This is a genomic window from Brucella pseudogrignonensis (genome assembly GCF_002252525.1).
In the GTDB taxonomy this organism is placed as follows: domain Bacteria; phylum Pseudomonadota; class Alphaproteobacteria; order Rhizobiales; family Rhizobiaceae; genus Brucella; species Brucella pseudogrignonensis.
The window spans coordinates 1-57,671 of sequence record NZ_NNRM01000043.1 but is presented as its reverse complement, the minus strand read 5'-3'; the positions used below and the strand labels follow the sequence as shown (position 1 = coordinate 57,671).

Genomic DNA, 57,671 nt, shown 5'->3' with positions numbered 1-57,671 from the left:
TTCGGCTTTGCAGCAGGGCATCGAGGACGGATAGCCTATTCGGACGAAATTGAGCCTAAATGCCCCGCACCCTAGCCTTTGTCCGTGTCTCAACAACCGGCCAGACCACCCAAAATCAGATCCAGGATATCAAAGCCGTCGGCTTCCAGGTCGAGCCGCGCCGGATCGTCAACGAGACGGTATCTGGCAGCACGCCCATTGCGCGGCGCCGTGGATTTTCCAAACTCATGGGCTGCCTTGAAGCCGGCGACGTTCTCATTGTCACCAAGCTCGGCCGTGATGCCATCGATGTCAGCACCACCGTCAAGGCACTCTCGGAAATGGGGGAAAGTCTATTGTCTCGCTCTTGGTGGCGCGGACCTCACCAGTTCCTCTGGCATTCTGACTATGCAGGTGCTCAATGCCTTTGCGCAGTCCGAGCGGGATTTGCTGATTGAACGGACGCAATCTGGCCTGATGCGCGCCAAGTCGGAACCAGCCGCCAGACCATTATGAGGGTAAGGGACGAAGATTCACGGTCCGTTCGAGCTTAGCGTACAATTTTCAGCAAATCTTGTTCCGACCCCATATTGGCTGGAAAGCGCAGACCCGATTATGCAAGCGGTATCGTGATCTTTCGAAAACCGGAAAACCACAACCTCGTATTCTAACTGCTATCGCGCGTGAACTGGCTGGTTTCATCTGGGATATTGCCCGACACGTACCGATCCGAGCCTAACCTGCGGGTTTCACTAATTCACGGACACCTTTTTCAGTAATATGCGGACAGCCATTACGGTAATTCGCGGACAGCGATTTCAGTAATGTGCGGACAGTTTGCGCGCGTTTTTGCAGGTGCCGTTTGGGCATGATTTTCTTCCTGCTTCGACCAGGAGGTTTGATGCCAAGACGGAAGCAAGCAAAGCGCATTACGATGAAAGATATCCGATCGATTTTACGACTGACCTTTGAACAGGGCCTGTCTGTCCGCGAGGTTTCGGAGCGGCTTCGAATAGGAAAGACGGCGGTTTCGACTTACCTGCACCGGGCGCGTCAGGCGGGGATTGGCATGTGGCCAATACCGGTCGCCTTTGATGACGACAGGCAGTTGGAGAAGCTGTTGTTCAAACAGGCTGGCCGTCCGCCCCAGGACACCCAAGAGCCAGATTTTTCGTATGTTTCGCGTGAGTTGAAGCGCAAGGGCGTGACGCTGACGCTGTTGTGGCAGGAGTATCGCGCCGCTCATCCGGACGGTTATGGATATACGTGGTTCTGCACGAATTTTGCAGCTTATGAGCAAACAGTGTCGCCGCGCTATCGCAACCGGCATGAGGCCGGAGCGACAATGCAGACGGACTATGCGGGCCACACGGTGCCGCTTGTCAGCCCACAGACCGGCGAGATCCGTCAGGCGCAGATTTTTGTAGCGGTTCTTCCGGCCTCCAATTTGATCTTCTCCTATGCCAGTGAGAGCCAGAAGCTACCAGACTGGATTGAGGGACAGAAACGGGCGCTGAACTATTTTGGCGGCGTGACAAAGGCCATTGTCTGCGACAATCTCAAGTCAGGTTTTGCGGTTGCCCTGTGGTTCGAGCCAACGATCACCGCGACATTTGAAGCCTTCAGTGAGCATTACGGCACGACAATCTTGCCGACGCGCGTAAGAAAGCCCCGTGATAAGGCCAAAATCGAAGGATCTGTTTTAATTGCAGAACGCTGGATTCTGGCGCGGCTTCGCAATCAGACTTTCTTCTCGCTGGACAACCTGAACGCTGCTATTGCCGAGCTATTGGAAGACATCAACAACCGCCCCATGCGCCATACCGGCAAGTCCCGGCACGCGTTGTTTGAGGAGATAGAGCGCGCCGCTCTCCGCCCGTTGCCGACGGCAGACTTCGAGTATGCGGAGTGGAAATCAGCCAAGGTCCATTCCGATTACCATGTCGAGGTGGCAAAGACCTTCTATTCCGTGCCGCATCAGCTGATCGGCAAAATGGTCACCGTACGCCTGACGCATCGGGTGGTCGAAATATTCTTCAACCACAAGCGGATTGCGTCCCATCGCCGCCGTTCCGAGCGTAACGGACACGTCACCGTGAAGGAACATATGCCCAAATCCCATCAGCGGCATGCCGGAATGAGCGCGGCAAGCCTGATCCGGCAGGCCAACGGCATCAGCACCAATACAGGAATTTTTGTCGAACGGGTCATCCGCGACAAACCACATCCGGAACAGGGATATCGTGCAGCGCTTGGCATTCTCTCCCTTGCCCGACGCTATGAGCATGATCGCCTCGACGCTGCCTGCGAACGAGCGCTTGTCATCAACGCGCTGACCTATACCTCAGTCCGATCCATTTTGCAGGCAGGCCTTGATCGGGTTCACCCGGTCGAGGAAGTCGGAAAGCCACTACCCATTCATTCCAACATTCGTGGCCGCGGCTATTACCATTGAAATCGCTGGCAATAATGCTGGTGTCCGGCCTGAAGCCCCTGAAGCGCTACGCAATGTGGAAAGCTGCGCGCCCCAGGGACCCCAGGCTTCATCGATCGAGCTGACAGCACGAAACGAAGTCTGTCAGCATCGTGCCCCTAAAAAAGAAGGAATAAGAATGCTCTCCAATCCAACGCTTGATCACATGTACACACTCGGTCTGTCGGGCATGGCTTCTGCCTGGCGAGAATTGGCAGACCAACCCGAAGCCCGTGCGATGGACAAAGAAGAATGGCTGGGCCTCATGCTCGACCGGGAGATTGCAGTGCGCGCCGATAAACGGCTGACGGCGCGCCTGGTCGCCGCAAAGCTGCGCTTCCCGCAGGCCTGTGTCGAAGATATCGACTTTCATGCGGCACGTAACATTGATCGCCGGGCGACAATGGCACTCGCACAGGGACAATGGCTGACAAACCATGAGAATTTGATCGTGACAGGGAAAACTGGCACGGGAAAGTCATGGCTGGCCTGTGCGATGGGCCGTCAGGCTGCCCGACATGACCATTCGGTTCTCTATGTTCGCGCGCCCCGCCTCTTCGAAGATCTCGCCATGGCCAAGCTGGACGGTCGCTATCCAAGGCTCATGAACCGTCTTATGAAGGTCCAGTTGCTGATCCTTGACGACTTCGCCACGCACACGTTCAACGATCAGCAGCGCTTCCATCTCTTTGAAATCATCGAAGAGAGATACCAACGCAGGTCGACACTCATTACCGCACAGGTTCCGGTAAATACCTGGCACTACCTAATCGGGGACGAAACCGTTGCCGATGCGATACTCGACCGCGTCGTGCACAATGCTCACCGCATCAATTTGGAAGGGGATAGCATGCGCAAAGCCAAATCCGGCATTGACATAACGCTCAGCGCGGACAACGAAAGAACGTAAGTCTGATCAACAACAGGCCTGAAAAACGCCGCGGCTGAACTGTCCGCGAATTAGCGAAACAAGTGTCCGCGATTTACTGAAATCGCTGTCCGCGGATTCTGAAATACGCACCTAACCCGCAATCTACCAGACCCTTCTGCTTGTGCAGTATGCTGGAGATGTCGGCCAAAGATCACGGAACCCTCGACTTACGTTGGGATAAATATCCGTCCTTAGAGAGAGGCAAGCCCGTAACGTATATGGTCAGGCGGTGAGAATCCGCGGATGAGAGTATGATAACCATCGGTTCGGACCCGCATTCCCAACACCGTGCACAGGCTGCAATAATTGACCGCCCTCGCGAAAGCGGGGTAACTTAAATGCGTCTGGAAAACCTAAATCGCTCATGAGAGCGTACGATTTATAACTGCTCTTGTTCCGACCCCGAATTGGAAATATCGAAAACACTTGACCTTAAGAAGCAGAATGGAGAAGAATCTTCCAAGTCTATTGAAAACAGACAATTCTTCAATTGTCTTAACCAATCTGCTACCGAACAGCGTATTGCTGTCAATGAGACTAGACGAGTGTGCCCTCTGTTCCTCCAAACATTCAATTCAGTTATCGTTCTGATGCCTAAGGTCAGTGTTGTAATTCCAGCATATAATGCAGCAGACACAATCAGCAGAGCTCTCGACTCGCTGAAGCGTCAATCTCGAGATGATTTCGAGGTTATTCTAGTGGACGATATGAGCACCGATGAGACGGTCAAGATCGCAGCTCAACACGTCCTTACCCTTCAAGGTAAATTACGTGTTTGTTCGCAGCCACACAATGCCGGGCCTGCTGCGGCGCGCAATAAAGGATGGTCATTGGCGCGAGCCAATTATGTGGCCTTTCTCGATGCAGACGACGCCTGGCACAAAGATAAGCTCAAATGGCAAATCGCAATCATGGATTCCGGTGCCGATATTTCCGGCCATCGAACACCACTGATTCACTCTGGGTTTGAGCTCAAAGACATGTTACCTCGTGCAGTGACGACAAGAAATCTCCGGCACCGTGACGTGTTACTTAAAAATCCATTCAACACCTCCTCAGTTATTATCCGCCGGGATCTGCCACTTCGCTTTTCAGAACAGTTGCAACGTACCGAGGATTATTTGCTCTGGTGCGAGGTCATCATGGCAGGGTATCGCAGCGTGGCGCTCGATCCTCCCTTGGCATTCGTGTTCAAGCCATTCTACGGATATGCTGGTTTGTCGGCGAATTTGCACGCTATGCAGAAGGGGGAAATAACTGTCTATGATCGATTATATGAAACCCGGCAGATTTCACGGACCACATGTTTCGGGTTGAAAGCCTGGTCCTACATTCGATATTGGCGGCGGCTCCTGGTTAGCCGCATCAGGGCATCATCAGTCCAATGAGCGGTCGCTCCCATCTGCCATATTTACTGTTTGTCGGATTTGTCTGCCTGGTATTGGCTGCGGCCTGGCACCGGCCATTGATGTCACCGGACAGCTGGGTCTTATACGATATCAGCCGGTGGCTTTGGCATAGTGAGACGGTTACCGGCATTCGCCAGTATCGTGTGGCTACCGATCTTCCGATCAGTCATCCGTTCTTCTATCCGGCTTTGATTGGCGGCCTTGACCAAGTCCTTGGCACAGGCTTTCGCTCTGGTTTGATCATCAATGCCCTAGCTATTTTGGCTTTACCATGGTTCATCTACTTGGCCATAGAGCCCATCGCGGAAAGCAAGAAGAACGCGGTTGTAATCACGGGGGTGGCTACTGCCGGACTCTGCCTTAATTGGTTTTTCCTTGAGGAAGTCATCGCCGGACGCACGATACCGATTACCGCCTGTCTCATGGCGCTGGCACTGCGTTTTTTCTTCCTCGGCGCACAACAACATCGTTTGATCTTCGCAGCAAAATTGGGCTTGGTGCTGGGCGTCCTCGCTTTGACGCGTTTTGACACATTATCGTTTTCCGCAGTACTGATCCTGGGCACGTTCCTGGTCTGGACGGGTGGAATAAAACGATGGCTGGCGCTGCTTATCGTCGCGGCTCTGTTCTTCGTCGGCTATTCGCCCTATCTGATCTATTCCATCCAGTGTTGCGGCACGGCTCTGGCAACTGAAACCCAAGGCATTGCGGCGATAGCGCCACCGATACGCCCCACAACATACTGGCCAGCTACCCCGCCAACCCTGTTTGAAGCGCCAGCAATCTGGATGGAGCGGCTAGCCCGATCATCGTTTGATTCCGGTAAGGCTTTGGTATTGGCGTTTGCGATCTCCCCTCTTCCCATGTTACTCGTTTTCACCTCCCTTTTTCCAGGCATCGTTGTAAAACGCTCGCAGCGGTCAACCCTTTTGCTAATTCTTCCGATCCTCGCGCTCGCATCTATGGCTTTAGGTCCGGTCCTGTTTTCGTTTCCTCAGGGTCGATATTTCGTACTCCCCATCACGTTCGCCTGCTCGATCATTGCGGCATATATGGGCAGCGCCCTTTTTAATCATTCGTTGCATTCTGCGCGCCTGAATGTTGTTGTCATATGTGCCGGTGTCGTCGGAATTGCCGGTTGTGGTTATGGATGGAGCCGCAGTACCCCACTCCTCCCGCCTTCAATAATCAGTGCGGCCGTCGAATGCGCGGCAGGTGCTCGATTATTAGTGAAGGGCCAGCGGGGCCCGGAGATTGCGACGCGTGGTAGAGCAAGCACATTGCTTGAGCCGGATAATTGGAATGATCTGACAAACACCGAAAAGGATCAGTTCACGACTGAATACGGCGTTAGAGCCATTTTCGATCCAGAAAGTGGCAGTTGCCAACGCTTGCGTAATCCAGAGCACGCCTCTTAAATTAGGTCGTGACGCACTTGAGAATCAAATGAAGCATTTTGAACTGCATCGGCTCTGCCAGTCTCCAACTTTCTCAACGATCAACCAGAAAGTTTGACGGAGCCCTACAGGTGTCGAAACATGGTCCGGCGCAACAAACATTGAAGCACCATTGATGACAGCAATGTACCCAGGGCTGCGCCAGTTAACCCAAGAGGGGGAATCAACGCTGAAACGAACGCGACTTCGATAATCAGCCCAACCCCGAGACAGTACAATGCCGCCTTTTCCCCATTCGTCAAAGACAGGACCAACTGAGGAAATAAGGCGACAGAGCGGACTACATGAACGAGCAGGAGCGCAGTGAGTGCGAAATGACCTGCATCATAGCCCTCGCCGAAGAAGATACGAAGCGCATCGCCGCCAATGAAAACCGACACCACGACCAACGGCAATGTCAAGGCAAGTGTCGCACGCCGTGCGTTCTGCAGTATCATCAGAGGGCTTTCACCCTGACGATAGGCTTTGGCAATTGCAGGAGCATAAAGCAGCGCGGTCGCCACGGCGGGAAAACCGCCAATTTCTGAAACTGTCAGCACGGCGCCATACAAGCCCGCAGCATCAACACCGGAAATGTAACCAAGTATCAAGAGGCCCAGTCGCGAGAGAAGCAACTGCCCTGTCGCAAGCAGCATGAGCCAGAAAGCGGCCGATTGCAGCCGGATCCGTAAGACTTTGGCGGTGCTCCAGTCAGCTGACGGTGCATATCCCATTTTCTGGGCCAGCAGGGCCGTAGCAGTCATCGCCGCACCAGCCCCGAGGCAAACAAGTACCAGCGGGAAAACGGACGAGCCAAGGCTCATTCCGAAGAGCACGACAATCAGTAAAACGATGAGCGGCAGGCCGTCGCGTAGAAAACGTTCCGGAGCATGTCCCAGTTGGGGATGCCCCAGACCGGTTAGTATTGCAGCAAAAAAGCGGGTGCTGGCCAAAATAGGGGTGATGAGACAGACCAACATCACAGCTTCAGGAGCCAGCACTTGCTGGTAGAAAATAAACCATACCGACCACGTAATCGCGGCCATGGCCAGCGATGCCATGGCGATCATCGAATGACCGGCAAGGACAAATGCGCTCCTCATCCGAGGGTCATCTTTCCACTCCTGTGCATGACGCGATGCAAGCACATCATAGCCGCATAACGCACCCCAACAGGTTATGGATGCAATCGACATAGCAAGCATATACGCGCCATATTCCGCGAGAGGCAAGGAACGCGCTAAAACGAGGTTCAGACCAAGAGCAAGCAAGCTCCCGCCCATGATCTGAGCAATCAGGCCCAGCTGGTTGATTATGGCACGCATGAAAGGCGAGACCTTGAGCCGGGCGTACAACACATCAAGTACTTATTGCCTAGCTATATTTGTCACGGAGCAGCCCGCCTTATCACCGGCTATCATTTTGATACCTTCGTTTTCGAGAAACATCTCCTCGAGCTCTCGGTCTCCTACGCTTATGTTCGACACGGCGACTGACTGGATTTTGATATCTGCATAGTCAGCCAGTGGTCCAAGCTTTTTTATGTCGAGCTCGACCTTGTCGCCAGCCCGCGCGAAAACAGGGAAGGAAAAAGTGCTGACATCCGTCGGCAGACTGACCGGCGTCGGCGGCAACAAGGACGTATCCACTCCGTTTATTGAAATGAGATAGCGCGTTGAACGGCCAATTACAGGGATATAGGAAACCGAATTCGTCACGTCGTAGCTGATGACCACCTCCCGCAACGTATAGGCACAGCTATCTGCGGCTTCCAAGGAGGGAAGCTTGACGGGCAAGGACGTCGATATCTGCTGCGAGTCCGTTTCACGATAGTCCGTCGCACTATCCCTTTTCCAGAAACTGAAATCAGGATTGGAATATTGCAACTTATAGTGTTCGAGCACTTGCTTGAATAAAGGCCAATGCCAGTTCACCAACCATGGCGTGAATTGGCGAGGCTTCGCAAAGTTGAAATAGTCCGGAGCGACAGAGCCGAATGTCTTATAATAGTTTTCGCGATCCTTGCGAGACAGCGCATGGATCAAGAGTTCCAGCGGCGCGGGATTTTTCTTGTGATAAAGAACATTGACCATGCTGCCGGGGTAGACTTCCCAGACGGATTTCTCGTGAATGTTACTGGATCGTTGTGGGGTCGGAGCCGGCTGGTCGTTGGTGGCAGTGACGAGGTCGAGGTTCATGCTTCTGTACCAGACCTGTTCCATCGAAATCTGCTTGTAACTGCTGAAAGCCGCAGCGATCGACTGCTCCTGCGTCTCTGTCAGATCTTTCCAGCGTGCGATACTGCCGCCAAGGCTATTCACGATCGGGCTATTCTCATTGAGACATGATCGAATCTCCGATACGCCGAACCGTTTTTTCAGAAACCACTCCGCTGCGACGCCCGACAAGCCATCGAAGAAAACGCCATCATGAGATTGTATTCCCGCAAGGCACGCCTGCATTGCCAGCGATGTCTGAATATCTATTTCAACGTGATCTCCATCGGCTGCTCCAACGAAGAACGGGCCGCCGCCCGAATCGAGACTTATCAGCGCTCCCTGTTTGATATGAGAGGTAGCATCGACAGCCACGCGAAGCTTGCGCTCACGCCCATTCAGGAACGTCTCATTGGAAACGGGATTAACTCTGATCGTCAGCCCGTGAGGAGGCGCCGGTTTATTCGCCGTGACGGTTACAATATCCGCACGATTAAAGAAGTGAGGTTGCAATCTGTCGCCACCCAGAAGCGCAAAATAGCCTCCACCCAGCATTATGACGTGCTCGATTTTCCGCTTGTCTCCCGAAACGAAGCTGACGGTGTCTCCAATGGTGGGTCTGAAGCGCGGCTTCCCACTCCAGCCTGGAGCGTATAGATAGACACCATGTCCATCTGTGCCAGATACGACGCCTCCACGCACATTGCTGGCGAGGCTCGTGGTTGAGATGAGGGTGATCTCTTCACCGGTGCGCTTAGCCCCTTTGAGGCTCGTTATCCGGGTCGGGAAAAAGTCGGCTGGAAGATCACCAATGATGGTAATTTCCGATTGAGTACCCGACGAGACCACAGCTTCAATATTGTGCCCGCTCGCATCAGTCAGAACGACCCACTGACCGATCAATGTTGACGGAAAGTCTTCGAGCGGCATGATGTTGATCTTCGTTGAGCGCTGAATGCCAAAAATGTAGTCGTTGTTTGTAACAGGATTGATGGGCACACGCTGGCGGTTGGTTCCCGACTGTGCCAGCCAGTCCGCTCCCGGCTGTTGGATGGCCCAGAGAAAACCTCCATCTGCCGCGCCAAAAGTACGCGACACTTCCCCTAAATAGAAACCGTAGGCGTTACTGTTGCTTTTGGTGCCAACGGCTTCTCGAATATCTGTAAATTTGGATACATGAACGCCGGACGCCTTGTTAAGACTGTAGGAGTGCGCCGCAATATCAGCATATGAGATGCGCAATTGCTGCCACCACATCAGAGCGGTCACAACAGAAGCCACTATGAGTAGCGCGCTACAGGCGATGGATACGGATTGCCCCGGCAACGACTGAAGTTTCTTGATCATAGAGAAACCTCCGGGGAGATGACTTCCTTGGTCCGGGATGGCTGCGCTCCCTTTCCCATGATTGCACTCGCCGACAATGCGAGGGCCAGAATGCATTCACGAAGAAAAAGAGGCGCCTGATGCTGGCCGACATAGCCAAAATTGGCCACCCATGACAGCAACCCGCTCGCAAACAGGACAAGAACAACCAGAAGGGCCGGGAGTGGCAGAACCTTCCTGAGAAAAAGACCGAAGCAAATCATCAGCGCAACGGCGCCAACAATCGTGGTCAGCTGGCTTGGAACAGCGCCCGACAATTTCAAAGTAAAAAACTCGTTCCAGTCAGCGAAGAAGCTGTTGGGAAACACGCCATAAATCCAGACCTGATTATCCGAGATATCTTTGATGGCTGTAAGCGTTTCGAGTGACCCAAACAGGATAAGCAGCGCCAAGACAAAGGATATGCCGAAGGAAGCCACAACGGTCGCGGTAAAGCTTATGCGTTGCAGAATATTCCACCGGCGCGCCCCCAAAAAGAAAACCGCCCCGGCCGCCGCAGCAACAGCGTAAAAACCTTGTTCGGCCCCCAAAAGAGGCATCACGGCCCCCACAGCACCAACGATTACCATCCGCCTCAACGTCGCGGGGAAGGATATCGCTCCCGTCGACATACTCAATGCGACCCTTGCCACAGCGATGGCCATGAATATATGAGGCGCCATTCGCACCCCCATGGGTGCACCGATGAAGGTTGGGGAAAGAAAATATCCGAACACCGGGAGATATTCCACCGTAATTGAGAATAACATTAACGTAATCAATGAACCACGCCACCCCATAAAAAGGCGACAAAGATAATACATTGGAACAAAAATAAATATAACATTGACAAAATATGTCGACGCTATCGATGCACTCAAATCACCATCCAGAAAGATAGAAGCAATTTTATAAAAAGGGTAGATGAGATACGGAATTCCGTTTCCATGAAAATAATAAAAATCACGGCCAGCAAATTCACCGACATCCATCTTCCGCAAGGGAAACAAGGTTTGAAAAACACCATCGAACGGTGACTGGTTGAAATACATAATTGAGCGCGCTTGAATCAGCACGATTGCGATCACTGCGGCCAAACCAAGCGCAATGCAAAAGAACAGCGATACTATTTTTAGTATATCATCAAATCTGTCCCGCCTTAAACTTGGAATCCTCATTCCTCAACCCAACCTTTCAGAAAAATCTAGCATATTTAACAAACTCATTTTTTATATTCCAGCAATCACCGCAAGAACAACTTAATGAGCATTAGAAAAACCTAATTTAATACACCTATAAATCCAGAACATCTATAACTCTACGATTGGAGCATTTGTCATCAAATCTTTGTTGAGCCATTCTTCGACTGTTTCGCCCCATTTCGGCGACCATATCTGGACGTTCAGCCAGCTGGCGCATAGCCGCAGCGAGTGCCTGCGGGTTCCTCGGTGGCACCAGAAACCCGTTTACCCCCTCCTCGACCGTATCCCGGCACCCGGGAACGGTGGAGGTGATGATTGGCATTTCCATCGCCATTGCTTCCTGGATGCTGCGCGGCACTCCTTCTCGATAGAATGAAGGGAGTACGAATATACTGCTCTCTTCAAGCCACGATCTAGGCTCCACATGGCCAGGCCACTCGAGAACGCCATCCTCGACCCAAGCTTGAAGCTCAGACCGCAGTACCGCACCTGGATGGCGATCCAGGTCACCCAATAGAATAAAACGAGCATTGATATTTTCGCGCCGGAGCTGCTGCGCAGCAGCTACAAAATCGTACACCCCCTTGTCGCGGATTATCCGCGCCATCATGATGAATGTTGGTGTTGCAGGCTTTGGCCTCTGCCGGGTCCAATAATTGAGATCGACACCGATTCCGCCGAGCAATATGGCCTGTCCAGGCCGAAGCAGGTCAAGACCTTCAAAATCCTTCACGTCGGTTTCGTTGAGGAAAAACACGTTGTCGGCAACAGCGAGCGCTTTTTTGTAAAGCGCTACGGACACGCCGCGCGCTACCTTGCGCTTCACTTCTTCCATAAGCGTGCCGCCTGTTCCAAAGGCCCACCCCAGCCCCTCGATCATGGCGAAACGTTTCGGAACTCCTGCCTTCTTTGCGGCTAAGGTGCCAAGAATGGCCGGTTTTGGGGTATAACCCAAAGTAATGTCGGGTTGAACTTTGGCAATGTGGGTCAATATTTCACGATAGGCGGAGATATCCCGGAAAGGGTCCATGCCAGTTCTGGAAAGGGTGAGATCGATCGGCGTAGCGCCCAACTCTCTCACAGCTGACCGCGTTGCATCCGTGTAGCCCGGCGCCAACGCAAAGCACGCGACGCCGCGCTCCGACAAGTCTTTCAACAGACTTCCCCGAAAGTTGACGACTGAAAAAGCCTGATTACCGATCAGGGCAAGGCGTTTAGCCATGGGAAACACCAGCCACCATGCTCTTGCCATAGTGCCTTTCCAGAATCCGGACAGATTCCCTGATTGCCTGTTTCCAGTTATCGGTTTGGCGCATTTCAACACTTACCCAGCCACTATAAGTGCTGTCGAGCAATTTTGCGCCGAGTTGCGCATGATCCACGCCCGAACTGCCAACCGGCACCAGATGTGGTTCGCTGACATGAAAATGCCGCGCCGCCGACAACACGACCCCATCCACCACGTGAGATTCATCATTGGCAAAGTAAGTGCCTGAATCAAACTGCAGGTCGAAGCCCCGCATGCCGACTGCCCCAACAAGCGCCAGCGCATCAACGGTGTGTGTAATGAAACGGCAATTATAGATTTCTGGATTGGCTTCGAAGCACAACGCGGAATCTTGCCCGGCAAAAAGGGGCGCGACGGTACGAAAGAAACGTTGGGCCTCGATCATGGCATCGGCAGGTGTCATGTCGCCGGGGTTGCGCAGAGCAGGCGCACCAAAAACGCAGGCTCCGGCACCTAGCCATCCTGCAATATCTGCCACACGACTGAGGCGCTCATAGAGAGCTTCTTCCTCACCTCGCGTGCCGAAAAGCCGCGCTTCCGATGCAGGAAACAAGATAGCCTGCATAGCAGGTATCGCCAGACCACGTTCTTGAAGCTGACTGCGATAGAAACGCACCGTTTCTTCGCCGACATCGGAGAGAGCGCCAAAAACTTTGAATGGAGCAATCTCGACACCATCGAAGCCGAGCTCGGCGACAAGAGCAATCGCTTCTTCGTCGGCGGTTTCCGGCCAGGCAATATTGGATATGGAATAGCGAAGCCGCGCGTCAGTTGTCCCCATTTCGCCTCTCCCGCTCGACGAAGCTCGTAATATCGTCCATCACGCTGCTGGCTGGGGCGATATAGCGGCCCGCTTGACCGAAAACGCCCGCGTGTCGAGTGCCAAGCCTGTAGGATACAGGGGCAGCAGAAGACGTACCGACGATAGCGTTCGGAAATAAATTATCGAGAATCGCACGCGTGGTGACTGGCTCGGGAAAAAGGTTGATCAACTTGAGACCGGCGTTGTCGGCAATCTCTATATCGTTCCAAAGACGGTGCAGGCTGTACCACTGGAAGCTGCTCGCCGGATCGATTTTGTCGGTCTGGTTGTCATGGAGCAGATCGAAGATTACATTCTTCTTCAAACCGGGTCCGAAGAGGGCGGGAAGGCGGACGATCAGGGTATCGGAAAAATGTTCCGTGGCCCACTGCTCAACTTCCAGCCTGTGCTTTCCGTAAGGTTGCGCTTCTGAATCGAAAGGGTCTTTGCTTTCGTCATGCGGTTCGGACGGACTGGAATAGACATCAATCGTCGAAATCAGAATAAAGCGATCAGCAGTCACATTTGACAGTGGACCAATCAGCGCGGCAATTTGCTCACGATCCTGTTGCGGTTCCTTGTTGGCTTTCCATTTAACAGCGGGAACACCGGCACAAACGAGCAGGCTATAATGCTTCCCGACAATGTCTCCTATATTAGAAGAATTGTAGAGGTCATCGAAACTGTGAGCACGAAGTAAATTCGAGCCGACAAACCCAGTATATCCGATTAGTGCTGAAGTCATTTTTTTTCCATTTTTTCAGGCGATCGCCTTGCCAGAGCGATGCATGATCCGCCGAACGAGCAGATAATTTACGAGAAAGGATGCTGTGACTGCGGTTGCAAGCTGGAGCAAAATCAGCTTGTCACCGACCAAAAAGGAAAAACTGGTCAAGACCAGTGTGCGCGTGACTAAAGCTGCCAGCGTCGATATCAGCGTCTGGATGAGCCGCCTGCTCGAAAAGCGGCCATCGCCGCCGAAGGTCCAATGCTCATGAACGAAATACATGAGACCTGCAGCAATAAACAACGAAACAGTGCTGGCGACCAGAATGGCCAGCCCCAAAGAGTGAACAAGCACATAGGACAGCGCTACATCGAGAATCACGCCGCACAAGCTTGCGGCGAAGAAACGCTGGAACTCCAGGAAGCGCTTGCGATTGAACGTTGTCATTCCACCAACTCGAGCAAGTCATAAATGTTATCGATCTTGCTGCCGAGAACCGACCAAAGACCCGGCATGTCGTCGTGATGCTGCAAGAGTATCGGACGACCATCATCATGTTCGTTTTTGATTGGGACGGTCTTTACGTCGTAAAGCGATTCAATCCACTCGACATCACCAATGACCGGCATATAGCGCCGCGCATCGTTCACCATATGTTTCCAACGCGTCCCGGTCTTCAACTGCCCAACCATGTCGTAAGCACTGGACGGTGCGGTCTCGTCGGTCCAGTTATAGTGCGGCGTATAGCGTACGTGAGTAAGCGAATAGGCCTTGCGGGCCGGATATGGCATGGAAGAAAAATATGCCCCGTCCATAACGGTCACACCAAACGGCCTCAATGCCGGGGGGGGCTCGACCAAGGCAATCTCGACAAGTTCATGCTTGAGCGGCAACGGCTTCAGGCCGCTGGACTTCAGAAGTGCATTCAACTGTGCGTAGCCAACATTGAACACGCGTGCCGCCTGCGCTTTTTTCCCGGTGGCGAACTCAACAGTCAGGTGATCGCCTTGCGTGCGGACCGCATTCGCAAGGCAGTTGAACGCTATTGTAACGTCCGTCTTCTCGAGCTGCTGGAAAACACTGTCTCGCAGGATCGTATAGTCAAACGCATCCTCAGCGCATACGAATACATCTTCGATCAGGTCGGCATCGAACATCGCTCGCTGCGAAGGCGTTGCTTCCTGGATTGGCGCACGCATGGCTTTATACATGCCGTAGAAACGTTGCGCATTAACCTTGGTGCCATGCCTTGCTATGGCGTAGAGCATCTTGAAATCGGATACCAGTGCGTCGCTATAGTCCTCGATAAAGCGAGGTCTGTTATGGAACGACCGCAAAGCAGTCACGAAGCTGCGTGGATAATGAAAACCGGTATGCACCCGTGCCTGATTCACAGCAGATGCGCGTGACATTGCCTCCCCTGCCCGTTCGCTAAGCAGCACGCGATATCCGAGTCCAGACAGATGAACCGCCAGAACGCAGCCGTAGAAACCTGCTCCAACAATAATCACGTCATAGCTGCTGTCTATGGCATCGGCGCAAACTATATTCATGGATTATAGCGGCCAGCCAAAGTGTAGAAAATAATCTTCATCAGATCGACATTGCCGGCCATATTGATCTTGGTCGGGATAGGGCCATGATCTGGATAGGCGCGTGTGGTCGGAATTTCTTCCGTATTCAAGCCCAGTTGCGAGGCGCGAACCGTGAGATATGCCAGCAGCTCATAGGTCATGAAGATATCACGCAGCGGCTGAACCCGCGGATGCACCAGATAACGCCGACTATAAGCACGATAGCCCTGAGTCGTGTCGGTGTAACGACGACGAGCCGCAAGACTGAGGAGTGGGGCATGCAGCAGCTTGATCGCCAGTTCCCGCGAACGCGGAGTGTTGATAGCCTTGCCACCGGGGATGAAACGTGAAGCTTGGGCGTAGTCGATACCGCGATCCAGCGCATCAATGAACAGTGGAATGGACTCGACGGAATCCTTGCCATTGCCATCAATGGTAATAATACCCTCATAACCGCGCTCGAGCGCGTAAGCATAAGCCATGCGAAGCTGCGCCGACAGCTTGCCAGGTCCCCGCTTGGTCAAAAGCCCCGACACACCGTTGGCGAGCAACATATCGTGTTCGAGGGAACCATCTCTGGATCCCCCATCCGCGATGATTATGTCTGCGGCTTGAGCCTGACCAAGGCGATACATGTCGGCAAGCTGCTTGCCTATGCGCTCACCTTCATTGATCACGGGGATCACGATGCAATAGCGGGCCGTCCTCTGCGAAAACTCGACGAAATCATAGGCTGGAACACCTTCGCGCGCAGCAGAAGAAGCTGATGCAATGGTCGCTTGAATCAAGGCCGGAACTCCTTCGGCAAGTTTAGACGGGTTGACCATCAGCGTCGGCCGAAAGTTTTACGTCTTCGACGTTGAGAAGATTGGAACTCCTGAACAGATCGCCAATGGAACGATCCCCTACAACGCGAGGAGCGGTGCGGGCTTGCTGGAGTTCGAGCGCACGCGAAATGCCAAGGCACATCACTGCGGCGGCCGCGAGTTGTATGCAAGCCCAGGCGCTGATCATGGTAATTGTCGAGCTCCAGCCCTCCATGACATTCCAACCGATGATCCAGAGCAGGAACGGGTACATCATGGCAACGAGCGCGCCCAAAGAAAGCAACGCGCACAGAGCAGTGGCGAGACGCAGAAGGCGAACAGATGAGACCGCAATAAGATGCAGGACCAGTTCCAATCGCGCGATCAGGTGCTTGCCCGATCTGCGAACCGGAGGCAGTTCGACGGTAACGGTCTTCTGCCTGCGGATATGACGAACGGCCGTGAAGCGGATAAGATGCAACTGGGAAGGAATTTTTAGAAGATCACTTACGATCTGACGCCCCAGCGCAAGTGTACGATAGTAGCGTATGTCGACTTCGAAACCGGTAAGAAAGCGCATGACGGAAGCCACGATTCTCGCAAAAATCGAACCACTTCTGCGCTGCAAACGCACGAACTGTGCGCCAGCCCGAATGGGTGCAAGCAACATTTCAAGATCGACATATGGCAACTCGTCAGAGGAGGACAGGATCACCGTATCCCCGATAGCTTCCTGATAGCCATGGATAGCAAGATCATCGAAGTCACCACCGCCTTCGATCTGCAAAAGCCTCAATTGGGGCACTTCACGCCCTAACGCCTCCAGAACCTCATCTGCATAAATATCAGTATCATTAGTTATTAGTAATATTTCATAAAAGGCGTACCGATTTGAAATGAACTTAACAGAATCTAGAATAGACGTTTCCGTACCACGCAAATTAGGCGCAGCTACAATAATCAAACTTATCAAAGCGCCTGTTTCAAGCGCGTTGGCATCGAATCTCACATCTGTAAATTGTTTCACCGTCGTCGGCCCCGATAATTACCTCACATAAGGAGAGTTGTGCAATCTCCACAGGGCCACAGAGAAATATGCATGCCTTCCCCAAATGCCATTTGATTGCCCCATCGCTACTCTTACGAACATTAAATATGTTTGTAAAGCGCGAGTATCGGTAAATTACAGACAATCATGGAGTGCACCCCTGGATTGGGACCGGCGTTGTCACGTAGATTTTCGTCGACTGCTTTGCTGTAGTTGTTGCAGATGAACCAGATATCCCCGACGCATAGGAACCATCGTTTTGCCACTGAGATTTATCGCCCATGCGATTGGGCTCTACTATCGCTTACATGCCAGCTTAGGTGAAGTGGAAGATTTGATGTTGGAGCGTGGCGTTGTCGTCTCTTACGAGACGATACATCGGTGGTGCCGCAAGCATGGTGGCAACTACATAGGGCCATGTACACCGCAAGCCGCCTTAGCAGAACTGATAGCGCCATTTCGCGCGTTATTCTTTTGGCGAGCAAATCAGAACTACCACTGTGGTTTTCCGTTTAAGATTGCACAATCAAATTTACAATACTGGCCAAACGGTTAAATTCTATCTGGGGCTATAATTTCGCTAATAATTTCACAAGAAGCGAAGATACATTTTGTCGGTAAACCCTTGTTTTGCCTTTATTAATTTCCCCGGATACTCTCAGGCGTTCTCGCCGAGCCTAACGCTGATCCACAAGAACTATGCTACAACATCAAGAATCTAAGCCGGTCATGGAGTGCCTTTTTCCACTGAGGACTGCAGTTGCAATTTTAAAGGGAAAACGACACTAAATCTGCCCCGCTTACCCAATTTCACGCTGATTATCACCCGCACTCCGCGGGATAACCTGCTCAATAGATTACACAAATATCGCATACGAAATCAAATATAGCTTTGGCTTTCGTTACCGTGACGTTAACTATACGGGCTTATAATATCCGATAAGTATAGCTTATCGGATGTGATTGATTTGAAGCCGCAGATCAATAAATATTGGGGCAAGGCCGCGCCACAGAAAGCCCGCTTTCCGGCCCATCAGGGAGTCTTGACCTTGCCATCAACGTCCGTCACCGCCGTCGAACGGCGTGCCGAAACACTCGATACGATTGCCGCCGTTTTGCCGATGAACCGGCGCGACATGCTCGCGGAGATTTTGACGAATGAGGATGTCGAGACGCTGCGCCATCTGGTCAATGAAGGCATGGGCGAAAACACGCTGCGTGCGCTGACCTCGGATCTGGCCTATCTCGAAGCATGGTCAATGGCCGCAACCGGCAGCCCCCTCCCCTTTCCGGCGCCGGAAGCCCTGCTCCTGAAATTCGTTGCCCATCATCTCTGGCGGCCGCAGCAACGCGAGATTGAACCCGATCACGGCATGCCAGCCGACGTGGAAGAGGAATTGCGCCGACAAGGCTTTCTGCGCGTGTCGGGACCGCATGCACCGGCAACCGTGCGCCGCCGTCTTGCCAACTGGTCGACGCTGACCCGCTGGCGCGGCCTGGAGGGTGCGTTTTCATCGCCTTCCGTCAAATCGGCAATCCGGCTTGCGGTGCGCGCCCTGAACCGGCCGCGCAGCCGCAAGAGTGCCAATGCGATTACCGGCGATATTCTGGGCAAGCTGCTGGCAACCTGTTCCGGCGAGGATCTCACCGCCTTGCGTGATCGGGCCATCCTGATGGTGGCCTTTGCCTCCGGTGGCCGCCGACGCAGCGAAATAGCAGGCCTGCGCACAGAGCAACTCGTCAAACAGGCACCTGTCACCGATGAAGAAGGCTCTCCCCTCCCCTCGCTTGGCATCCATCTTGGCCGTACCAAAACCAGTGGCGTCGAACAGGATGAAATTGTTTATCTGACCGGACGTCCCGTCGATGCCCTCACCCGATGGCTGAAGGCAGCCAGGATCGACAAAGGCAACGTGTTTCGAAAAGTCGATCGATGGGGCAATGTTTCCACGCGGGCACTGGAACCCAGTGCCGTCAACGCCATCGTCAAGCGGCGCGCGCAAATGGCGGGTCTCGACCCTGCGGAATTTTCTGCCCATGGTCTGCGCTCCGGCTATCTCACCGAAGCCGCCAATCGTGGCATTCCCCTCCCCGAAGCCATGGAGCAATCCCGTCATCGCTCCGTGCAACAGGCATCAGACTATTACAACAATGCCAAACGGCGCAGTGGACGAGCGTCACGGCTGCTGTGAGGCATGTGCCGACCAAGGGCATTGGAACCCATACATCAATTAAGTTTGCCCATATCATTCAGGATCAGACATATTCTGCTTCAATTCAGAGAATTTTGCAGCCATTGTCGGATTCCCGCGTGTCAAGCGACGTGAAGAATTGACCGACAGGTCCTCGGCTTTATTATTTGCAAGCCGCAAATTGTTGGCTGATTTGTGAAGCGCTTCTTTCGTTTTTTCCAGATCCTTGATCGCTTCATCGATGCGTCTGACTGCTTCCTCAAAACCGTCCGAAGCCAGACGCCAGTTTCTCCCAAATGCTGTTTTAAAATCTTCAAGTTGGGCTTCAAAGTTGGTGATGTCTACGTTTGCGCTCTCACCAGCGCCAGCTCTGTCTTGTATTTAAGCGAATTTATCGCCGCATCACGCAGCAGCGTAATTATTGGGATAAAGAATTGTGGTCTGACAACATACATTTTCGGAAAACGATGGGATACGTCTACAATCCCTGTATTATAAAGTTTGCTCTCAGGCTCCAGCAGTGAAACCAGCACCGCATACTCACAGCCCTTAGCGCTACGATCCTTGTCTAGCTCTTTGAAAAAGTCTTCATTCCTCTTCTTTGTGACCGTGTCCTCGTTCTCGTTCTTCATCTCGAACATGATCAAACAATTTCAGAACCTGCATCGTCCACGTCACGAAAGATAAATCGCCCTTACTGCCGTTGCGCGCGTCGTTATTCTTCTCAAAATAAGCGCGGGGAAATGCAGTGGCGCGAATGCGGTCGAACTCAGTTGCGCAATGCTGTTCCAGCGTCTCACCGATCATTTTTGTCGATAGCTTCGCCTTCATATCACTCAGACGCTCAATAGCCTCGTCGCGATCCTTAAGCTGCGTTTCGTACTTGTCCTTGAGGGCAGTTTCAGCAAGTTGCTTTTCAAGTGCGACACGATCAAGACCGTTCTCAACTCGTCTCGCTCTTTCTCAACTACGAGGACACCTTCGGTCACGGCGATCTTCTGTGAAAGCTCACCCGCATCTAGCCTGGCCTTAAGACGCTCAATCTCAGCGTCCTTAATAGAAGCTGCTTTATGTAGTTCGGCATTAAGCTTCGCCTCGGCGAGTTTTGACGCAGCCTCCTGCTCTCGTCTGGCAGTTTCCAGGTCGTGCAGAAGGGTATCACGTTCTTTTTCCACGACACTTAAGGCCTCGGCTACCGCGAGTTTGTGCGACTTCGCTAGATTCGAGCCTCGCCTTCAGTTTCTGAATTTCAGTATCCCTGGCTGCAGCAGCTTTCTGCAGTTCACTGCTAACCTTGGCCTGTGCAAGCTCGACCGCGTTCCGCTTGTTCTGTTCAGCCAACTCCAGACGCTCATGCAGTTGCTTGTCGAAATCACTATCGCGAACCTGTTTCAGGATATCTGCATAACCTGCTTCATCAATCTTGAATGCCTTGTTGCAATGCGGGCAGATGATTTCATGCATATTTATTTCGTTTGGCCTTAGCGCCAACCTGTCAGAGGATCTCGTTGCCCATGATCCAGAGCCACCTTTGACCTTCCCTTGCGGTCGTAGAATAAAAGTCATCGATCCTTGCACCATTCACGGCAGGTTGGGAGTAACCAGCACGACGGTTGGAAAGTATGTCCGGTAACGTCCGACATCTCGTGTCAAAAGTGGAATTTTTTGTACTGCAGCATGTGCACCAATGAAAAAATCGGGCAGCACACCAGTTCGCGAGCCGCCTGCCCTTCGATATCGGGTAAAGACTTTGCCTGCCAGAAAAAGTGCCTCTCTGGGAAAAGATGTAATTTGAAGACCGGCCGTTTCAATAAATTGGTCCAGTTCCTCTATTCGCTCGTAACGAACTGAAAGTTCTGCGTAGATCACATCATTAATAAGCAATGGCCCCGTCAAACTTGCGGTTTCGAGTTGTCCAATCGACCATTCCGCCCACTGTGGATCATCTGTCACAAGATCCAGAAGAACATTTGTGTCAACGAGCGTCACTTTTCACCGCGTGTCAGCGCCATAATTGCATCTGTATCGAGCCCCTTGCCAGCGTGACCACGCAGCTTCTGGAAGCGATTTAATGTTTTTGGCGCATCAGCCTTAACAAGAAATACGTTTCCATCAGAAGTTCGATGAAAATCCACTCTGGTCCCAGGCCTGATCCCAAGCAATTCACGAACTGCTTTTGGGATCGTGACCTGGCCCTTCGATGTCACTGTCGTTGTCATTGCCGCACCTATGTAATACCAGATTTTGATAAGGTAATACCATCGTGGTGCGATTTCAAGCGCCATGTAAACCACGCAACTTCTTGCATAGTCTCTGAATCCGCACACAATCCGTGAAAATCGTAATGCGTGGAAGCGCAGGGCCGCTCCACATTCCAGGTCGAAAGGTAACGACCCTGATCTATTCAAGCAGATAGCCAAGGGACCGATATCCTGTGCGACGTTTTGCTGCCATAGGCTCGCAGACGTTCTGACCGACCAAGATGTCGAGACGCTTCGCCATCTGGTCAATGAAGGCAGGGGAAAAACACCCTGCGTGCCCTGACTTCGGACCTGGCCTATCTCGAGGCATGGGCTTTTGCCGCAACCTGTGGTCCCCTCCCCTTGGGGGGTCCGTGTTACCGGCGTGCAAACGCCAGGGTGCGTCTGCAAAAGCCAGTAAGCTCCTGATCGTTGATGACGGCTGTTTGCCAAGCCGCGTTGCTATCGTGGTGGAAACGATTACCGTAGTCTTTAAGCGCTTCCAGTTCTGTGATGTCGGCCTGTGATAAAATCTCATCTGCAGTTCCAACGCGCTGCCGGCAAAGTCCCAGGAAGGGACCGAGCAAAGTCTCCGGGGGATAGTGCGCTGGGAAGGCGACACGCATGAAAGCCTCCAGGATCGGGCGTAGTGCTTGCGCCGCCTCGCGTTCGGTCTGCGGGCTGCCGTTTGCAATATAGTCGCTGACGAGGGCATGCCTACGGTCATGTTCGGTGACCGCGTCCTGCGTCACGTCCCAGGCGGACAGGGTTGATCCGGCACCCTGCCGGGCGATCCGGATGGCAGTACGGCTTGCAGCCCGGTCGGCGCCATTCCAGACACCAAGAAGGAACGGCTTGGAGTGCGAAAGCACGATCATCTGGCTGACGCGATCGTGGAGCGCCCGCATTTCGTGGACGGTGGTCAAGGAGCGGTGCTCATCGAGGCTCGTCATGGGGTCGTCGATCACGACGATCTTGTCGGCGAGCGACGGGTCGCGATCGAGCGAAGCAAAGAAGAACGCGAGCGCCAGCGTGTTACGATCGCCGGCACTCAGGGTGTTGTGGAAAGACGGGCCGGTTCCCGTCAGTGCGACCGAGGCGTTGTTTATCACAACGTTATAATTGGCCGACGAACCACTACGGCTGTTGACCGAAGCAACAGCGCCGATGCGGAACCCCGCATTGAATCGTTGGAGGTAGACGTTGATGGCCGTCTGGTAGGCCGGAAAGACTCTCTGGCGATACTGGTCGAGCGCATCACGGGCATTGTCGCGCAGCGTCTCTGTTGCGGTTTTAGCCTGCTTTTCGGCCAGATAGGCCGTGCAGAGATCCGTCGCAGGTTGTGTATGGCGTGTTCGCACTAGAACAAGCCGCTGCAAGTCGGCCGTGAGGGCTGCAAGGTTGGCGCCCGCCGCACGCTCCTTGACGATGGCGATATTTGCGTTGGCGGCCTGCAGGCCTCCGGAGAGCGCCTCGATATCGCGACGCGCGGCTTCATAGGCATCGATCGCAGCCTGCGCCTCAGCCGAAAGCGCCGACGGCTCAAGGGGGGAAGCCTGCTTGCTCCGCAGCGCAGCCACAACAGCGGTGCGCGCCGCGTTCCAGACGCGGGCAATTGCCGCTGTATCAACCCCGATCGCAGGGACGTCCTGTGTAAAGCGCGTCCAGAACTCGCTGGTCTGCGCGGCGGTGCGGATACCGCGCTCGAATGCGGCCGGGATGTCGCCGGCATGGGCGGTGTTGACGCCCGATATCGCGGTAGCGATGTCCGTCTTTAGCGTCTGATATTCGGCGCTGAAATACGCCTGGTAATGTGCAATGAGCGGCGAACCTCTTAGATCTTGGGCACAAAACGGACAGACCTCGTGATCTTCACCGGCCGAAGCCGGTCCGATGCGGCTCATCCCCTGGTTGACCCAAGCTTCGCCGCCCTGGCCGAGCACGCCGAAATGCGCCTGAACCTGGGCGGCGGCAGCGGCTTCCAGAGCGGGCAGATTCCGCGCGAGCAGGCTGTTGATCGCAACCGCGTCGAATGCCGGCAGGCTCACGAGCTGGAACGCGTCCTGGCGCTGGACCGCGTCGGCAGCCCGCGCAGCAGCCAATTGACGTTCCGCCTCTTCAATCTTGCCGTCCACCCGCGCATCGGCCTGGAGTGCACAGAACGCATCGGCCGTCAGCGCCCCGCGCATGGCTGCAGGAATGGCGTCGGTCCGTTCCTTCAGCGTCCGGTTATGCTGTTCTATCGCGGCGATATGCTGAAGCACCGTCGCATTGAGCTGTACCCCCTGCCCGCCGAGGATTAGTTCATGCAGGTTCTGGCGATGGGCCGTTTCGATCTCGATGCCGGAGCAGACATTTTGCGCCACAAAGGCATCGTCGAAGACCGCAATATGCGGAAGCGGCTGGCTCCAGGCACCGTTTTGAAACATGTGAGGTGCCATGCCCTGCCGGGCCACGATGATATGTGGCGGATGTTGCGCTCCGAGGCGCTGTCGCTCGCTGACTAGATCCGCATCACCCGAGCTGAGCGACCGAAGGATGGTTGCCAGCGTCGTCTTGCCTCGGCCATTCTCCGCGTATATGAGCGTCAGCTTGCCGAACGGCAGCTGCGTTCCCGTGGCGACATTGTCAAACTGCCCGACATTGCGCAAAAGTTGAATTCGATCGACCGTCATATCCCCCCCGAAGTTGCATGCAATGTGCGCCACTCACGTAGTTTATTTCAAGCAAAATCGCTTGCTTAGTCTGCATTACATTGAAGCTCGCAGTGTCGCTATCAAGCAGCACGCTATTTGCAAGCGCGTTGTGGCCGAGTTCTTGAGCTTTTTTTCGCTGAGCGGATGTCAAGGCTTTCCAGATCCGATGCACATTGCGCGATGGCATCGCGCCGAGATCCGTGACGTTGCTTGCTTTGCCGAAGCGCACCTTAAAAAACGACGGATCATGATCCATGGCGTTAGCTGTTGCTGTTCTTGACTATTCGTCTGCATTTAACTTTGTGACGTTTCGCTCCCAGACAAAACCAATCTCAGTAATTTTTGTCCGCCGACAAAAGTAGGAAAATATTACTTTAAATCAATATGATAACGGACCGGAGCGTGAGCTATAGACCCCGCGAAGGCGTTAACTTATTATTAACTTTAAATTTGTTGCAGATCCCTAAGAATCGGACATAATAACGGTTAGTTTGGCCATTCTGTCCAAAAATCGTTTTTATGGAAATCAATGGGTAATGAACGAGATCTCGCTCAAAAAGCCGAAAGCCACGCTTAAATTCGAAAAACACATCCTCGATCAAGGGGATCAAATTTCGAAGAAGTTGCATTTGCTCAGCGTTCAGAACTTCCCAGATTCTGGAAAAAAGACACTTCGTTCATTCTCTCTTGCAGAAGCATCACAATATATAGGTGTAAGCCAGAGTCACCTTAAGAAACTTCATTTGGAAGGCAAAGGCCCCGCTCCTGAAACTTCGCCGTCGGGTCGGCGATCGTACACCGCTGAGCAGATGCATGACATTCGCCAGTATCTTGATCAAAACGGTCGATCGGAAACACGTAATTACGTCCCGCACAGAAAGCCAGGCGAACATCTTCAGGTCATAGCGGTCGTTAACTTCAAAGGCGGCTCTGGGAAAACTACAACTACCGCCCATCTGGCCCAACATCTGGCTCTTACTGGTCATCGCGTCTTGGCAATCGACCTCGATCCTCAAGCCTCGCTTTCGTCACTGCACGGGTTTCAACCGGAGTTGGATCAGGTCCCTTCAATCTATGACGCGATCCGATATGATGAGGAGCAAAAGCCGCTCTCTGAAATTATTCAGAACACCAACTTTCCTGGACTGGACATCGTTCCTGCAAATTTGGAATTGCAGGAATTCGAATATGATACCCCCCTCGCAATGAGTGACCGCAATTCGAATGCTGGTAAATCATTCTTTACCCGCATCTCGAAAGCCCTCGAAGAAGTTGACGATCAATACGACATCGTCGTCATTGATTGCCCTCCACAGCTTGGCTACCTGACTATAACGGCGCTCACGTCAGCCACGGCAGTTCTTATCACGATACATCCCCAGATGCTGGATGTGATGTCGATGGGCCAGTTCCTCCTGATGCTTGGCAATATTCTCGAGCCTATCCGCGCTGCCGGCGCAGAGGTAAATCTGGAATGGTATCGCTACCTTGTAACAAGATACGAGCCAACAGATCAGCCACAGGCTCAGATGGTGGCTTTTTTGCAGACATTGTTTGGCGAGTTTATCCTCAAGAACCAGATGGTCAAATCAACCGCTGTCTCAGATGCAGGGATCACAAAGCAAACGCTCTATGAGGTCGAAAAAAGCACGATGACACGTTCCACCTATGAACGTGCAATTGAATCATTAGATGCCGTCAATGGCGAAATTGAAGGCCTTATCCACGAATCTTGGGGCAGATGAGTTTGTCTGCTGACAAATTCAGCATTTATGATTGCAAATTCAGTGAGATAAGCGATTACGGAGATTGAAATGGCTAGGAAAAATCTTCTGGCGGGACTTACGGAGTCAACCGAAGAGCCAGTGACGTCCAATTATCGGATCGGTGGCGCATCCAAATCCATGATCCGTTCTGTTAATGAGCTTGCACGTCAAGCTGACGCTTTCCTTGAAGGCGAGCAAGTCGTCGACCTCGATCCAAATGTTATAGACAGTTCTTTTGTATCTGATCGTCTTGGTACTGATGGTGAAGAATATCAGCAGCTTCTTCAAGCTATCCAGGAACGGGGACAGGACAGTCCTATACTCGTTCGTCCTCATCCAAGCATAGATGGTCGTTTTATGATCGTCTTTGGTCATCGTCGTGTAAAGGTAGCCCGCGAGCTCGGACGCAATGTTCGAGCAGTTGTAAAGGCACTTGACGACAAAACACATATTATCGCGCAAGGACAAGAGAATTCGGCTCGAGCAAATCTCAGTTTCATTGAGAAAGCTCTTTTCGCAAAAAATCTTGAGACACTCGGATATGACCGTGAAACAATCTCCTCCGCACTAGCAGCTAATGCGGCAGCGGTTTCCAAGATGATTTCCGTAACGTCCCGTATTTCGCCGCAACTCGTCAACATTATAGGGTCAGCTCCTGGGGTAGGGCGCGAACGCTGGCTTGAACTAAGCCTTCTAGTCGAACGTAAGGCCGCTGCAATTTCCGAAATCGTAACTTCAGACGATTTTGGTTCAATAGATAGCGACGAGCGTTTCAATCGGGTCTTCACTGCGGCGAATGCCAAAGGCAAGCCGGTCAAAAAGGAACGAACCACACCAACGGCAAAGTCGTGGGGATCTAGCGAATTTGCCATTACGATGAGTCAAAAGCCGAAACAGGTCGATTTCTCTTTCAAAAGCGAGAAAGCTAGACCGTTCGGCGATTGGTTATCCGAGCGACTTGAAATCCTCTTTGAGGAATTCAAGCAATCAGAAACCAAGAATGGAGATTGAGCCGCAAAAGAAAAAGGCCCCCAAACGTTGCCGTCGTGGAAGCCCTTCTCGATGTTTTAGCAGACTGAGAATCGCATTTCCCCGAATCGGTGTCAAGAGTCATAAGCGTCATTTTGGCGGGTGGATTTCTTTTGCCGTTTGAAAGGTGAGAGGGAATGCAAATTCTGGGAACTGTCACGTCCGTGTTTCGCGGGCGAAGGAATAGTTTCGCCCAAAATCCTGAACTGCAGAATAAGCAGGGCAGGGGGGTAAACAGATGGGTGATTTACAAACAGCTCTGTGTGGCCAAGTCAGCACTCGATCTCAATGATCGCTGCCTTGCTGTGCTCAGTTCGCTTTTGTCATTTCTCCCTGACGACGACATGAATGAGAAAACCGGCCTCGTCGTTTTTCCATCCAATCGCCAACTATCGCTGCGTGCCCACGGCATGCCTGAATCAACGCTACGCCGTCACCTGGCTTCATTGGTTGAGGCCGGGATCATTGCGCGCAAAGATAGCCCAACCCGCAAGCGTTATGCGCATAAGGACAGGGAAGGGGGCGTTGAACTTGCCTTCGGCTTTTCCTTTGCGCCCTTGCTTGATCGCGCATCTGAGATTGCCGGTATCGCAGATAAAATCCTTGCGGAGCAAAAAGCCTTGAAACGGCTTCGCGATGAAGTGTCCGTCATGCGCAGAGAGATCGCTTCGGCTTTTTCAGAAAACGCGGATGGGTCCGGTGACTTTATTGAGGGTCTTGAAGGGCTATTTGTTCGCTTCCGTGACGTTGTAGACGCTATTCCTCGCCGAGCATCCCTCGATGAGCTGATGATTATCAAAGCCAATCTGACAGCCATATACGATGAATTGGTTATCGCTTTGAAAAACATGGCAATTGTTCCAGAAATGAGCGGCAGCGTCGCTCAATTTGAGCGGCAGCATAATGAATCCCTGCCAGAATCCCTTTTTAAATCTCAAAATAACAAAAAGATTGATTTGAAGGCGTCTTCTTCGGAAACGACGGTTCCTGAGAGCCTCGAAGACGAGAACCGCATTCGGGTTTCACCTTCCATTTCGCTCGATCAAGTGCTGCGAACATGTCCGGATATTCGCGAATATGGAGCGCACGGCATCAGCACATGGCGAGAGCTTCAAGATGCTTCACAGATCGTTTCCGGCTTCCTTGGCATTAGCAAGTCTGCCTATCGCGAAGCACTAAGCTTCATGGGAGTAGAAGCGGCATCGACGGCCATTGCCTGGATCCTGCAGAAGCTGGCGACCATCAGTTCACCAGGCGGTTATTTGCGATCTCTTGCCCAAAAGGCGAGGGCAGGGGGCTTCTCCATCAGCCAGCTTTTGTTTTCTGGGATGAAAGGTAATGGAAGTCTGGCATCGGCAGGATCGCAATGAATTCCGACACACAGGGACAGTCATTGAACAACAACAATCCTTGAAGTGTCACGCTTGGTGTTATATATATAGTCAGGGTAGATGACGGTGCAGATTCTGAAGAACGCCTGGTTCGAGCGGTTTGCTCGAAAGCAGAGGATTACGGACGTCGCCTTGATAGAAGCGGTGCGTCGTGCCGAGCGCGGTCAGATAGACGCCGATCTTGGTGGCGGTGTCATTAAGCAACGAGTCGCCCGGGCAGGACAGGGAAAGTCGGGTGGGTTTCGCACGATCATTCTATATAGGTAGGAGCGGCGGGCATTTTTCGTGTTCGGCTTTGCAAAGAATGAGCAGGCCAACATTGATGACGATGAAGAAGTTCAATTCAAGAAGATGGCAAAGGAACTTCTTGCGTTATCAAAAGAGCAAATGGAGCTGCTGATCGAGAGAGGACGTTTTTCGGAGGTTGACGATGGTGAAGAAATATAAGAGCGAAGCAATGGCGGCCATCCACGAAACTATGGAGGGCCTGTTTGAAGTCGGCGCGATCGACAAGCAGACTATGCGAGAATTTGATGATGTCTGCCTGACCGCGATTGAGCCGCTTACCCCGGAAGAGATCCGCTCCATCCGGGAGCGTGAACATATATCGCAGCCCGTCTTTGCTCGTTATCTCAATGTGAGCAAGGGTCTGGTGTCAGATTGGGAGCGTGGAGTGAAGAAGCCCGGAGGGCCGGCACTACGGTTATTGACGGTTGTTCAGAAAAAAGGGCTAGAAGCGATTGCCTGATTGCGAAAAAGCAATCAGACGGGCGGGCCAATTTATGATCGTTTATTCCGTGAACACCACCAGGACGCCGGTTTTGACGATTCTTGCGAGTTCTTCTGCATCCCAGTTTGTAAGACGCACGCAGCCATGGCTCGATGTTTTGCCGATGCGTGAAGGGTCAGGCGTGCCATGAATACCGTAAGTGGGTTTGGAAAGCGCAATCCATACCGTACCGACGGGACCGTTTGGCCCAGGCGGAATGGTCAGAACGCCTTCATTGGCTCCCTGTTTGAAGTTGATCCTGGGATTGTATGTATAATTGGGATTGATCGCTATTCGTTTGACCTGAACCGTGCCCGAAGGAGAAGGAGTGTCCGAAGAGCCGATCGTTGACGGGTAGGCTACCTTCAGCTTTCCATCTGAACCATAGCCCCGAACCTGTTTGCGACCTTTATCTGCTATGATATGGGCAATCGGCGTGCGTTTGGCTTTGCCGAGATTGGGAACTTTGATGATCGAGCCTGGTTGATTGAAATTCACCCCTGGATTGATCTCTTTGAGGAAACCCTCATCGATTTGAAACCGCTCGGCAAGCATTTCCGTGACTGAGGTATAAGCCATTGCTGGCAATTGGGCTTTCAAAGCGTAGTCAGCGGGGATTTCTGCAACAAACTGCCTGCCAACATCTTCATTTGTGATGAGGTAATCCTTGAAAGCTGGTCCGCCGGTATTCTCCAGTTCGGTCTGAACCGCTGCGGGATCGGCTGGATTGATAAATCTACCCGTGATTTCGCCAAAAGCCGCAGCAGCCTTGTCGACATTGCTGCCGGAACGCCCATCGATTGCGCCGGGCGACGCGCCAGCCCTGTTCAACATGATCTGATAGGCTGCAATCTGTTCTTTGGAATCAACGCCTCTTGGCATTTCTATCGCGGGTGCCATGTCGTCGGCGGTTGGAACATAAGTCGATGAAGTTTCCTGACGAGTTGGTTGTGTGCGATTGATGCTGCCAGTGGTCATCTGGTCCAGTTCGGCTTTGATCGGTGCAGTTGACCCCACTAATGCGGGCGGTCGGATATCTTTTACCTGCAAAAGCAGTCCATTGATCGAGCGGTCAATTGAGGAAGACGGCATAAAATGGCGTCGGTGCTGGTCGAAAGATTGCCGCTATTCAATTGCTGTGATCCGTAATCCGAAGCCGCTATTTTTGCTCGACTTGCGCTATGAGGGCGCCAGCCTGCTTGGAATATCGACCGATACCGTACGCGCAAAGGCTCAAGCCGCAGGTAGACGATTAAGTCAGGAAATCTACGACCAAACCGAATTCGACGGCATCATTTATATGTCTCGCATTACAAACAAGGAATGCGTCGCTGTTTACGACAGGGCAGTCCACCTCAATCTCGAGACCGACGCCCCAGCCTTAAACTTGACGAGGTTATCAAGCTTGACCGATATTTTTGAGAAGTTGTTCGTCACTTTAATCGTAGAACCATAACATCCGACATTCAAACCGGCCAGACGCCCCAGCGATTTAGGCAGTTGCCGTCCCCCGCAATTCTGAAAACTGAAGTGGTAAGCGGCTATGCTGCCGTCAGCGGTAGTTGGTTCGAATAAAATACATGAAGTTGTGACGGCTGTTACGTTGTTCCATGGAACGGGCAATCTCGACTGCGATGGCGTTGAATTCAGGTTATGAGTTTGGCATCGACCTGGCTCTGCAGGTTGGAGAGTGTTCTAACCACGGGGAGCAGATCACGCAGCAAGCTATGCGGAAGATTTGCCAAGAGTTTCGCAAGTTCCACGCGTTCTTTGGCTTCCTCCTCACTATTGCCCCACAAATGAGGCGCTGCTTCATAAAGCATATCGATGGGTATAACGCCGAGCACTTCGCAGATATGAATCATGCGAGTGACATGAAGCTTTGAAAATGCCCGTTCATATCGGCCATAAACCGGTGTCGAAAGCCCTATTAGAGGGGCAAAGTCGGCTTGTTTGAGGCGCGCCTGTTCACGCGCTTCGCGGAGGTACTTCGCAAGCCGATGATCGATTTCTTCAAACGTACTTATCCCGTTAAAACCAGGACGCCTAAAGATTGGCTTATCGATTTCAGGATCATTGGTTTTTTCCAAGGAATGCTCGTTTGAGTAATCTAGTGACTCACTTTTCACTTTCAACTCCCTCGTTTTCAGCGCCATCACGGTGATCGCTAAGAGATGCTCCGTTATAATAGCATTTCAGAAAAGTGATTTATTCTTCTTTTCATATCAATCTTCATGGCCGGGAGCGACGTCTTTTCCGCCTCTAATGCGAAAACAGGTGTAGACGGTTCAGTGTTCAAACTGACGTTTACCGTCGTGTGCAAGTTCCATCCAAACCACCCGACAATCGTGATATTCTGCGGTTCGCTGACCCGCGTGAGCGAAGCCTACATTTTTCAAGCAGATTGGGCTGGACACCGTGTCCATATTATTGCGAGAAGTTCATGAATCTTCGTATCTTGGTGCGCTGACGACGGCTAGGCAATTCGCTAAAGTCGTAGCGGAAGTTCCGAACATCCCACAACTCAGCTAAAGTTGGCCAATCTTTCAAAAATCGCAGTACCCTATGGGCCGCGATTAAATTAAAAGGAAAGATTCCGACGGACGAATGGCCGCAATTCAGACGTAAAACTTCAGGTCTACGAGCACCTTTTTCTAACACATCAACTACCCGATCCGAAAGATTTGGACATACGATCGTATCGTCTTTTCCTAACACAAACATTATATTCAGGTGAGGTCGTGTTAGCCTTGAAAGATGATTTTCAAGATCGATTAGACCCCAAGCGCTTTTCAATTCGTCTAAAGACATTGCTGGCTCGATACGGCTACGCAGCCCTCTTAAAGTTTCCGCAGTCCATACCAGTTCGGCGGGTTTAGCTGGCGATACCATCAGGACTGCCTTACGCACTTTTTCTTCGTGCGCAGCGATGAGACCTGCAACCAAGCCACCTATACACATCCCTACCACGGAGATTTTATAGTATCCCTGCTTACCGAGCCAACGTACAAGTTTGCGGCCATCCAGAACCGCCTGGCGCATCGAACGGATGGTAAGGTTTATATCGGCATTCAAAAGCTTTTCTTCGGAGAAGTCGTCAGAACCACGCCTGAAGTGATACGGAAGGGTAGCCTCGACAACGGTGATACCCCTAGCTGCGAAAAATTTTGCGAATGCGGAATAACGATTGCGTGCGTACCAATGATGAAAGACAACGATAGCGTGTTCTTTCGTTCCGCTGTCAGTTATCTCGCATTCAAATATATTATTCTCTTCCTCTTCAGTCGTGATGTCAGATTGGAAAACAACCTGGTCTGTGCTTTCGCTTAGTGGTTCAGGCGGCAAAATAGGAGAGAAAAATGCCTGCGCGTTGAAATTTTCATCGAGCTCTAACTCTATGCTGTCGACGCTTTTTGCTTCTTTCTTGTGAACTGCGAATGTCAATGAGCTATCATACTTAAACTTTATAGACCTGTGTTCGATGAGCTTTTGACGTTGTAATGATTTTATAATGTGCTTGCGATCATGTCTGCGTGCTAAATAGCGAAACATATGTTCCTCCTGTTATCACAGCGTTAAATGGATCGACCTTTTTGCCGATAATGATTTAGTCAAAATAATCATGCTTTTAACTCTCGCTGCGCGCCTCTCGTCCAAGGGGTCGTGAACCGCTCAGTGACCGTCATACAGTCCTCTGAATTCAGCATCGGCATAATATGCGATCTTGTTGGCGACGATCGGCCGTTGGCCTGCGAGGAAGAGCAGTTCGAGATGTGGCTGAAGATTGCGGACCTCATCGGGGGTGAGCAAGGCACGCGCTGTATGGTGTTGGGCGTGAGAAATACCAGACTGTTGTGAATCGAGTGCCCGGCTCATGGTCTGGAAAACCACGGTTTCCTGTCCGAGCAAATCGGAGACGAATTGGGCGCTGTCGTGATCGTTGACACCGAAGACTTGCAGGACGCCAGCATTCGATAGAAAGGTGCCAGCGCGCTTTCCGTAGGTGGCGCGAAGCTGGTGAATGTCCTGCAGGATGGGCCAGAGCTGGACACCGTAGCCTGCCATAAGCCCCATTGCGCGTTCCACCGGTGCCAGGTGGCCAAGGGCTGCGAACTCATCCAACAGATAGAGAACCGGGGTAACCGGTTTGGCTTGATCCCGGGCCATGTCGGTCAGGCTTTGCGCGACGAGCAAGCGCAGCCAGCGAGAGTAGGTGGCGAGCCGATCGGGGGGAAGGACGAGAAACACCGAGATATTGCGGTGCTTGAGATCAGCAAAGCGAAAATCAGATCTGGCGAGGATCGTAGCCATGCGTGGACTGTCGAGAAAATGGGTATGACGCTGCGCGGCGGAAAGTACGCCAGCACCTTCCCGATCGGATTTACCAAAATGGCGGTTTGCGGCGCGGGCAATCAAACCAGCTGACGCTGTTGAGGCCTGCATTTCTTTCAGGAGGGCTACGAAAGCTTCAGGGGGGAGGGTGAGATAGTCTCGCAGGGTGGCGAGGTTTCGCCTGTCGCGCGGCTCGCTGGCGACAATATGAAGGATCAAACCGGCAATGAGTGCTTTCGCTTCCTCATTCCAGTGCGCATCCCCACTCATGCCCGGTTCATCGAATACGAGGGCGTCGGCTAGCGTGGTTGCATCTTCTGCGACATCGAGCCCTGTGGGATCGAGATTGTCGAGTGGATTGAAGGCAGCGGAGGGCTGACCGGTAACACCGAAGGGATCGAGGACATGAACGGGGCCAAATTGCTGTCGGGCGCGGACGGTGACCTTGGCGTTTTCGCCCTTTGGATCGATACAGATTACAGATCGATCGGTGATGAGCAGGTTCGGGATAATTGTTCCCACGCCCTTACCGGTACGCGTCGGTGCCATTGTGAGCAGATGGGCCGGGCCTTCATAGCGAAGCAGTTTTGCGGACTTCGGGTCGCGGCCGATGAGCAGACCGGAATCGGTGCGGGTGCGGGCAGCGGTTTCCTTATCGGTGGCGAAGCGGGCAGACCCGTGGGTTTCGCCGTCAGGATCCCCGAAATGATTAATTAGCGGATTGGTGATGAGGCGGAACAAGAGGAGAAGTACGAATGCTGTAAAGGCAGTATTTCCCACATACCAGAGCGTATCACCGCGGTCGATATTGAGAGAACGCATCGCATATTCCAGGATGAAAGCGAACACAAAAACGACAACGAAATAGAAGATGCCTACCTGAAAGATCGTTCTTCCAAAACGGAATGGAACAGAAAGAAGGGAAACCAATGCCCACAGCGGATCTCGCGCAGCAGCACGCAGCATGTTCCTGAACGCTGCGCATGCAAGTGTCGCCTGATTCATTAACCCGCTCCTTCGTTGCTTGCACGGTTGGACGTTTTCCCGATCAGATCAGCAAACAGTATCCTGTCGGCTTCGCGCGTCAGAAACACGGGCAGCTCATTCTTCAGCCATTCTTTCAGGCGTTGGGAAAGTTCCTCATCGTTTCCGCTTTCAACGCGATGCAGCACTAGCGCGCCAAGCAGCACCTTTCGGCGTGTATCGTTGGCGCGCTCCTGTTTCGATAGTCTGGCTTTCAAAGCGGAACGCTGCGCATCCAGCTGGGCCAGACGTTCTTCGATGGATTTGCGTGCCACACTTCTACTCCCTTAGAATCTCATTGAGCTTGGAATAGTTTCCCTTACTACGGCTTTCGCCAACTTCATGTAGCGGCAATGGCTACGAACTTACGGCAGAAAGTGTGGATCATCGGCTGTGGCGGCATTTCATGCCGTGTACTGGTCGCCGGAAAGATGATCCTGAGAATCTCATTATTACTTTGAAAACTGTCGCCATAACGTTGTCAACCGCCTGCGTGCATCCAGCTGGGATATCCGAGCTCACAGATACACGTCCCTCAGCCGTTTGAATGCGGATCTCTCATTGGTGTATTCGGTCATTTAAAACCGCCCTCATTGTTGCGAGGTTTTGATCTGAGCAGCGACGTTCACCCTGCTTCATCGCCAATCCAAAACTTCGGTCATTGCAGCCAGGATTAACTTCAGTTTTAAAGCATCGATGCTGCTGCAGGTTATCACCGAGAGTTGAGAGAGCAAAGCGAATGAAAAATTAAGGGCGCACTTACGAGTTGCTTCGCAACTCAGAGCGGTTTAAGCTCATTTCATGGACAGATTTATTTGTTTGGGGCTGAGGATAGTTGTGTGGCGATCTATCATCTGAGTATGAAGCCGATTTCCCGATCCAGGGGACGAAGTGCTGTTGCTGCCAGCGCCTATCGCTCGGCGTCAAAGCTGACGAATGAGCGTGATGGAATTACGCATGATTACACCAACAAAAGCGGCGTGGAACATGCCGAGATCGTCTTACCGGAAGGTGTCGATGCGGAATGGGCGCGGGATCGTTCAGCCTTATGGAATGCAGCCGAGCTTTGCGAAAAGCGCAAGGATGCACGTGTCGCACGCGAGTTTGAAATTGCATTGCCGCATGAGCTGACTGCGGATCAACGGCTTGAGGCAACGCGGATTTTCGCCCATGAGCTTGCCGATCGTTTTGGCGCGGCAATCGACTTCGCCATTCATGCGCCGCAAGACGACAGCGACATTCGAAACCACCATGCGCATATAATGATGACAACACGGCAGGTGAGGGGGGATGGTCTCGCTGACAAGAACCTTCTCGAGCGTGAAAACAAATGGCTTCTGTCAGCGGATCTGCCAACCACGGATATGCAGCTTCGTGATCTCCGCATGCGATGGGAAGGGATTGCGAATGAAAGCCTTGCTCGGGCCGGACATGATATTCGCATTGATCACCGTTCGCATCTGGAGCGGGGTCTTGAGATTGCGCCGACGGAGCATATGGGGGTTCATGCGACGCAGATGGAGCGGCGTGGTCTCGTCGTGTCGCGGTCGCGGCTGGATGAAGATGCCGCGCGGCGCAATTCGGAGCTGATCCGCGAGAAGCCGGAACAGGTTCTTGAAATCATCACGGGAGAGAAAAGCGTCTTTGATCGGCGTGATGTTGCGCGAGCGCTGCATCGCTACATCAACGATAACATTGGAGAGTTCCAGAGCGCCTTTGCCAAGGTGATGGCGTCATCGGCCCTTGTTGAACTACAGGCGGAAAGCCATGATCCGGTGACGGGTGAATTCGAGTTAGCGCGTTATTCGACGCGCGGAATGGTCGAGATCGAATCCGGTATGATCGAATGCGCGCAGCGGATGCACGCGTCGCACAGCCACAGGCTGAGCGATCATCATGGTGTCGATCGCAAGCATGTCGAACAAGCGATCGGGCGTCAGGATGCTGCGATCCGGACAAGCGTTTCGAGCGATACCGCTGACAAGGTCGAGCGGGGTGAGTTAGATCGCGGTGAGCGCGATCGGCTTATCGACGCTGCACGTCTCTCCGATGAGCAGCGGCGGGCGATTGAGCATGTCACTGGGCCGGAGCGCATTGCTGCGGTTGTCGGTTATGCGGGTGCTGGCAAGAGCACGATGCTGGCGGCGGCGCGTGAGGCATGGGAGGCAGAAGGCTACAGGGTTCACGGTGCGGCCTTGTCGGGCAAGGCAGCCGAGGGTCTGGAGGAGAGTTCTGGAGTTCAGAGCCGCACCCTGGCGTCGTGGGACATGAGTTGGCAGAACGACCGTCGCACGCTCAATCGCGGTGATGTGTTTGTGATCGACGAAGCAGGCATGGTGGGAAGCCGGCAGCTCGCCCGGTTCATTGGCGAGGCCGAGGCACGCGGTGCGAAGATCGTCCTTGTCGGCGATCATGAGCAGCTACAGGCAATCGGGGCCGGCGCACCATTCCGGGCGATCACCGAGGAAATCGGTCATGCCGAGCTTTCCCAGATACGCAGGCAGCGTATTGACTGGCAGCGGGACGCGTCGGTTGCCTTCGCCACGCACCGAACGGCTGAGGGTCTGAGCGCCTATCGGGATCGCGGCAATATCAGCTTTGCCGAGACGGGCGAGGATGCGCGCGGTCAGATCGTGCGTGATTACCTTGCCGACGCGCAAGTGCGTCCGGACGGCACCCGGATTGCGATGGCGTATCGCCGGGCCGATGTTCGCGCCATCAATGACGCGATCAGAGCTGAGCTACGGGCCCGGGACAACGTGCCCGGCGATAGCCGGGGGCTGTCCGAGGGCGAGCTGGCGCGTGGCGCCCTCGGGGAGGGGCTGGTCTTCCAGACCAACGACGGCAAACGCGAGTTCGCCCCGGGCGACCGCATCGTGTTCCTTGAGAACAATCGCGACCTTGGCGTAAAAAACGGGATGTTGGGTACCGTCGAGCATGTTGAGGTCGGCCGACCAGGTGCTGGCCCCAGGATCGTCGCGCAGCTCGACGGGGCGAGCGGTAAGGAAGGGCGCAGCGTCAGCGTGCCGATGGACGACTATCAGGCGGTCGACCACGGCTATGCGACGACAATTCACAAAAATCAGGGCGCAACCGTGGATCGTGCCTATGTGCTGGCGTCGAGAACGATGGACCGGCATCTAACCTACGTCGCTATGACCCGGCATCGCGACGGAGTGCAGCTCTATGGGAGCCAGGACGAGTTCAGCAAATCGGAACTTGGCCGGCAGGTAGGTCAAACGTTGGCTGTGGGTCGTCTGGTCGAACATGGGGCCGCACCGTTCAACCACAAGGAAGGCAATAGTCAGAGCTATTTCGTGACGCTTGAAAACGATCAAGGTGAGCAGCGCACGTTATGGGGCGTAGATCTTGAGCGCGCCATGAAGGCTTCGAAACAGGCACTGCAGATTGGGGACAGGATCGGCCTGCAACATGTCGGTTCGGAGCCGGTTCGCCTTCCAGACGGAACGGAGACGCACCGGAACGCTTGGAAGGTTCAAGATGCGGGCGATCTTGCTTATGAGCAGCTTAAAAATCAGCTGTCACGGTCGGGCGTGAAGGAAACGACACTCGACTATACCCGCGACTTTGCCGCGCGCCAATTTGCCGAGCGGCGGGGGATCGCAGAGCAAATGGGGATCGTAAGCGAGATCGAGATCCCGGCGGAGCGCGCCGGGCTACGTGCGGAGCGGGAATCAACGGCCGCGGATAACGTCGGTGATCGACAACAGCGCCGCAATTCGTTCGAGGGCCTGAAACTCGGGCGCGGCGCGGCGGCCGAGCGGCTGCAGCAGGACAGCACCGGTGAGAGTGGATCGCCGGTCGAGCAGAAACGGCCGCAGCAAGCCCAGAAACAGCGCGGTGGTATGTTCTCTGACCTCAGGCTCAATGCGCGTTCTGGGTCGTCCAAGCAGCGGGAAGAACTGCCGGGAAGGGAGACGAGCTTGCAGTCGGTGCCAGTACAAGACCGCCCCGATACTGACAGATTGGCCGAGCGATCACGACGTCAGTCGCCGCTTGAGGCAGCCATTGACCGCTATGTGCGGGCCTATCAGTCGCTCGATCAGCACCAACGTGATGGCCTGCCGGTTCTTGACATGCAGCGGCAGGAGATGCACGCGGCCGGCCAGCAACTCGACCAGGTGCGCGCGGGGACAGAAGAATTGATGGTTTCGACACTGCGGCATGATCCACAGACGGCGCGCGCCATGACCGAGCTTACCGGTCGGGAGCGTGTCGCCCATGTCATCACAGGCATGAAGCGTGAAAACGCCGCCCTGCAAGACCCCAATGTCAGGGCCGAGCGGTTCGTGAATCGCTGGCAGGAGCTGGGCGGTCAGCGCCAGAAGCTTCGCGGCTGGCAACACGACGAGGCGCGGGGCAAGATCGAAAGCCAGATGCAGGGCCTTGCAAAGCGCCTCGAACGCGATCCAAAGGCAGAATCTATCGTGCGTCATCGCAGCAAGGAGCTTGGAATCGGGCAGGAGCTTGATCGCGATCAAAGCATCGCCCGTGTGCTGCAGAAGCAGGTAACACGCGGCCAGCGGATTGATCGGGGCTTTGGTATAGAAATGTAAGGCAGGGAGAACATGACGGAACTCGACGACCACACAGACGGCATTGGGCTCGCAACGCGTGAAGAAGATTCAGGTGATCCGGCGGCAGCCTTTGATGCGCTCCGGCGCACCGTCGAGACGCAGGGCACGCAGATCAGCGCGGAAATGACCGTGATGCGGCGCGGCATCGAAGCTGCTTTCGACCAGCTCGAGAAGATCGAGCCTCAAGCCGATTACAAGCCCCAGCTCGCACAACTTGTACAGGCGCTCGACAATGTTGCAGAGCGTTTGCACGGCGTCGAGCAGTCACCCATTCTTCGACAGGGCGCGCAGCACTATGCAGGGGTTCTCGAGCGCAGTGGCGAGGCTCTGGTAAGGAACGCCGCGCAGCAGCTCGAACGACAGGCTTCCGACCTTGAACGCGCGAGTCGTAATCTTTCAACACGCGTCTCGGGCGCGCGCGTGCGCGATAATCAAAACAAGTGGGTCTTTGGCGCGGTGGGGTTCGGTATCATCACCGGTGTCCTGGCAATGTTATTTGTGCCACGTTTACTGCCTGGAACGGTTGATATGGCCGTTGCCTCCGTGGTCATGAACAATGACCGTTGGAAAGCCGGGATAGCCCTCATGGAATCGGGAAGTCCCGGGGGGTGGCGTAGCATTGTCGAAGCGAGTGAACTTGTACAAGCCAACCGGCAGGCGCTTGATGTGTGCTCCCGGTCAGCTGTCAACGCAAAGAAAGATCAGAGGTGTACGATTACCGTGTCAGCGCCTGCACAGTGAACAACAGCTAGCCTCCGGACGTCCCGCTCTTGTCACAGGTGGCCAAAGGGACGGCCGGGGGCAGGCTTGAGGCGATGAGGCTTTGAGTATTAGAGGAAGCCTTAATCACTCAAACAGTTCGGTGTGGGGTGCCAGCGCGCACGAAAATCACGCTGTTGTCCTCTGAACTGCACCCCATTTCAACCGGGCAGTCGGCATAAGCAGAAAGGCTCAAGCACAGAGTTGAGTATAGGCTTATGTCTAACGACTTCAGACACGTTGAATTGCTAACTGGTGATGTCCGCCGCAGGAGGTGGACAACTGAGCAGAAACTGACAATCATTGAGCAAAGTTTTGAGCCAGGCGAGACGGTATCTTCGACCGCTCGCCGCCATGGCGTTGCGCCCAATTTGCTTTACCGGTGGCGCAGACTTTTGAGCGAGGGAGGTGCTGCAGCGGTGGATTCTGACGAGCCAGTTGTCGGCAATTCGGAAGTAAAGAAGCTGGAAGAGCGCGTCCGTGAGTTGGAGCGCATGCTCGGCCGCAAAACGATGGAGGTCGAAATCCTCCGCGAAGCCCTTTCCAAAGCGGACTCAAAAAAACGGATATCGCGGCCAATCTTGTTGCCGAAGGACGGTTCCCGATGAAGACCGTCGCAAATACGCTGGGCGTGTCCCGTTCAAATCTCGTTGAGCGGTTGAAAGGCAGATCAAAGCCGCGCGGGCCCTACAACAAGGTTGAGGATGCAGTGCTTCTGCCGATCATTCGCAGGCTGGTGGATCAAAGGCCCACCTATGGCTATAGGCGGATCGCCGCGCTCCTCAATCGCGAAAGACGAGCCGCCGATAAGCCCGCCGTCAACGCCAAGCGGGTTCATCGCATCATGGGCAATCATGCGATGCTCTTGGAGAAGCATACGGCTGTTCGCAAGGGACGTGTCCACGACGGCAAGGTCATGGTCATGCGCTCGAACCTGCGCTGGTGCTCGGACGGTCTGGAATTTACCTGCTGGAACGGTGAGATCATCCGTCTCGCCTTCATCATCGACGCTTTCGACCGCGAGATCATTGCCTGGACAGCGGTCGCAAATGCTGGCATCTCCGGCTCGGACGTGCGCGACATGATGCTGGAGGCGGTCGAGAAACGCTTCGGAGCAACCCGAGCTCCGCATGCTATCGAGCATCTCTCCGACAATGGTTCGGCCTACACAGCAAGAGACACGAGACTGTTTGCCCAAGCCCTCAATTTGACGCCTTGCTTTACGCCAGTGGCTAGCCCGCAGTCGAACGGTATGTCGGAAGCCTTCGTTAAAACCCTGAAGCGGGATTATATCCGCATATCAGCTCTACCGGACGCCGAAACTGCGCTCCGGCTCATCCACGGATGGATCGAAGACTACAACGAAATCCATCCACATTCCGCGCTCAAGATGGCTTCCCCGCGGCTGTTCATCAGGGCTAAATCAAACTAGCCGACTTGTCCGGTGAAATAGGGAGCACTCCATCCTCGACCTGATACACCAAGAGGAAATCGCCGCCGATATGGCATTCCCGATGGTCGGTCCAATCCCCTTTCAGGGCGTGGTCAAGCCATTCCGAGCCTAGTAGCGGCTCGTCGTTCGCTATCAGGAGCAACATGGCCTCCTTGAGCTGGTGCATGTTGTAGCGGTCAGAACGGGAAAGCCGCTCCCAATCCTTCACGAAACTCTTGGCATAGTCCGCCAATCTCGGCAGAGAAGCCCGCTTGTTACTGGCGGGTTTCTTTGTCGAGGACCGCCATCTCATCAAGCTGCCACTTATCGGCAAAGTGGCCTCGTGAGCGGCAGCGGAGTTGATGAGCGAATTTCAAGCCGAATTTCGCCGCCCATTCTGCGACGGTCTGAAACGTGACGATGATGCCGCGCTCCGCCAAGAAGTCTTCCACGTCGCGCAGGCTCAACGGGAACCGATAATAGAGCCACACCGCAGGGGCGATGATCTCGGCGGGACTAATCGTGTGCGTTGATGACGGCCAAAAAGGCCGGGCCGTAGCGTTCGAGCTTTGTATCGCCCACACCGGGCACATCGGCCATCTGGGCGTGTGAGGCTGGCCTGGCTGTGGCCAGTTCGATCAGTGTGCGATCGTGGAAGATCACATAAGGTGGCACATTTTGGGCGCGCGCGATCTCTAGCCGCTTCTCACGTAGCGCCTGAAACAGCGCTTCATCACGCTCCGAAAGGGCGGATGTTACCGATTTTCCAGGCGAAACAGCACCACGCGATGGCTTCGATTTCGGCGGGACACGCAACATGAGCGTATGCTTTGCGCGCAAAAACTGCCTGCCTGTCTCCGAGATCGACAAACTGCCGTGTCCGGCAAAGTCGACATCGATTAACCTCTGCGCGACCAACTGCCGTATGATCGCACGCCAGGTGTGATTGTCATGCTCGCGGCCGATTCCGAAAGTCGAAATCTGGTCGTGGCCGAAGCGGCTGATGCGCTCATCGTCGACGCCAAGAAGGACATCGACAATATAGGCTTGCCCGAACCGCTCCCCGGTTCTGTGAATGCAGGACAATATTTTCTGCGCGGCTATTGTCCCATCGAAGAGGGTTGGTGGTTCGGCGCAGGTATCGCAATTGCTGCATGGTTCGCATCGATCACCGAAATAAGACAGCAGCACCTGTCTGCGACAGTTCGCCGTTTCGGCCAGCCCGAGGAGGGTATCGAGTTTCTGCCGCTCCATCCGCTTACGCTGATCGGGCGCGTCGGATTCCTCGATGAAGCGGCTGCGCAGGACGATATCGTCATAACCGTAGAGCATCATCGCTTCGGCTGGAAGTCCGTCGCGCCCTGCACGCCCTGTCTCCTGATAATAGGCTTCGATGCTTCCCGGCAGATCGATATGGGCGACGAAGCGAACATCCGGCTTGTCGATCCCCATCCCAAAGGCAATCGTCGCCACCATGATGACCGCCTCGTCGTGCTGGAATCGTGCCTGGTTCGCCTCGCGCGCGGACTTTTCCATGCCGCCATGATAGGAGAGGGCGTCGTAGCCAAGACTGCGGAGCCATCCGGCTGTTTCTTCCGTCTTCCGTTTCGAAAGACAGTAAACGATGCCGCTTTCGCCCTGGTGATCCTGTAGAAAGCGTTTCAACTGCGCACGAGGATTGTCCTTCTCCATGATCGCGTAGCGAATATTGGGACGGTCGAAACCGGCGATGAAGGCATCGCGCTTGTCAATCTGCAGATGCGACAGGATTTCCGCACGTGTCGGCTCGTCGGCAGTTGCGGTCAACGCCATGCGTGGCGTGTCGGGAAACTGCGTCATCAACACATCAAGCTGTCGATAGGATGGTCTGAAATCATGCCCCCATTGCGACAGGCAATGCGCTTCATCGATAGCGATTAGCGAGAGAGGCACGTCGCTCAGGCGTTGCAATGTATCCGGTCTGAGCAGGGTTTCAGGCGCGACATAGAGCAGATCAAGTGCCCCGGCATGGATATCACGCCACAAGGCTAGCCTGTCATCGCCAGCAAGGTCGGAATTGAGCGCCGCAGCCTTCACACCCGCCTGCCGGAGCGCGGAGACCTGATCGGCCATCAACGCGAGAAGCGGTGAAACCACGATCCCCATGCCCGGTCGCGCAAGGGCGGGAATCTGATAGCATAGCGATTTGCCGCCGCCTGTCGGCATCAGGACGAATGCATTATTGCCTGCTATCGCGTGCGATACGATTTCCGCTTGCCGCCCACGGAAGGCATCGTATCCATAAATGGTTTTGAGAATGTGGAGCGGGTCGGTCATCATCAGCAGTTAAAGCATCATTCGTTGTTCAGATTCGGCATCTACATTCATAGCAGGCGTCAGCGGAAAATCAGTCGTTCATCGCAAGAAACGATGCCAGCGATTATACATTATACCGCCAGGACGTGTCGCGGATTTCAAGCAGTCTTTATCCCAGGCATGAGCAGACCAAGGGACAATCTACCGATCATAAATGCACTTTTTAGTGATCTGTCCATTCAGCGTCAGATTCTCTTTGAACGAACAACAGCACGGCTCAGTCGCGTAGCCAGTTTTCGACCCTCAGAGCACGGATGCGTGAGAATTCTCCGGTATTGGCCGTGACTAACACCACCCCGAGCGCATAAGCATGGGCAGCGATGAAGAGGTCATTCGGACCGATGGGCTTACCAACGGCTTCCAATTCGGCTCGGATTCGCCCATATTCGGCGTCGGCAGGCGTATCAAGTGCGAGCACTTGCATACTTCCAAGAATGGCCTCGATGTGCGCCAGTAGCTTCGGCGACCCCTTTTTGGCACATCCATAACGCAACTCTGCTGCCGTGATGATACTGACACAAACTGCTTCTGGCCCAACCTCGGCGATGCGTCTGGCGACAGCACCTTTGGGGTTTCGTGCAAGCTCGGACACGACATTGGTGTCAAGCATGTAGAGCGCGCTCACAGGTCGATCTCTTTCAACGGTAGCAGGGTATCGTCAACATTCGGGAACTGATCTTCCGGCCCAAGCGGTTCCAATCCGGCAAGCACTTCCAGCAGGTTCAGGCGACGCACCGGCTCTATGATAAGTCGATCTCCATCGCGATGGATCATCACCCGGTCGCCGGGAAGTTCGAAGTCAGCTGGAATGCGAACAGCCTGACTCTTATTGTTACGGAAGAGTTTTGCTTCGCGGGCTGGTGTAGGTTCGGAGTGTCGGAGCTGTGGCATATTGGTCTCCTTTGTATATACACTAGTATATACATCGTGGCAGGATAAATTTCAAGCGGCGCGCGGTCGCTAGCGCGCAATTGTACGTCCTTCAACGATATTGCAGCGGTTCATAGTGGGCACCAAACTAAGATGTGGGAAGGCCTCGTCGGAGATGGGGGTGCATGACAATGGAGACATCAACTTCCTGAATTATGCCATAGAAAACAATATCTTAGCATAAATCGCATAAGTTCTATTATGGAACTAAGTTATTGATATTTAATAATAATATATCATTTCACCATGAGCAATACGACTTCTCAGTTTGATAAACCTGATAACCGAGCCATAGTGCTCCGCCTATGGCGATGAGCGGGCCAAAGAAGAAATGTCCTGCAAGGGTGCCCACGACGAATTGTAACAGGAACATTAGGCTCAGGACTCATTCCTTTCTGAGCCAGAAGATCACGGCAGCCGCGAGCTCTATAGCTGCTCGGAACACGACCGGGCAGCGATCGTAACGGGTGGCAATTCTTCGCCAGTCTTTGAGTCTGCCAAACATGATTTCGATACGATTGCGCCGCTTGTATCGGCGTTTGTCATATTTGATGGCCTTCTTGCGGTTTTTGCGCCCCGGGATGCACGGCTTTATCTCGTTGTCTTTTAACCGTTTTCTGAACCAGTCTGCATCATAGCCTCTGTCAGCAAGAAGCCAGTCGACCTTCGGTAACGTCTCGATTAGGGCTGCTGCTCCGGTATAGTCGCTGATTTGTCCCGCCGTGATGTGTAACCTGATGGGGCGACCCTGTGCATCGCTGACGGCGTGCAATTTGGTATTCATGCCACCCTTCGTCCGACCGATCAGGCGTCCACTACCCCTTTTTTTAACCGCAAGCTTGAAGCCGTACGGTGTGCTTTCAAATAGGTCGCATCCATCATCACGGTCTTGCCGACTGATGATTTTGAAGACAGGCCTTCCAATATCTGCGCAAATATCCCCTTGTGACACCAACGGTTCCAACGATTATAGAGCGTTTTACAGGGTCCGTATTCCCGAGGGGCATCACACCACCGTAACCCATTGCGAAGAATGAATATAATTCCACTCAAGACACGCCTATCATCAACGCGTGGACGTCCATGGCTCTTGGGAAAAAAGGGGCGAAGGCGTGACATTTGTCCTTCGCTCAGCCAGTAAAGATTACTCATTGATCAGTCTCCTAAGGCGAAACTGAATCAGCTCATCATTCTGAAATCAATGGGTCCTGAGCCTAGCTTTGGGTTCACATTGGCTAACACGAACCTTAATTCGTCTCTAACAAATTCTGTAACACGTTACGAGTGTCAAACTTCTCCATTGCAGTGCCCCCTTTTCACCGGACGGGTCGGCTAGGTTGATTTATCCTGATGAACTGCGTGGGGGAAGCCATCTTGAGCGCGGACGACAGCCAGGCATTCCGGGCTTCCGGCCTCAATCTGGTGGTGAGCGCCATTGTTTATTGGAATACGGTCTATCTCAGTCGCGCTGCCGCACATTTGCGACAACAAGGCCGGAATATTCCAAACGAGTTATTGAAACATGTCTCGCCACTCAGTTGGGAACACAGAAACCTCACCGGGATCTATTCCTGGGATGCAGAACAGCAGATGACAGACGGCTTCAGGCCATTGCGCCGCACTGGTAGAATGCTACGTGCCGCGTGAAGTTCATTGTTCGTTCGACCTAAACGTACGATTTTGAACTAATCTTGTTCCGCCCCCGTTCCGCGAAGCAAAAGCGCATCTTCCAGTTCTCGCTTCAGATCGCCATGAGATCCTTCAACGGCTCCGTTCTCATGAGCGACGCCGCGATTGTTGCGACTGGCTTTCATACCGTAATGGGCACAAAGGGCTTCGTAGCGATCCGTCATATCGCGAGCGCTATCAGCATTGATATTGCGGAATGCAGCAGAAAGACTGTCTGTGCGGTGATCACGCGGTGCACCACCCAGCGACCAAAGAGCATTTTGCAAACCAGTGGTCAGGGCAGCGAAGCTTTCACCGCCTTCCACAATCTCGGCATGCTCAAAACCACTATAGGCAAGACGGAAGTGATAGAGCAGATAGTCGAAGGTCGCCCCAGCAATTGTAACCTTAAGGCCCGGTGCATGGGTAAAGTCTGACAGTCCCATATGTCCTGGTTCATGAACCGAAGCGGGCAAACCGCCCGCCTCTCTGCAAAAGGCTGCTATGCGCCCCCCGGGCTTGCTCAATCCTTCAGCGGCTTGCCGGCGGTTTCGGTGGCGGCCACCATGGCCACCAGCGCCACCACTGCCGCCGCGACCAGATACCAGGCCGGCGCCAGCTTGCTGCCGGTCGTGGCTATCAGCCAGGTCGCCACGAACGGGGCCGTGCCGCCGAACAGCGCATTGGCGGCATTAAAGGAAAAGGCGAAACCGCTATAGCGCACTCTGGTCGGGAAGATTTCCGACAGGAAGCACGGCAGCGTCCCGTCATTCACCGTCAGCAGCGCGCCGAAGGCGATCTGGATCAGGACGATGGTCCAGAAGCTGGCGCCGTCGAGCATAGTGAACAGCGGCACCGTCAGCACCATGAACAGCACCGAGGCGGCGATCAGCGCGGTCTTGCGGCCGAAACGATCCGACAGCATGCCCATCAGGAAGATGAAGAAGATGTAGGCGGCGAGCGCGATGCTGGTGGCGATGAAGGATTCGCTCTGGCCCATGCCCATTTCGGTGATGAGATAGGTCGGCATGTGGCTCAGGATCAGGTAGAAGCCGACCGCATTGAGGCAGGTCGCGCCGAAGGCGATGGCGATCTGGCGCCGGTAACTGGTGAACAGCTCGCGCGTCGGCGTGGCCTCGACATGATGGGCCTTTTCCAGCTGGCGGAACTTCGGCGTGTCCTCCAGCCGCAGGCGGATGTAAAGGCCGATCAGTCCCAGCGGCGCGGCCAGCAGGAAAGGCAGCCGCCAGCCATAGGACTGCATGTCCTCGGCGCTGAGCATGGCGAAGAGGCCTGCCGACATCAGCGACCCCGCAAGCAGGCCGGCCGCCGTGCTCGCCGGCACCATGCTGGTGTAGAAGCCGCGCTTGGAGGTCGGCGCATATTCGGCGATGAACGAGGCGGCCCCGGCATATTCGCCGGAAGCGGAAAAGCCCTGCACCATGCGCACCAGCAACAGCAGCACCGGCGCCAACAGTCCCACCTGCGCATAGGACGGTAGCACCGCGATCAACGTCGTTGCCACCGACATGATAATGATCGACCACGACAGGGCCGCGCGCCGGCCGATCCGGTCGCCGATCGCCCCCCAGACGATGCCGCCAACCGGGCGGATCACGAAGGAGATGGCGAACACCGCGAAAGTGGCGAGCAGGCCCGCCGCCGGGGCGATCTCGGGAAAGAACACCACCGCGATCACCGTGGCGAAATAGCCGTAGGAGGCATAGTCGAACCATTCGACGAAATTGCCGATGAAGCTGGCGGTCAGCACCTTGCGCAGGACGTCCGGCGACGCTCCGGTCCGGTCCAGCGGCCGGTCGGCCGCGGAGATGGCATCGGTTGTGATCATTGTTCTTCTCCCTTCAATTGCCGGTATCGGACCGACTGCCGCGATCGTCTGGCCGTAAAAGCGGCCGGTGGACCATAGCTCCCCTCACGCGCCGCACTTGCGCGGCGCGGGCCGCCGCCGGAAACCTATTCGCCGGGCAGGACATGCGTGGCTTCAGGCCGCCACGACACCCAGATCCTCGCACCCGGCTCCAGGTTCAGCTTCTCCAGTTCCTCATGGCTCTTCTGCGCCTTGACCTCGGTGCGGTCGGCGCCCTCGAGGTGAATGACCGCCGTGGCGCCGACGAACTCCTCGCCCACCACCGAGGCCTGCATGCCGTTATAGCCGTCGGCTGGCGGCTCGTTGCTGAGGTGCACGCGGTCGTCCGAGATCACGAAGGTCGCCTTGTCGCCCTTGGCGAGCGGGCGCGCCGCATTCGGCACGACGATGAACTCGCCGGCCGGCGTGGCGATCTTCACCGACTGGCCGTTGGCATAGGAGACGTTGCCAGCAAAGATATTGGACGAACCGAGGAATTCGGCGACGAAGCGGGTGCGCGGCGCACGATAGATTTCCTGCGGATTGCCAATTTGCTCGATCCGGCCGCGGCTCATGATGACGACGCGGTCGGCCATCGAGAAGGCTTCCGACTGGCTGTGCGTGACATAGACGAAGGTGATGCCAAGCTCGCGCTGCAGGTTGGAAAGCACCGTTTGCATGCGCACCTTCAGATGCGCGTCGAGCGCCGAGAGCGGTTCGTCGAGCAGCAGGATTTCCGGTTCCGTCACCAGCGAGCGAGCGAGCGCCACGCGCTGGCGCTGGCCCCCCGAAAGATGCGCGACATTGCGGTCGGCGAATTCGGTGATCTGCATGCGCTCCAGCCAGGTAGCGGTGCGCCTGCGGCGCTCCGCCTTACCGACGCCGCGCATGCGCAAGCTGAACTCGACATTCTCGCGAACCGTCAGGAACGAGAACAGCGCGAGGCTTTGCCACACCATCGGCGTGTCGCGCTGCCAGGTCGGCAGATCGTTGATACGCTTGCCGGCAAGGCGGATTTCGCCCTCGCTCGGCGCTTCGAGGCCGGCCAGCATGCGCAGCGTCGTGGTCTTGCCACAGCCGCTGGAGCCCATGATGGCAAGAAACTCGCCCTTGCGGATTTCGAAGTCCGTCTTCTCGACGGCGACGAAACTTCCGAAACGTTTGGCGACACCGTCGAAGACGACAAGCGGCTGATCGGTCATGACAGCTCTACTCCGGTCAGAATGGCCGCTGCCCTCGGCGCGGCGCTGCGTTTCATGAGCAGGATCTGGGCCAGCACCACCAGCGTCATCGAGGCGATGAACACGAAGGTGCCGATGACGTTGATGCGCGGGCTGACCTGCCCCTGCAGGAAGCCGAGCACTTTGACCGGCAGGGTCTCGTTGAGGCCCGAGACGAACCAGGCGACGGCGAACTCGTCGAAGGACACGGCCATGGTGATGAACAGCGCCGCGAAGATCGCCGGCTTGCAAAAGGGAACGATTACGTGACGCATCGCCATCCATTCCGATGCGCCGAGGTTCCACGCCGCCGCCTCCAGCGAGGGGTCCATCTGCGACAGCCTGAGGCGGACGATCGCCATGGCGAACGGCGCGCACATCACCACATGGGCGATGATGACCGAATGGATGGCGCCCGACAGGTTGATGTTGGACAGGAACGCCAGCATGGCGAGGCCGAGGATGACCACGGGGATCGTCGGCGGCAGGAGCGCCAGCGCGAGATAGAGGTTCTTGCCGAAGAACCTGTAGCGGAAATCGGTGTAAGCCGCGCCGAAGCCGAGGGCCGTCGCCAGCACAGACACCACAAGCCCGGCGACCAGCGTGTTGCGCAGGCCTTCCCAGACCAGCGGATCGGCCGCAACCGCCTCGTACCAGACCGTCGAGAACCCGCCGAGCGGCAGCGAGGGGAAGCGGTCGACATTGAAGGAGAAGACGAAGCTCGCCGCGATCGGCGCGAAGATGAAGGCGAAAGCCAGCAGCACGTAGAGCTTCAGCGCCCAGTCGATCAGCCGGTTGCTGTTGATGGTGTTCATCGTCCGCGCTCCCTGTAGGCATAGCGCACGGCGGCGAAGGCGACCGCGAGCAAGGTCGCGATCATTGTCAGCGCAATGACCGCCGCGCGCGGCCATTGCTGGCCCGACTTGGTGGTGTCGGTGATCAGGATCGACAGCGTGGGCGGATCGCCGCCGCCGAGATAGAGTGGGCTGACGAAATCGCCGAAGGTGAGGATGAAGCAGAACAGCGCCGCGATGACGAGCCCCACCCTTGCCGAGGGCACGACGACCTCGAACACGGTGCGCAACCGGCCGCAGCGCAGATTGTGCGCCGCCTCGATCAGCGTCCTGTCGACGAACACCAGGCTGAACAGTTGCAGGAGCACGACGAGCGGGAAGCTCAGGGTCAGATAGCCGACCATGGTCCCGAAATTGGAATTGAGCATGCCGTACGGCCCGAGCCCCGCCCGGGCGAGCAGGGCGTTGATGATGCCGTTGTCGGAAAGGAAGATCTGCCAGGAATAGACCCGCACCAGATAGCTGGTGAAGAAGGGAATGACCATCAGGAACACGGCCCAGCGCCGCGCCGTCTCCGACAGCTTGAAGGCGATCGCATAGGCGCAGGGAAAGGCCAGCGCGCTGGTGATGACCGCCGCCGCCGTCGCCAGCCCGAAGGTGCGCAGATAGGCATCCCAAAAGACGCCGCGGCCAAGCATCCGGACCCAGTTGACGGTGTCGAAATCCGGCTCCATGCGGAAGTTCCGCACCGTCCAGAAGCTGAGCGCGATCAGGAACAGCAAGGGCGCGAGAAAAAACAGCACCTGCCACACAAGCATCGGCAGGGAGAAGGTCAGTCCGTAGAGTGTGATCGACTTCCGCATCGCCTCGGTTCCTGGCTAATGATCCGCCCTGTCGGCCGGCAGCCGTGCAGGGATTGCGGGAGAGGGCCAGGCGCAAACGCGCCTGCCCGGCTGCTGTCAACTGGCGGACCACCAGAGCTCTGATTACGAGCCCTTGTATTCGGACCAGAAGTCGTTCCAGTCCTCGATGCTCTGCTGCACGGGCAGTTGGCGATATTTGATGCGTCCGCTGCGGATAAGGTCCATGGCGTTGCTCTCGTTGAGCAGCATGCCCTGCCGCCTGGCTTCCTCGGGCGTTTCCGTGGCCAGAAGCTCCCAGCCCTTCCTGTTCGGGATGAGGCAGGGATATGCCGCCATGTTGGCCGACTTCACCTGCCCCTTGGGCGAAGTGATGTACTGGATCCACTTGCGGGCGAGATCGGCCTTCTGGCTGCCCTTGCCGATGGAGAAGGACTCGGTGAACTGCAGCCCGCCCTCCTCGGGGATGACGCTTTTGACCTTGGCGCCGTTGCGTTCCAGCGTGCCGGTGATCCAATCGCCGATCCCGGCCATGGCCAGCATCTGCCCGTTCTGCAACGAGGAGAAGGTGCCGCCATAATCGAAGAAGCCGCCGATCTGCTGGCGCAGCGTCTTCATCTTCTCCTGAAGTTTCTCCCAGGCCGCCTCATCTATATCGTAGGGCGAGGCATTGCCTTCAAGCAGGCTGATCTGGCCGAGATTGGGCAGATGCCAGTCAAAATGGCCGACCTTACCTTTCAGCTTCCCGTCCCAATAGACATTGTAGGTCGAGGCTACCTTTTCGGTGAGGGCGTCGGTGTTGTAGGCGACGCCAAGGAAACCGAAACGGGTGAGAACCGAATAGAGCTTTCCGTCCTGCCAGTGGCCGGGGAACTGCTGGAACTCGGGGAAATAATCGTCAAAATTGTAATCCTTCGGGTCCAGCTCCTCGATATAGCCGGCGGCGTTGAGCTGCTGGACATATTCGGCATCCGACAGGATGACGTCGAAGGTACCGGGCGGGGACTGGGCGATCAGGCCCAGCATGTTGTCGCCGCCGGTGTAGTATTTGGGCTTGAACTTGACGTTGTTTGCGGCCTCGAACTCGGCCACCACGTCAGGTTCGGCATGGCCGTACCAGGCCAGCATGGTGAGTTCAACCGGCTGGGCGAAGGCAAGCCGGCCAAGATAGGGCATGGCGAGGACGCCACCTCCCACTATGGTCGCGCCCTTGAGGATTTCACGCCGGGTGCTCCGGCTCGAGAACGATCGTTCTGTAGTCATAGCATTCCCCTTGTTATGTTTTTGAGACAAGGGTACGCAGCACCGTTACATTTGAAAAATTAATTCTCATAATTGTGGCATTTGCGTCGCTTATTGACGATCGAGCGTGCCAAGCCCGTTTGCGGGGTTCCCGGAGACACCAGCTTCGTCCAGCCGAGCGATGATGTGGTTCACCAGTCGGATGCCGGCGTCCGAAAGACGCGGATGCTTGTAGAACAGCCCGACGCGTATTTCGGCCAGCGGCGGGAAGCCGTCACGCTCGTCGAGGGCGCGCATGCCGGGCAGCATGGTGTAGCGCGTGAGTGCGCTGACACCGAGCCCATTGATCACGGCGTTCTGTAAGCCGCCGATGCCGGACCCCGTATAGGCGACGCGCCAGCGTATATGGGCACCATCAAGCGCCTGGATCATCCGGGCACGATAGGCGCACCCTTCCGGGTGGGCGGCAAGTGGAACGCCATCGACTGGTTTGAATTCCGATTCTTCTGCTGCTGCCCAAACGGGCTTCTCGACCCAAAATCGTGAGAGATATTGCGTCCGCTCGTTGTTGACCATGGCGATGGCCAGATCGAGTTCGTCGGCACCTAACCGATCCAGGATATCGGCACTCCAGCCGCAATAGATCTCCAGCGATATGCCTGAATGTTGCCGAGCATATTGCGTGATCAGGCCTTGCAGAAACGAAACGGCATAGTCGTTTGGCAATCCAACGCGCAGCACACCGGAAATTTTGGAACGGTTGAAATAAGAGGCGGCCTCATCGTTCAGCCGCAATATCTCGCGTGCAAAGCTTAGTAACATCTCCCCTTCGCTGGTGAGAAGTAGCGAGCGTCCCGACTGCTTGATGAGTGGCGCTCCCACCAATTCCTCCAGCCTGCGCATCTGCAGTGAGATCGCCGGCTGTGTTCTGCCCAGCATGTCGCCGGCTTTGGTGTAGGCACCAAGATCTATCACAGAAACGAAGGTCCGCAGGAGATCCGTCTGGAAATTGACGATATTGGCCATGGATTTCCATTTCTCATGGGAGGATGACAATTATAAATTTCTCATATCATAGAGATCGCATCAAATTTTTATAGTTCGCAAAAATGGGAGATGAGCATGTCTGAACAATCGGTCTTCGCCGCGGAGCTTTCGTGGCCCGACTATGAAGCCAGCGTCCGCGATGGCGCGACGCCGATCCTACTGCCGATCGGCTCGATGGAGCAGCACGGCCACCACATGCCGATGAATGTCGACGTGCTTTTGCCCGTCGAGTTCGCACGCCGCGTCGCCGGTCGCATCGACGCACTGGTGGCGCCGCCCTTCACCTATGGCTACAAGTCGCACCAGAAATCCGGGGGCGGCAACCACCTGCCCGGCACCACCAGCCTCGACGGCGCCACGCTGGTGGCGGCGCTGCGCGACGTCATCAAGGAATTCGCTCGCCACGGAGTGCGCCGCATCTGCCTGTTCAACGGCCACTTCGAGAATTCCTGGTTCATCATCGAAGGCATCGATCTGGCGCTGCGCGAGCTCAAATGGAGCGGCATCAACGACATGAAGGTCGTCGTGCTTTCCTATTGGGACTTCGTCGACAAGCAGACCATCGCGCGGCTCTACCCCGACGGCTTCGCCGGCTGGGACCTCGAGCATGGCGGCGTTCTGGAAACCTCGCTGATGCTGGCCCTCTATCCGGATCTGGTCAGGCTCGACCGTGCCATCCATCACGAGCCGGCGTCGTTCCCGCCCTATGACGTCTATCCGGCAATTCCCGAATGGACGCCGGCAAGCGGCACCTTGTCTTCACCCAAGGAAGCCTCCGCCGAGAAGGGCGAAATCCTGCTCGACGTTTGCATCGAGGGGATCGTCAGGGCATTAGAAACCGAATTCCCGCGCTGAGAACCATCCCTCCGAACAAGAAAGCCGCGGTTGCCCGCGGCTTTTACTTTGTTGCTTCCGTTCACAGCGGCCGCCGGATGATCGCGGTCCTGCGCGCCTTGACCACGGCCAGGGCTGGTGGCCTGCCCGCCGGCAGCATGACGGCTGCGCACGCCCCGATGCGGGCCAGCAGCCCCGGCCGGCGAGGCGGGATCGGCGGCAGGGGCTTTTCCGATCCGCCCCTGCGGCCAGTCGACCGGGATATAGAACCCCATGACGAGCCCTGCCCGCTCAGTTCTTGATGATGTTGTGCTCGGGGCCGAAGGGGAAGCCGGTGATGTTCTCGGCGCTGTCCTCCTTGACGATCAGGATGTCGTGCTCGCGATAGCCGCCGGCGCCCGGCGCGCCTTCCGGCAGCATCACCATCGGCTCCATGGAAACCACCATGCCGGGCTCCAGCACCGTGTCGATGTCCTCGCGCAGTTCCACCCCGGCCTCGCGGCCATAGTAGTGGCACAGCACGCCGAAGGAATGGCCGTAGCCGAACGAACGGTACTTCAGCAGGTCCCACTCGCGATACATGTCGTTGAGTTCGAGCGCGATGTCCTTGCAGCGGGCGCCCGGCTTGATCAGCTCCAGCCCGCGACGGTGGACGGCCACGTTCTTCTCCCAGATATCGAGGCTGGCATCGTCGACATGGTCGCAGAACAGCGTCCGCTCGAGCGCGGTGTAATAGCCGAAGATCATCGGGAAGGTATTGAGCGAAAGGATATCGCCCGACTGCACGATGCGGTTTGTGACCGGGTTGTGGGCGCCGTCGGTGTTGATGCCCGACTGGAACCAGGTCCAGGTGTCCATCAGCTCGACGAACGGAAACGACTTGGCGATCTCGCGGACCATTGCATTGGTGGTGGCGATGACGACTTCATGTTCCGGTACGCCAGCCTTGACCGCCGCCGCGCAGGCCGCACCGCCTACGTCACACACGCGCGCTCCTTCGCGGATCAGCTTCTGCTCCTCCGCCGACTTGATCGTGCGCATCCACATCGAGGGCTGGCCGACATCCACGAACTCGACGCCCGGCAGCGCTTCCTCGAGCTGGCGGCGGAAGTCGAGCGAGACATGATCGAATTCGATGCCGACGCGCTTGGCGCCCTTCGTCAACTGGCGCACTGCCTGATAGAAATTGTCCCGGCGCCAGTCGGTATAGGTGATGTTGTCGCCGAAGCTGCGCCGCCAGGGCTGGCCGCCATCGATGCCGGCGGAGATGGTGGTCGCCTTGTTGTGGTCGATGACCATGCCGTATTTGCGGCCGAAATAGCAGTACAGCCAACCCGAATAATAGTTGATGCAATGGTAGGAGGTGAACAGCGCCGCATCGACGTCGTTCTTGGCCATCCAGCCCCGCACGTCGTTCTGACGGCGGGTCATTTCGGCCTCGGAGAACGGCGAATAGTCCTTCTCGCCATTGTGCCATTTCATGACATGCAGCATGTCGTCGGTCGTCGCATGGGAGATATTGTCGGCCATCGGGTGCTCCTCCTTGAAGTGCCGGGTTTATGGGCTCCAGACTAAAGTTGCCGATGGCATTTCAAAAATTTATTCAATAAATGGGATCATAACATGCATTTATAGACTGTGCGGAAGCCTCGCATCGATTCCGGCAAGCAAAAAGCAGTGGGAGTATTATGGCGATACGGCTGGTGAGTGACCGCCACGGCCAGTCGCTATTCTCAAATGTTCCGGTCTCGGCCACGGAAAATGCGGAAGAACCAAGACGATTCCTGTGCTATCCATTAATGAATGGAGCTCCCGTTGGCACATCAATTGAACCCCCCTTCCAACGGGGTAGCTCACCTGCGCTCGGAATCCTAAATCGTTCGCGGTAGGGACGCTTATTGCTGAGCGCCCCGCACAGGCCTGTACGTGCGGAATTCCCGCATAAGGCTCGTACCTTGGGTGAGTGACGGCGAGGCGCGCGTCAGGCCAGGGGTGAAGAATGCGTGGCTTAGGAACCCAGCCGTCAGAGATGCGGGTGATTCGCGTCCATTGGCCGCCGGCGCGATCCGGATCGGCTCCATCATCTGCTCAGACAATGGGGACGAAACCGATCATGTATTAGGTGCCGCGCACTCATATCATGATTGAAATTATCAGGTTTTTTCGCTACGAAGTTTGGGACAAACATCGCCCGAAGGACATTGCGAAATGCGGAAGTATTCCAAGCTTATTCCTCTTTTAGTAATCTCAACATTTCTAATGGTGCCGGCGGCGTTCTCTGAAGAGCCCAAGACCCTCTCCGTCATTGACGACAGGGGGGGCACAGTTGACGTGCCGGCCAGTCCGGAGCGAATCGCCTCGATATCGTATCTCGCCACTGACGTTGCATTGGCGTTGGGCATCAAGCCTGTTGATTGCCGCTGAGAAGTGACCCGGTGGGGGTGCGGATAAAAACTTGGACTGGTTTTACGTCACAATGCCAAGACAGTTTCGATATTCGATTGGGCTGCGTGCGCCAAGTGATATCTTAATCCGCCTCTCGTTGTACCACCGAATGTAGCCATCAACTTCATTGATAAACCGCTCGAGCGTGATGTTCTTCCAATCGCTGGGATAAAAGAACTCTGTTTTTAGCCTGCCAAAGAAACCTTCGCATGCAGCGTTATCTGGGGAGCACGCCTTGCGGGACATTAAGCGCACCAGCTTCGCATCACTGATCCTCGATAGCCAACCCGGCCAGCGATAGTGTGCACCCCGATCAGAATGTACTATTGGCCACTCATCTCTACCTGTTACAGTTTCTATGGCTGCATCAAGCATCGTATTGACCAATTCCGCATCTGGTCTCACTCCGATAGACCAGCTGATGACCAAACCATCGAAGCAGTCGATGATGGGCGAGAGATATACCTTGCCAGCCGGGATATGGAATTCAGTGATATCAGTTAGCCATTTCTCATTCGGCGCTGTGGCCTGGAAGTCGCGATTAATAATGTTCTCGGGTGCCGGACTAATTTCTCCGAGATAAGAGCGATATCGCCGCCGCTTTGGCGTGGCAACGATCAGGTTCTCCTGTTTCATCAAGCGCTGCACAACGTTCTCTGAGATTGTAACGCATTGTTTGGCTAATGACGCCTGTAGCCTGCGGTAGCCATAGCATCGACGGTTGGCTTCGAAGATTTCGGTGATGTTTTGACGAATAGTGAGGTACTTATCGCTCATCCTCATGCGGGTTCGATGGTAAAAATATGAGCTGCGCGCCAGTCCCAACCGAGCAAGCAGATCAGGGAGTTGATAAAGACCTTTTAGGCCCCTGAACATTAAAGGGGCACCGATATACGGTTGGCCGACCGTTTGCGGATCGATGTTTA

Annotated in this window: 49 protein-coding genes and 8 pseudogenes; 19 read left to right on the top strand and 38 right to left on the bottom strand. The window is 54.9% G+C overall.

Annotation, left to right across the window (positions count from 1 at the left end; all coding sequences use genetic code 11):
- Positions 1-59 precede the first annotated feature (59 nt).
- From CEV34_RS19840 to CEV34_RS19810, 5 genes and pseudogenes are all read left to right on the top strand, one after another.
- Positions 60-495 (top strand): annotated as a pseudogene (locus tag CEV34_RS19840) (recombinase family protein).
- A 385-nt stretch (positions 496-880) separates the two neighbouring features.
- On the top strand, positions 881-2,434 hold the full coding sequence (gene istA / locus CEV34_RS19830) for an IS21 family transposase (RefSeq protein WP_094544347.1): 1,554 nt from the start codon (positions 881-883) through the stop codon (positions 2,432-2,434).
- A 157-nt stretch (positions 2,435-2,591) separates the two neighbouring features.
- On the top strand, positions 2,592-3,362 hold the full coding sequence (istB, locus tag CEV34_RS19825; RefSeq protein WP_094544366.1) for an IS21-like element helper ATPase IstB: 771 nt from the start codon (positions 2,592-2,594) through the stop codon (positions 3,360-3,362).
- A gap of 428 nt (positions 3,363-3,790) precedes the next feature.
- A complete protein-coding gene (locus CEV34_RS19815; RefSeq protein WP_094544346.1) occupies positions 3,791-4,771 on the top strand; it encodes a glycosyltransferase family 2 protein in 981 nt (326 codons plus the stop codon).
- On the top strand, positions 4,768-6,210 hold the full coding sequence (locus tag CEV34_RS19810) for a hypothetical protein (protein WP_094544344.1): 1,443 nt from the start codon (positions 4,768-4,770) through the stop codon (positions 6,208-6,210). The genes CEV34_RS19815 and CEV34_RS19810 overlap by 4 nt, the downstream gene beginning before the upstream one ends.
- A 104-nt stretch (positions 6,211-6,314) precedes the next feature.
- Here CEV34_RS19810 and CEV34_RS19805 read toward each other — a convergent pair whose 3' ends face one another.
- The 10 genes from CEV34_RS19805 to CEV34_RS19760 all read right to left on the bottom strand — a co-directional run bounded on the left by CEV34_RS19805 (position 6,315) and on the right by CEV34_RS19760 (position 17,013).
- Positions 6,315-7,553, bottom strand: a complete 1,239-nt coding sequence (locus CEV34_RS19805; protein WP_094544343.1) for an MATE family efflux transporter — start codon at positions 7,551-7,553, stop codon at positions 6,315-6,317.
- 42 nt (positions 7,554-7,595) lie between these two features.
- On the bottom strand, positions 7,596-9,791 hold the full coding sequence (locus CEV34_RS19800) for a hypothetical protein (protein WP_094544341.1): 2,196 nt from the start codon (positions 9,789-9,791) through the stop codon (positions 7,596-7,598).
- Complete coding sequence (locus tag CEV34_RS19795) at positions 9,788-10,987, bottom strand: hypothetical protein (RefSeq protein WP_094544340.1); 1,200 nt, start codon at positions 10,985-10,987, stop codon at positions 9,788-9,790. The genes CEV34_RS19800 and CEV34_RS19795 overlap by 4 nt, the downstream gene beginning before the upstream one ends.
- A 115-nt stretch (positions 10,988-11,102) precedes the next feature.
- Positions 11,103-12,233, bottom strand: a complete 1,131-nt coding sequence (locus CEV34_RS19790; protein WP_235819125.1) for a glycosyltransferase family 4 protein — start codon at positions 12,231-12,233, stop codon at positions 11,103-11,105.
- Complete coding sequence (locus CEV34_RS19785) at positions 12,226-13,080, bottom strand: sugar phosphate isomerase/epimerase family protein (protein ID WP_094544338.1); 855 nt, start codon at positions 13,078-13,080, stop codon at positions 12,226-12,228. Before CEV34_RS19785 ends, CEV34_RS19790 begins: the two co-directional genes overlap by 8 nt.
- Entirely contained in the window at positions 13,067-13,846 is a 780-nt protein-coding gene (locus CEV34_RS19780) for an NAD-dependent epimerase/dehydratase family protein (protein ID WP_094544337.1), read from the bottom strand. Before CEV34_RS19780 ends, CEV34_RS19785 begins: the two co-directional genes overlap by 14 nt.
- 15 nt (positions 13,847-13,861) lie before the next feature.
- On the bottom strand, positions 13,862-14,275 hold the full coding sequence (locus tag CEV34_RS19775; protein ID WP_094544336.1) for a GtrA family protein: 414 nt from the start codon (positions 14,273-14,275) through the stop codon (positions 13,862-13,864).
- Entirely contained in the window at positions 14,272-15,381 is a 1,110-nt protein-coding gene (locus tag CEV34_RS19770; RefSeq protein ID WP_094544335.1) for an FAD-dependent oxidoreductase, read from the bottom strand. Before CEV34_RS19770 ends, CEV34_RS19775 begins: the two co-directional genes overlap by 4 nt.
- The gene (locus CEV34_RS19765) at positions 15,378-16,190 is read right to left on the bottom strand and encodes a glycosyltransferase family 2 protein (RefSeq protein WP_094544334.1); all 813 of its coding nucleotides are present in this window, start codon (positions 16,188-16,190) and stop codon (positions 15,378-15,380) included. Before CEV34_RS19765 ends, CEV34_RS19770 begins: the two co-directional genes overlap by 4 nt.
- 22 nt (positions 16,191-16,212) lie before the next feature.
- Entirely contained in the window at positions 16,213-17,013 is an 801-nt protein-coding gene (locus CEV34_RS19760) for a glucosyl transferase (protein ID WP_235819124.1), read from the bottom strand.
- A 1,364-nt stretch (positions 17,014-18,377) separates the two neighbouring features.
- Between CEV34_RS19760 and CEV34_RS19755 the strand changes: the two genes are divergently transcribed.
- Positions 18,378-19,448 (top strand): site-specific integrase, encoded by a 1,071-nt coding sequence (locus CEV34_RS19755; RefSeq protein WP_094574561.1) that lies wholly within the window; start codon positions 18,378-18,380, stop codon positions 19,446-19,448.
- A 54-nt stretch (positions 19,449-19,502) separates the two neighbouring features.
- Here the strand turns inward: CEV34_RS19755 and CEV34_RS27670 are convergent.
- From CEV34_RS27670 to CEV34_RS19740, 6 genes and pseudogenes are all read right to left on the bottom strand, one after another.
- A pseudogene (locus CEV34_RS27670) lies at positions 19,503-20,080 on the bottom strand (DUF2130 domain-containing protein).
- Positions 20,037-20,288 (bottom strand): DUF2130 domain-containing protein, encoded by a 252-nt coding sequence (locus tag CEV34_RS27665; RefSeq protein WP_328589891.1) that lies wholly within the window; start codon positions 20,286-20,288, stop codon positions 20,037-20,039. Before CEV34_RS27665 ends, CEV34_RS27670 begins: the two are co-directional and overlap by 44 nt.
- Positions 20,285-20,623 (bottom strand): hypothetical protein, encoded by a 339-nt coding sequence (locus tag CEV34_RS27660; RefSeq protein ID WP_235819123.1) that lies wholly within the window; start codon positions 20,621-20,623, stop codon positions 20,285-20,287. The genes CEV34_RS27665 and CEV34_RS27660 overlap by 4 nt, the downstream gene beginning before the upstream one ends.
- Positions 20,607-20,912: a hypothetical protein gene (locus tag CEV34_RS27655; RefSeq protein ID WP_235819122.1), complete on the bottom strand. Its 306-nt coding sequence runs from the start codon at positions 20,910-20,912 to the stop codon at positions 20,607-20,609. The genes CEV34_RS27660 and CEV34_RS27655 overlap by 17 nt, the downstream gene beginning before the upstream one ends.
- Before the next feature lie 117 nt (positions 20,913-21,029).
- Positions 21,030-21,437: a type II toxin-antitoxin system VapC family toxin gene (locus CEV34_RS19745; RefSeq protein WP_094515334.1), complete on the bottom strand. Its 408-nt coding sequence runs from the start codon at positions 21,435-21,437 to the stop codon at positions 21,030-21,032.
- Positions 21,434-21,667, bottom strand: a complete 234-nt coding sequence (locus tag CEV34_RS19740; RefSeq protein ID WP_094515408.1) for an AbrB/MazE/SpoVT family DNA-binding domain-containing protein — start codon at positions 21,665-21,667, stop codon at positions 21,434-21,436. The genes CEV34_RS19745 and CEV34_RS19740 overlap by 4 nt, the downstream gene beginning before the upstream one ends.
- Positions 21,668-21,902: 235 nt before the next feature.
- On the opposite strand from CEV34_RS19740, the pseudogene CEV34_RS27420 reads away from it, so the two are divergent.
- Positions 21,903-22,063: pseudogene (locus CEV34_RS27420) on the top strand (integrase); the annotation flags it as partial.
- 2 nt (positions 22,064-22,065) lie between these two features.
- Here the strand turns inward: CEV34_RS27420 and CEV34_RS19730 are convergent.
- Both CEV34_RS19730 and CEV34_RS19725 read right to left on the bottom strand, forming a co-directional pair.
- Positions 22,066-24,363, bottom strand: coding sequence for an AAA family ATPase (locus CEV34_RS19730; RefSeq protein ID WP_094544333.1), 2,298 nt, complete (start codon positions 24,361-24,363; stop codon positions 22,066-22,068).
- Positions 24,317-24,640, bottom strand: coding sequence for a hypothetical protein (locus tag CEV34_RS19725; protein WP_094544332.1), 324 nt, complete (start codon positions 24,638-24,640; stop codon positions 24,317-24,319). The genes CEV34_RS19730 and CEV34_RS19725 overlap by 47 nt, the downstream gene beginning before the upstream one ends.
- Positions 24,641-24,920: 280 nt before the next feature.
- Here CEV34_RS19725 and repA point away from each other — a divergent pair, with 280 nt between their 5' ends.
- The 5 genes and pseudogenes from repA to CEV34_RS19700 all read left to right on the top strand — a co-directional run bounded on the left by repA (position 24,921) and on the right by CEV34_RS19700 (position 29,318).
- Positions 24,921-26,129, top strand: coding sequence for a plasmid partitioning protein RepA (gene repA / locus CEV34_RS19720; RefSeq protein ID WP_094515336.1), 1,209 nt, complete (start codon positions 24,921-24,923; stop codon positions 26,127-26,129).
- Positions 26,130-26,198: 69 nt separating this feature from the next.
- Positions 26,199-27,161: a plasmid partitioning protein RepB gene (gene repB, locus CEV34_RS19715; RefSeq protein ID WP_094515337.1), complete on the top strand. Its 963-nt coding sequence runs from the start codon at positions 26,199-26,201 to the stop codon at positions 27,159-27,161.
- A 155-nt stretch (positions 27,162-27,316) separates the two neighbouring features.
- Positions 27,317-28,549, top strand: coding sequence for a plasmid replication protein RepC (gene repC / locus CEV34_RS19710; protein ID WP_094544331.1), 1,233 nt, complete (start codon positions 27,317-27,319; stop codon positions 28,547-28,549).
- An 81-nt stretch (positions 28,550-28,630) separates the two neighbouring features.
- A pseudogene (locus CEV34_RS19705) lies at positions 28,631-29,017 on the top strand (type II toxin-antitoxin system RelE/ParE family toxin).
- Positions 29,001-29,318: a helix-turn-helix domain-containing protein gene (locus CEV34_RS19700; RefSeq protein WP_094515339.1), complete on the top strand. Its 318-nt coding sequence runs from the start codon at positions 29,001-29,003 to the stop codon at positions 29,316-29,318. The pseudogene CEV34_RS19705 and the gene CEV34_RS19700 overlap by 17 nt, the downstream one beginning before the upstream one ends.
- Before the next feature lie 42 nt (positions 29,319-29,360).
- On the opposite strand, the pseudogene CEV34_RS19695 reads toward CEV34_RS19700, so the two are convergent.
- A pseudogene (locus CEV34_RS19695) lies at positions 29,361-30,257 on the bottom strand (L,D-transpeptidase); the annotation flags it as partial.
- Between the two features lie 43 nt (positions 30,258-30,300).
- On the opposite strand from CEV34_RS19695, the gene CEV34_RS19690 reads away from it, so the two are divergent.
- Positions 30,301-30,795 (top strand): hypothetical protein, encoded by a 495-nt coding sequence (locus CEV34_RS19690; protein WP_235819121.1) that lies wholly within the window; start codon positions 30,301-30,303, stop codon positions 30,793-30,795.
- Between the two features lie 190 nt (positions 30,796-30,985).
- On the opposite strand, the gene CEV34_RS19685 is transcribed toward CEV34_RS19690, so the two are convergent.
- The 4 genes from CEV34_RS19685 to CEV34_RS19670 all read right to left on the bottom strand — a co-directional run bounded on the left by CEV34_RS19685 (position 30,986) and on the right by CEV34_RS19670 (position 34,969).
- Positions 30,986-31,495, bottom strand: coding sequence for a helix-turn-helix domain-containing protein (locus tag CEV34_RS19685; protein ID WP_094515344.1), 510 nt, complete (start codon positions 31,493-31,495; stop codon positions 30,986-30,988).
- A gap of 271 nt (positions 31,496-31,766) precedes the next feature.
- Positions 31,767-32,891 carry an alpha/beta hydrolase family protein gene (locus CEV34_RS19680; protein ID WP_094515345.1) on the bottom strand — a complete coding sequence of 375 codons (1,125 nt, stop codon included), beginning with the start codon at positions 32,889-32,891 and terminating at the stop codon, positions 31,767-31,769.
- 120 nt (positions 32,892-33,011) lie between these two features.
- Entirely contained in the window at positions 33,012-34,676 is a 1,665-nt protein-coding gene (locus tag CEV34_RS19675) for a type IV secretory system conjugative DNA transfer family protein (RefSeq protein WP_094544330.1), read from the bottom strand.
- On the bottom strand, positions 34,676-34,969 hold the full coding sequence (locus CEV34_RS19670) for a mobilization protein (RefSeq protein WP_094544329.1): 294 nt from the start codon (positions 34,967-34,969) through the stop codon (positions 34,676-34,678). Before CEV34_RS19670 ends, CEV34_RS19675 begins: the two co-directional genes overlap by 1 nt.
- 564 nt (positions 34,970-35,533) lie before the next feature.
- Between CEV34_RS19670 and traA the strand changes: the two genes are divergently transcribed.
- From traA to CEV34_RS19655, 3 genes are all read left to right on the top strand, one after another.
- The gene (gene traA, locus CEV34_RS19665) at positions 35,534-39,271 is read left to right on the top strand and encodes a Ti-type conjugative transfer relaxase TraA (protein WP_094544328.1); all 3,738 of its coding nucleotides are present in this window, start codon (positions 35,534-35,536) and stop codon (positions 39,269-39,271) included.
- Positions 39,272-39,283: 12 nt separating this feature from the next.
- Complete coding sequence (locus tag CEV34_RS19660; protein WP_094544327.1) at positions 39,284-40,033, top strand: DUF6118 family protein; 750 nt, start codon at positions 39,284-39,286, stop codon at positions 40,031-40,033.
- Between the two features lie 236 nt (positions 40,034-40,269).
- Positions 40,270-41,483, top strand: a protein-coding gene (locus CEV34_RS19655; RefSeq protein ID WP_094544326.1) for an IS3 family transposase whose coding sequence is annotated in 2 segments (ribosomal slippage) — positions 40,270-40,606 and positions 40,606-41,483 — 1,215 coding nt in all. Because the reading frame shifts where the segments join, the coding sequence is not laid out codon by codon here.
- Here the strand turns inward: CEV34_RS19655 and CEV34_RS19650 are convergent.
- From CEV34_RS19650 to CEV34_RS19625, 6 genes and pseudogenes are all read right to left on the bottom strand, one after another.
- Positions 41,470-41,736, bottom strand: a complete 267-nt coding sequence (locus CEV34_RS19650; protein WP_235819120.1) for a type II toxin-antitoxin system YafQ family toxin — start codon at positions 41,734-41,736, stop codon at positions 41,470-41,472. The genes CEV34_RS19655 and CEV34_RS19650 overlap by 14 nt on opposite strands.
- 46 nt (positions 41,737-41,782) lie before the next feature.
- A pseudogene (locus CEV34_RS19645) lies at positions 41,783-42,004 on the bottom strand (IS6 family transposase); the annotation flags it as partial.
- Positions 42,000-43,802 carry a DNA helicase RecQ gene (gene recQ, locus CEV34_RS19640; protein WP_094544324.1) on the bottom strand — a complete coding sequence of 601 codons (1,803 nt, stop codon included), beginning with the start codon at positions 43,800-43,802 and terminating at the stop codon, positions 42,000-42,002. The pseudogene CEV34_RS19645 and the gene recQ, both read right to left, overlap by 5 nt.
- Before the next feature lie 253 nt (positions 43,803-44,055).
- The gene (locus CEV34_RS19635; RefSeq protein ID WP_094544323.1) at positions 44,056-44,463 is read right to left on the bottom strand and encodes a type II toxin-antitoxin system VapC family toxin; all 408 of its coding nucleotides are present in this window, start codon (positions 44,461-44,463) and stop codon (positions 44,056-44,058) included.
- Positions 44,460-44,729, bottom strand: coding sequence for an antitoxin (locus CEV34_RS19630; RefSeq protein WP_094544322.1), 270 nt, complete (start codon positions 44,727-44,729; stop codon positions 44,460-44,462). Before CEV34_RS19630 ends, CEV34_RS19635 begins: the two co-directional genes overlap by 4 nt.
- A gap of 424 nt (positions 44,730-45,153) precedes the next feature.
- Positions 45,154-45,920 (bottom strand): IS5 family transposase gene (locus CEV34_RS19625; RefSeq protein ID WP_235819119.1). Its coding sequence is split into 2 segments (ribosomal slippage): positions 45,154-45,599 and positions 45,599-45,920, totalling 768 coding nucleotides; the frame shifts between segments, so codons are not numbered across the junction.
- A gap of 207 nt (positions 45,921-46,127) precedes the next feature.
- Between CEV34_RS19625 and CEV34_RS19620 the strand changes: the two genes are divergently transcribed.
- The gene (locus CEV34_RS19620) at positions 46,128-46,415 is read left to right on the top strand and encodes a Tn3 family transposase (RefSeq protein ID WP_328589890.1); all 288 of its coding nucleotides are present in this window, start codon (positions 46,128-46,130) and stop codon (positions 46,413-46,415) included.
- Between the two features lie 56 nt (positions 46,416-46,471).
- On the opposite strand, the pseudogene CEV34_RS19615 reads toward CEV34_RS19620, so the two are convergent.
- The 7 genes and pseudogenes from CEV34_RS19615 to CEV34_RS19585 all read right to left on the bottom strand — a co-directional run.
- Positions 46,472-46,900, bottom strand: a pseudogene (locus CEV34_RS19615) (IS21 family transposase); the annotation flags it as partial.
- Positions 46,901-46,959: 59 nt separating this feature from the next.
- The gene (locus CEV34_RS19610; RefSeq protein ID WP_094544321.1) at positions 46,960-48,285 is read right to left on the bottom strand and encodes an MFS transporter; all 1,326 of its coding nucleotides are present in this window, start codon (positions 48,283-48,285) and stop codon (positions 46,960-46,962) included.
- A 125-nt stretch (positions 48,286-48,410) separates the two neighbouring features.
- Complete coding sequence (locus CEV34_RS19605) at positions 48,411-49,505, bottom strand: ABC transporter ATP-binding protein (RefSeq protein ID WP_094544320.1); 1,095 nt, start codon at positions 49,503-49,505, stop codon at positions 48,411-48,413.
- Complete coding sequence (locus CEV34_RS19600) at positions 49,502-50,338, bottom strand: ABC transporter permease (RefSeq protein ID WP_094544319.1); 837 nt, start codon at positions 50,336-50,338, stop codon at positions 49,502-49,504. Before CEV34_RS19600 ends, CEV34_RS19605 begins: the two co-directional genes overlap by 4 nt.
- A complete protein-coding gene (locus CEV34_RS19595) occupies positions 50,335-51,180 on the bottom strand; it encodes an ABC transporter permease (RefSeq protein ID WP_094544318.1) in 846 nt (281 codons plus the stop codon). Before CEV34_RS19595 ends, CEV34_RS19600 begins: the two co-directional genes overlap by 4 nt.
- A gap of 123 nt (positions 51,181-51,303) precedes the next feature.
- On the bottom strand, positions 51,304-52,440 hold the full coding sequence (locus CEV34_RS19590; protein WP_094544317.1) for a polyamine ABC transporter substrate-binding protein: 1,137 nt from the start codon (positions 52,438-52,440) through the stop codon (positions 51,304-51,306).
- Between the two features lie 90 nt (positions 52,441-52,530).
- Positions 52,531-53,445, bottom strand: coding sequence for a LysR substrate-binding domain-containing protein (locus tag CEV34_RS19585; RefSeq protein ID WP_038595017.1), 915 nt, complete (start codon positions 53,443-53,445; stop codon positions 52,531-52,533).
- A 96-nt stretch (positions 53,446-53,541) separates the two neighbouring features.
- Between CEV34_RS19585 and CEV34_RS19580 the strand changes: the two genes are divergently transcribed.
- The gene (locus CEV34_RS19580; RefSeq protein WP_094544316.1) at positions 53,542-54,321 is read left to right on the top strand and encodes a creatininase; all 780 of its coding nucleotides are present in this window, start codon (positions 53,542-53,544) and stop codon (positions 54,319-54,321) included.
- Positions 54,322-54,591: 270 nt separating this feature from the next.
- On the opposite strand, the gene CEV34_RS19575 is transcribed toward CEV34_RS19580, so the two are convergent.
- A complete protein-coding gene (locus CEV34_RS19575) occupies positions 54,592-55,830 on the bottom strand; it encodes a M24 family metallopeptidase (protein WP_094544315.1) in 1,239 nt (412 codons plus the stop codon).
- A 729-nt stretch (positions 55,831-56,559) separates the two neighbouring features.
- On the opposite strand from CEV34_RS19575, the pseudogene CEV34_RS27775 reads away from it, so the two are divergent.
- Positions 56,560-56,712 (top strand): annotated as a pseudogene (locus CEV34_RS27775) (ABC transporter substrate-binding protein); the annotation flags it as partial.
- A 54-nt stretch (positions 56,713-56,766) separates the two neighbouring features.
- Here CEV34_RS27775 and CEV34_RS19560 read toward each other — a convergent pair.
- The coding region (locus tag CEV34_RS19560; protein WP_235819118.1) for an IS3 family transposase at positions 56,767-57,671 on the bottom strand (905 nt) is incomplete at its 5' end.

Bases quoted from the DNA above. Each gene is read 5' to 3' on its own strand.
- repA (WP_094515336.1), top strand. From the start codon at position 24,921: ATGAACGAGATCTCGCTCAAAAAGCCGAAAGCCACGCTTAAATTCGAA.
- CEV34_RS19805 (WP_094544343.1), bottom strand. From the start codon at position 7,553: ATGCGTGCCATAATCAACCAGCTGGGCCTGATTGCTCAGATCATGGGC.
- CEV34_RS19785 (WP_094544338.1), bottom strand. From the start codon at position 13,080: ATGGGGACAACTGACGCGCGGCTTCGCTATTCCATATCCAATATTGCC.
- CEV34_RS19605 (WP_094544320.1), bottom strand. From the start codon at position 49,505: ATGACCGATCAGCCGCTTGTCGTCTTCGACGGTGTCGCCAAACGTTTC.
- CEV34_RS19700 (WP_094515339.1), top strand. From the start codon at position 29,001: ATGGTGAAGAAATATAAGAGCGAAGCAATGGCGGCCATCCACGAAACT.
- CEV34_RS19610 (WP_094544321.1), bottom strand. From the start codon at position 48,285: ATGATCACAACCGATGCCATCTCCGCGGCCGACCGGCCGCTGGACCGG.
- CEV34_RS19675 (WP_094544330.1), bottom strand. From the start codon at position 34,676: ATGAATCAGGCGACACTTGCATGCGCAGCGTTCAGGAACATGCTGCGT.
- repB (WP_094515337.1), top strand. From the start codon at position 26,199: ATGGCTAGGAAAAATCTTCTGGCGGGACTTACGGAGTCAACCGAAGAG.
- CEV34_RS19595 (WP_094544318.1), bottom strand. From the start codon at position 51,180: ATGCGGAAGTCGATCACACTCTACGGACTGACCTTCTCCCTGCCGATG.
- CEV34_RS19780 (WP_094544337.1), bottom strand. From the start codon at position 13,846: ATGACTTCAGCACTAATCGGATATACTGGGTTTGTCGGCTCGAATTTA.
- recQ (WP_094544324.1), bottom strand. From the start codon at position 43,802: ATGATGACCGACCCGCTCCACATTCTCAAAACCATTTATGGATACGAT.
- CEV34_RS19630 (WP_094544322.1), bottom strand. From the start codon at position 44,729: ATGCCACAGCTCCGACACTCCGAACCTACACCAGCCCGCGAAGCAAAA.
- CEV34_RS19800 (WP_094544341.1), bottom strand. From the start codon at position 9,791: ATGATCAAGAAACTTCAGTCGTTGCCGGGGCAATCCGTATCCATCGCC.
- CEV34_RS19585 (WP_038595017.1), bottom strand. From the start codon at position 53,445: ATGGCCAATATCGTCAATTTCCAGACGGATCTCCTGCGGACCTTCGTT.
- istA (WP_094544347.1), top strand. From the start codon at position 881: ATGCCAAGACGGAAGCAAGCAAAGCGCATTACGATGAAAGATATCCGA.
- CEV34_RS19810 (WP_094544344.1), top strand. From the start codon at position 4,768: ATGAGCGGTCGCTCCCATCTGCCATATTTACTGTTTGTCGGATTTGTC.
- istB (WP_094544366.1), top strand. From the start codon at position 2,592: ATGCTCTCCAATCCAACGCTTGATCACATGTACACACTCGGTCTGTCG.
- CEV34_RS19690 (WP_235819121.1), top strand. From the start codon at position 30,301: ATGCTGCCAGTGGTCATCTGGTCCAGTTCGGCTTTGATCGGTGCAGTT.
- CEV34_RS27655 (WP_235819122.1), bottom strand. From the start codon at position 20,912: ATGCATGAAATCATCTGCCCGCATTGCAACAAGGCATTCAAGATTGAT.
- CEV34_RS19600 (WP_094544319.1), bottom strand. From the start codon at position 50,338: ATGAACACCATCAACAGCAACCGGCTGATCGACTGGGCGCTGAAGCTC.
- CEV34_RS19755 (WP_094574561.1), top strand. From the start codon at position 18,378: ATGAACCGGCGCGACATGCTCGCGGAGATTTTGACGAATGAGGATGTC.
- CEV34_RS19680 (WP_094515345.1), bottom strand. From the start codon at position 32,891: ATGTTTCGCTATTTAGCACGCAGACATGATCGCAAGCACATTATAAAA.
- CEV34_RS19790 (WP_235819125.1), bottom strand. From the start codon at position 12,233: ATGGCTAAACGCCTTGCCCTGATCGGTAATCAGGCTTTTTCAGTCGTC.
- CEV34_RS19660 (WP_094544327.1), top strand. From the start codon at position 39,284: ATGACGGAACTCGACGACCACACAGACGGCATTGGGCTCGCAACGCGT.
- CEV34_RS19725 (WP_094544332.1), bottom strand. From the start codon at position 24,640: ATGGATCATGATCCGTCGTTTTTTAAGGTGCGCTTCGGCAAAGCAAGC.
- CEV34_RS19770 (WP_094544335.1), bottom strand. From the start codon at position 15,381: ATGAATATAGTTTGCGCCGATGCCATAGACAGCAGCTATGACGTGATT.
- repC (WP_094544331.1), top strand. From the start codon at position 27,317: ATGCAAATTCTGGGAACTGTCACGTCCGTGTTTCGCGGGCGAAGGAAT.
- CEV34_RS19795 (WP_094544340.1), bottom strand. From the start codon at position 10,987: ATGAGGATTCCAAGTTTAAGGCGGGACAGATTTGATGATATACTAAAA.
- CEV34_RS19575 (WP_094544315.1), bottom strand. From the start codon at position 55,830: ATGGCCGACAATATCTCCCATGCGACGACCGACGACATGCTGCATGTC.
- CEV34_RS19730 (WP_094544333.1), bottom strand. From the start codon at position 24,363: ATGACGGTCGATCGAATTCAACTTTTGCGCAATGTCGGGCAGTTTGAC.
- CEV34_RS19590 (WP_094544317.1), bottom strand. From the start codon at position 52,440: ATGACTACAGAACGATCGTTCTCGAGCCGGAGCACCCGGCGTGAAATC.
- CEV34_RS19740 (WP_094515408.1), bottom strand. From the start codon at position 21,667: ATGACAACGACAGTGACATCGAAGGGCCAGGTCACGATCCCAAAAGCA.
- CEV34_RS19685 (WP_094515344.1), bottom strand. From the start codon at position 31,495: ATGGCGCTGAAAACGAGGGAGTTGAAAGTGAAAAGTGAGTCACTAGAT.
- CEV34_RS19775 (WP_094544336.1), bottom strand. From the start codon at position 14,275: ATGACAACGTTCAATCGCAAGCGCTTCCTGGAGTTCCAGCGTTTCTTC.
- CEV34_RS19580 (WP_094544316.1), top strand. From the start codon at position 53,542: ATGTCTGAACAATCGGTCTTCGCCGCGGAGCTTTCGTGGCCCGACTAT.